The 57,671-nt window shown below is 71.3% G+C and carries 46 protein-coding genes and 1 tRNA gene (2 of these 47 cut by a window edge); 14 read left to right on the forward strand and 33 right to left on the reverse strand.

The annotated features are described in order from the left end of the window. Positions 1–1,022: the 5' portion of a hypothetical protein gene (locus tag ABZ928_RS09180; protein WP_361516360.1), read on the reverse strand. It extends 4 nt beyond the left edge of the window; only the first 1,022 of its 1,026 coding nucleotides appear in the window; the start codon lies at positions 1,020–1,022; its stop codon lies beyond the left edge, outside the window. Between the two features lie 888 nt (positions 1,023–1,910). Between ABZ928_RS09180 and ABZ928_RS09185 the strand changes: the two genes are divergently transcribed. After that, positions 1,911–3,311 (forward strand): hypothetical protein, encoded by a 1,401-nt coding sequence (locus ABZ928_RS09185; RefSeq protein WP_361516362.1) that lies wholly within the window; start codon positions 1,911–1,913, stop codon positions 3,309–3,311. A gap of 73 nt (positions 3,312–3,384) precedes the next feature. On the opposite strand, the gene ABZ928_RS09190 is transcribed toward ABZ928_RS09185, so the two are convergent. From ABZ928_RS09190 to bldG, 14 genes are all read right to left on the reverse strand, one after another. Continuing rightward, a complete protein-coding gene (locus tag ABZ928_RS09190) occupies positions 3,385–4,104 on the reverse strand; it encodes a hypothetical protein (RefSeq protein ID WP_361516364.1) in 720 nt (239 codons plus the stop codon). 101 nt (positions 4,105–4,205) lie between these two features. Next, on the reverse strand, positions 4,206–6,293 hold the full coding sequence (locus ABZ928_RS09195; RefSeq protein WP_361516365.1) for a hypothetical protein: 2,088 nt from the start codon (positions 6,291–6,293) through the stop codon (positions 4,206–4,208). A gap of 538 nt (positions 6,294–6,831) precedes the next feature. After that, positions 6,832–6,905 (reverse strand) — tRNA-Thr (locus tag ABZ928_RS09200). A 108-nt stretch (positions 6,906–7,013) separates the two neighbouring features. After that, positions 7,014–8,615: an alpha/beta hydrolase gene (locus ABZ928_RS09205; protein ID WP_361516367.1), complete on the reverse strand. Its 1,602-nt coding sequence runs from the start codon at positions 8,613–8,615 to the stop codon at positions 7,014–7,016. 150 nt (positions 8,616–8,765) lie between these two features. Continuing rightward, complete coding sequence (locus ABZ928_RS09210) at positions 8,766–9,971, reverse strand: DNA polymerase III subunit delta' (protein ID WP_361516368.1); 1,206 nt, start codon at positions 9,969–9,971, stop codon at positions 8,766–8,768. A gap of 131 nt (positions 9,972–10,102) precedes the next feature. Next, positions 10,103–13,369, reverse strand: a complete 3,267-nt coding sequence (gene tmk, locus ABZ928_RS09215) for a dTMP kinase (RefSeq protein WP_361516370.1) — start codon at positions 13,367–13,369, stop codon at positions 10,103–10,105. 125 nt (positions 13,370–13,494) lie between these two features. Continuing rightward, complete coding sequence (topA, locus tag ABZ928_RS09220; RefSeq protein ID WP_361516372.1) at positions 13,495–16,332, reverse strand: type I DNA topoisomerase; 2,838 nt, start codon at positions 16,330–16,332, stop codon at positions 13,495–13,497. A gap of 243 nt (positions 16,333–16,575) precedes the next feature. Beyond that, positions 16,576–16,773, reverse strand: coding sequence for a hypothetical protein (locus ABZ928_RS09225; protein ID WP_361516373.1), 198 nt, complete (start codon positions 16,771–16,773; stop codon positions 16,576–16,578). Between the two features lie 166 nt (positions 16,774–16,939). Then, a complete protein-coding gene (locus ABZ928_RS09230; RefSeq protein ID WP_361516375.1) occupies positions 16,940–19,363 on the reverse strand; it encodes a protein kinase in 2,424 nt (807 codons plus the stop codon). Positions 19,364–19,712: 349 nt separating this feature from the next. Next, positions 19,713–21,245 carry a class I SAM-dependent methyltransferase gene (locus ABZ928_RS09235; protein ID WP_361516376.1) on the reverse strand — a complete coding sequence of 511 codons (1,533 nt, stop codon included), beginning with the start codon at positions 21,243–21,245 and terminating at the stop codon, positions 19,713–19,715. Positions 21,246–21,320: 75 nt separating this feature from the next. Next, positions 21,321–21,911, reverse strand: coding sequence for a small secreted protein (locus ABZ928_RS09240; protein ID WP_361516378.1), 591 nt, complete (start codon positions 21,909–21,911; stop codon positions 21,321–21,323). 194 nt (positions 21,912–22,105) lie between these two features. Beyond that, positions 22,106–24,511: a sodium-translocating pyrophosphatase gene (locus ABZ928_RS09245; protein ID WP_361516379.1), complete on the reverse strand. Its 2,406-nt coding sequence runs from the start codon at positions 24,509–24,511 to the stop codon at positions 22,106–22,108. 276 nt (positions 24,512–24,787) lie between these two features. Then, on the reverse strand, positions 24,788–25,225 hold the full coding sequence (locus ABZ928_RS09250; protein WP_361516380.1) for an ATP-binding protein: 438 nt from the start codon (positions 25,223–25,225) through the stop codon (positions 24,788–24,790). Between the two features lie 117 nt (positions 25,226–25,342). Next, a complete protein-coding gene (bldG, locus tag ABZ928_RS09255; protein WP_003975386.1) occupies positions 25,343–25,684 on the reverse strand; it encodes an anti-sigma factor antagonist BldG in 342 nt (113 codons plus the stop codon). Between the two features lie 81 nt (positions 25,685–25,765). Between bldG and ABZ928_RS09260 the strand changes: the two genes are divergently transcribed. Next, entirely contained in the window at positions 25,766–28,288 is a 2,523-nt protein-coding gene (locus ABZ928_RS09260; protein ID WP_361516382.1) for a DEAD/DEAH box helicase, read from the forward strand. Here ABZ928_RS09260 and ABZ928_RS09265 read toward each other — a convergent pair. From ABZ928_RS09265 to ssd, 7 genes are all read right to left on the reverse strand, one after another. Continuing rightward, positions 28,185–28,664, reverse strand: coding sequence for an Rv3654c family TadE-like protein (locus tag ABZ928_RS09265; RefSeq protein ID WP_361516384.1), 480 nt, complete (start codon positions 28,662–28,664; stop codon positions 28,185–28,187). The genes ABZ928_RS09260 and ABZ928_RS09265 overlap by 104 nt on opposite strands. Beyond that, positions 28,661–29,041 (reverse strand): TadE family type IV pilus minor pilin, encoded by a 381-nt coding sequence (locus ABZ928_RS09270; protein ID WP_361516385.1) that lies wholly within the window; start codon positions 29,039–29,041, stop codon positions 28,661–28,663. The genes ABZ928_RS09265 and ABZ928_RS09270 overlap by 4 nt, the downstream gene beginning before the upstream one ends. Then, entirely contained in the window at positions 29,028–29,240 is a 213-nt protein-coding gene (locus ABZ928_RS09275) for a DUF4244 domain-containing protein (protein ID WP_361516387.1), read from the reverse strand. Before ABZ928_RS09275 ends, ABZ928_RS09270 begins: the two co-directional genes overlap by 14 nt. Positions 29,241–29,319: 79 nt before the next feature. Further along, positions 29,320–30,102, reverse strand: a complete 783-nt coding sequence (locus tag ABZ928_RS09280; protein WP_361516388.1) for a type II secretion system F family protein — start codon at positions 30,100–30,102, stop codon at positions 29,320–29,322. Next, positions 30,099–30,950 (reverse strand): type II secretion system F family protein, encoded by an 852-nt coding sequence (locus ABZ928_RS09285; protein ID WP_361516390.1) that lies wholly within the window; start codon positions 30,948–30,950, stop codon positions 30,099–30,101. The genes ABZ928_RS09280 and ABZ928_RS09285 overlap by 4 nt, the downstream gene beginning before the upstream one ends. After that, positions 30,943–32,115: a TadA family conjugal transfer-associated ATPase gene (locus tag ABZ928_RS09290; RefSeq protein WP_361516392.1), complete on the reverse strand. Its 1,173-nt coding sequence runs from the start codon at positions 32,113–32,115 to the stop codon at positions 30,943–30,945. The genes ABZ928_RS09285 and ABZ928_RS09290 overlap by 8 nt, the downstream gene beginning before the upstream one ends. A gap of 182 nt (positions 32,116–32,297) precedes the next feature. Continuing rightward, entirely contained in the window at positions 32,298–33,404 is a 1,107-nt protein-coding gene (ssd, locus tag ABZ928_RS09295; protein ID WP_361516394.1) for a septum site-determining protein Ssd, read from the reverse strand. Between the two features lie 585 nt (positions 33,405–33,989). Between ssd and ABZ928_RS09300 the strand changes: the two genes are divergently transcribed. Next, positions 33,990–34,823, forward strand: coding sequence for an HAD family hydrolase (locus ABZ928_RS09300; protein WP_361516396.1), 834 nt, complete (start codon positions 33,990–33,992; stop codon positions 34,821–34,823). Between the two features lie 405 nt (positions 34,824–35,228). Here the strand turns inward: ABZ928_RS09300 and ABZ928_RS09305 are convergent, their stop codons facing one another. Beyond that, complete coding sequence (locus tag ABZ928_RS09305; protein ID WP_361516398.1) at positions 35,229–36,053, reverse strand: oxidoreductase; 825 nt, start codon at positions 36,051–36,053, stop codon at positions 35,229–35,231. 101 nt (positions 36,054–36,154) lie between these two features. Here ABZ928_RS09305 and ABZ928_RS09310 point away from each other — a divergent pair, with 101 nt between their 5' ends. Then, positions 36,155–37,135 carry an ATP-binding protein gene (locus ABZ928_RS09310; RefSeq protein WP_361516399.1) on the forward strand — a complete coding sequence of 327 codons (981 nt, stop codon included), beginning with the start codon at positions 36,155–36,157 and terminating at the stop codon, positions 37,133–37,135. A gap of 34 nt (positions 37,136–37,169) precedes the next feature. Here the strand turns inward: ABZ928_RS09310 and ABZ928_RS09315 are convergent, their stop codons facing one another. Then, on the reverse strand, positions 37,170–38,441 hold the full coding sequence (locus ABZ928_RS09315; protein WP_361516401.1) for a hypothetical protein: 1,272 nt from the start codon (positions 38,439–38,441) through the stop codon (positions 37,170–37,172). 298 nt (positions 38,442–38,739) lie between these two features. On the opposite strand from ABZ928_RS09315, the gene ABZ928_RS09320 reads away from it, so the two are divergent. Next, the gene (locus ABZ928_RS09320; RefSeq protein ID WP_361516402.1) at positions 38,740–41,196 is read left to right on the forward strand and encodes a bifunctional SulP family inorganic anion transporter/carbonic anhydrase; all 2,457 of its coding nucleotides are present in this window, start codon (positions 38,740–38,742) and stop codon (positions 41,194–41,196) included. Positions 41,197–41,237: 41 nt separating this feature from the next. Here the strand turns inward: ABZ928_RS09320 and ABZ928_RS09325 are convergent, their stop codons facing one another. Beyond that, positions 41,238–41,852, reverse strand: coding sequence for a hypothetical protein (locus ABZ928_RS09325; RefSeq protein WP_361516404.1), 615 nt, complete (start codon positions 41,850–41,852; stop codon positions 41,238–41,240). Then, the gene (locus ABZ928_RS09330; RefSeq protein ID WP_361516406.1) at positions 41,849–42,454 is read right to left on the reverse strand and encodes a sigma-70 family RNA polymerase sigma factor; all 606 of its coding nucleotides are present in this window, start codon (positions 42,452–42,454) and stop codon (positions 41,849–41,851) included. The genes ABZ928_RS09325 and ABZ928_RS09330 overlap by 4 nt, the downstream gene beginning before the upstream one ends. 279 nt (positions 42,455–42,733) lie before the next feature. Between ABZ928_RS09330 and acs the strand changes: the two genes are divergently transcribed. The 5 genes from acs (at position 42,734) to ABZ928_RS09355 (ending at position 48,057) form a co-directional block, all read left to right on the forward strand. After that, positions 42,734–44,692 (forward strand): acetate--CoA ligase, encoded by a 1,959-nt coding sequence (gene acs / locus ABZ928_RS09335; protein ID WP_361516407.1) that lies wholly within the window; start codon positions 42,734–42,736, stop codon positions 44,690–44,692. A gap of 217 nt (positions 44,693–44,909) precedes the next feature. After that, on the forward strand, positions 44,910–46,277 hold the full coding sequence (gene nhaA, locus ABZ928_RS09340) for a Na+/H+ antiporter NhaA (protein WP_361516409.1): 1,368 nt from the start codon (positions 44,910–44,912) through the stop codon (positions 46,275–46,277). 61 nt (positions 46,278–46,338) lie between these two features. Next, complete coding sequence (locus ABZ928_RS09345; RefSeq protein ID WP_361516411.1) at positions 46,339–46,827, forward strand: phage holin family protein; 489 nt, start codon at positions 46,339–46,341, stop codon at positions 46,825–46,827. Then, on the forward strand, positions 46,824–47,750 hold the full coding sequence (locus ABZ928_RS09350; protein ID WP_361516413.1) for an alpha/beta hydrolase: 927 nt from the start codon (positions 46,824–46,826) through the stop codon (positions 47,748–47,750). The genes ABZ928_RS09345 and ABZ928_RS09350 overlap by 4 nt, the downstream gene beginning before the upstream one ends. A gap of 127 nt (positions 47,751–47,877) precedes the next feature. Next, the gene (locus tag ABZ928_RS09355) at positions 47,878–48,057 is read left to right on the forward strand and encodes a hypothetical protein (protein WP_361516415.1); all 180 of its coding nucleotides are present in this window, start codon (positions 47,878–47,880) and stop codon (positions 48,055–48,057) included. A 59-nt stretch (positions 48,058–48,116) separates the two neighbouring features. On the opposite strand, the gene ABZ928_RS09360 is transcribed toward ABZ928_RS09355, so the two are convergent. The 3 genes from ABZ928_RS09360 to nth all read right to left on the reverse strand — a co-directional run bounded on the left by ABZ928_RS09360 (position 48,117) and on the right by nth (position 51,141). Beyond that, the gene (locus tag ABZ928_RS09360; RefSeq protein WP_361516416.1) at positions 48,117–49,316 is read right to left on the reverse strand and encodes a MarP family serine protease; all 1,200 of its coding nucleotides are present in this window, start codon (positions 49,314–49,316) and stop codon (positions 48,117–48,119) included. 48 nt (positions 49,317–49,364) lie between these two features. Then, a complete protein-coding gene (locus ABZ928_RS09365) occupies positions 49,365–50,054 on the reverse strand; it encodes a CoA pyrophosphatase (protein ID WP_361516418.1) in 690 nt (229 codons plus the stop codon). A gap of 160 nt (positions 50,055–50,214) precedes the next feature. Then, positions 50,215–51,141: an endonuclease III gene (gene nth, locus ABZ928_RS09370; RefSeq protein WP_361516419.1), complete on the reverse strand. Its 927-nt coding sequence runs from the start codon at positions 51,139–51,141 to the stop codon at positions 50,215–50,217. 336 nt (positions 51,142–51,477) lie between these two features. Here nth and ABZ928_RS09375 point away from each other — a divergent pair, with 336 nt between their 5' ends. The 3 genes from ABZ928_RS09375 (at position 51,478) to ABZ928_RS09385 (ending at position 54,209) form a co-directional block, all read left to right on the forward strand. Then, positions 51,478–52,152, forward strand: a complete 675-nt coding sequence (locus tag ABZ928_RS09375; RefSeq protein ID WP_266824125.1) for a Crp/Fnr family transcriptional regulator — start codon at positions 51,478–51,480, stop codon at positions 52,150–52,152. A gap of 121 nt (positions 52,153–52,273) precedes the next feature. Further along, the gene (locus ABZ928_RS09380; protein WP_361516421.1) at positions 52,274–53,320 is read left to right on the forward strand and encodes a PQQ-binding-like beta-propeller repeat protein; all 1,047 of its coding nucleotides are present in this window, start codon (positions 52,274–52,276) and stop codon (positions 53,318–53,320) included. Between the two features lie 61 nt (positions 53,321–53,381). After that, positions 53,382–54,209 (forward strand): nucleotidyltransferase domain-containing protein, encoded by an 828-nt coding sequence (locus ABZ928_RS09385; RefSeq protein WP_361516423.1) that lies wholly within the window; start codon positions 53,382–53,384, stop codon positions 54,207–54,209. Here the strand turns inward: ABZ928_RS09385 and ABZ928_RS09390 are convergent. From ABZ928_RS09390 to ABZ928_RS09405, 4 genes are all read right to left on the reverse strand, one after another. Further along, complete coding sequence (locus ABZ928_RS09390; RefSeq protein WP_361516424.1) at positions 54,206–55,036, reverse strand: MBL fold metallo-hydrolase; 831 nt, start codon at positions 55,034–55,036, stop codon at positions 54,206–54,208. The genes ABZ928_RS09385 and ABZ928_RS09390 overlap by 4 nt on opposite strands. Positions 55,037–55,070: 34 nt before the next feature. Then, positions 55,071–55,940 (reverse strand): NUDIX hydrolase, encoded by an 870-nt coding sequence (locus ABZ928_RS09395; RefSeq protein WP_361516426.1) that lies wholly within the window; start codon positions 55,938–55,940, stop codon positions 55,071–55,073. 65 nt (positions 55,941–56,005) lie between these two features. Next, positions 56,006–56,473 carry a RidA family protein gene (locus ABZ928_RS09400; protein ID WP_361516428.1) on the reverse strand — a complete coding sequence of 156 codons (468 nt, stop codon included), beginning with the start codon at positions 56,471–56,473 and terminating at the stop codon, positions 56,006–56,008. Next, on the reverse strand, positions 56,470–56,628 hold the full coding sequence (locus ABZ928_RS09405) for a DUF4177 domain-containing protein (protein WP_003967454.1): 159 nt from the start codon (positions 56,626–56,628) through the stop codon (positions 56,470–56,472). The genes ABZ928_RS09400 and ABZ928_RS09405 overlap by 4 nt, the downstream gene beginning before the upstream one ends. A gap of 95 nt (positions 56,629–56,723) precedes the next feature. Here ABZ928_RS09405 and ABZ928_RS09410 point away from each other — a divergent pair, with 95 nt between their 5' ends. Further along, positions 56,724–57,671: the 5' portion of an ArsA-related P-loop ATPase gene (locus ABZ928_RS09410; protein ID WP_361516430.1), read on the forward strand. The gene runs 30 nt beyond the window's last position; 948 of the gene's 978 nt are visible here — the first part of the coding sequence; its start codon is at positions 56,724–56,726; the stop codon falls past the right edge of the window.

Raw genomic sequence — 57,671 nt, forward strand, 5'->3', positions numbered from 1 at the left:
GCGGCGGTCGGCACGGCCGGCGCGGCAGGCACGCCCGGCGCCCGGCCCGTTTGACGAACCTCCGCACCTGTCTGAGCGATCAGTTTCGCGTCCTTCTCGTGGAGGCTCGCCAGCAACGACGTCACCAGGTCCTCCAGACGTGCCCCGGCCGTGTCCCGGGGCACGGTCACCCAGACCGGCCCGCCCTGCACCGTGTCGCCCACGGCGTGCCCCCAGAAGCGCTTCGCGTCGAATTCGCTCTCGATGATCCGGACCCCGCAGTAGCCGATCAGCTCCTGCAGCGACGCGACCGTCTCGGGCTGCGCGTATTCCCGCCCCAGTGCGATGAACTCGTTCAGCCTGGCGCGCAGTTCATCGGCCTCTTCGAAGGTGAGCGCGACGTGCTTCGAGCCCCACAGGCCGCCGACGGTCAGGTCGATCTGCGGCCACCGGGCGTGCGCCATGTGCTCCATGACGATTTCCAGGGTTTCGGGGTCGGGCCCGTCCTTGGTACGGGCGACGGGCTGGAGTTTCAGCTCCATAGCGTGCTCGTGCGTGGCGTGGAAGTGGTCGACCAGCAGCCCGTCCGGGGTGTGCTCGTCGTCGTCCCGGTACTGGCACCAGGGCGGGCAGGGAGCGACGAGTTCGAGAGGATGGGTGGCGGACGGGTAGTGATCGACGCTTTCCGGGGCGCCACCGCGGATGACGGTGTCGTACCGGTGCCTCAGCCCGCGCAGACGCATCGCGAAGTGCTCCAGAGCGTCGACAAGGGCTTCCAGAGCCGCGCTGTCGAGTTCGGCGGTGCCGTCGGCGGCCGAGAGCCACAGCCGAGGCGGCTCGCCGCGTGCCTCCTCGTCATGGGCCAGGCCGATCTGCATGGACAGCAGGGGCACTTCGAAACCCGTGCCCATCCCTTCCGGCGTCGGCAACCCGACCGGGACACTGACGTGACTCCCGGTCGCCTCGGCATGCGCGTCCTGCCCGCACCAGGCGGGGCAGGGGTGTTCGGAGGGCTGCAAGGTCAGGACTGTCGCGTTGGACATGATGTCTCCTTGAGGTCGGAGTGACTTCCTGTCCAGAACTCTTGCCCCTGCTCGCAGACGTACGGGCCTACACTCGCGTTCTGGGTATTGAGCCCGTGGGCCAGCATCAGGCTGGAGCCCGGCGGCGACGACCACGCGACCACGACAGACGTGTCCGCCACCCCCGCAGCGGCAAGCGGGGCAGGGCCGGTCGACCACGCCGAGGCCGGGCGAGCACTGTGCGATGGCACGGCAGGCTCGGCGGACGCCACGTGAGCGGCGTTCACATCCTGGACTGTGGGGGCCTGTCCAAACTCATGCACCGCGCCCCCGAACTCACCGAACAGCCGGCCGCCGCCGAGGACATCCCGGTCACCCACGTCGAGGCCCGTGCCCCAAGACCCACCGGACCCGCTTCGACTACGCCGTCTCCCGCGTCAACATCGTCCCTACCACCGAAACCATCGCCCGCCACGCCGGCAAACTCCTCGCCACCCCGGGCTGCACGGCCACAGAATGCGTCCTCGACACGATCGTCGTCGCCACCGCAGTGGCCTCCCCTCCCTCACATCCGTCCTGACGTCAGGCTCCGAGGACCCTCTGACGCGGTGCGGCCCTGACGTACACGTCACCAAGACCTGACGCAGTGCGATGCCGCGCTGGCCGCGACGTTCGACTCCCTTCTGATCGCCCCGGTTCTTTCCACTTATCCGGGCTCCCGCTGTCAGTGCACTCGAGTACGCTGGCTTTTCGCACGGTCCGGACCGCCGGTAGCACCGGGGGCACCAGCCGCTGCTCACACACTTCCCGTCCGGGAGCGCGCCAGTACCGCGCTCACCAGCGGTTATCTCCTCCTTCGCCTGCGCTCCCGCAAAGGGTGCGCACCCCACGCGTCCCGGAGTCTCCCGCATGGTCACCGAGCCCGACCCCACGCCCCTCTTCGACTTCCTCTGCGAGCACAGCCCCAGCAAGAGCCGCGTCATGGCCTTGATCGGTCCATACGACGGCCCTCGCTCTCTCACCGCAGTGCTGACCTGTAAGGACAAGCACCACGCATACCAAGCAGTCCAGTTGCTGCGCCGCGCACTGGCCGCCCGCGACACCGCCGCCGTCGCGGAAGACCTTCAGGCTCTGGCCTCGGCACTGCCCCACGCCCCCGCCAGTTCTCTGCACACGGCCGCGACCCACGCCGCCTCAGGAACATGGCCCGCCCCCGCAGGCACGACGTTCTGCGTGCCTGACGAAAACTCTGAAGAGGACGAGGAGACCCAAGGCGACCAGGCCGTCACCTCGCCGGAGCCGGAATCGCCCTTTGGAGCACGTCTGAAGGATCTGCCGGGCAAGGTCGTACGCATCGCCCATCTGCGCGAGTTCCACATCACCGACGAGGACGCACTCATACGGGCTGCCATGGATGAGGGCTGGGAGCCCTTGCCCGCATCCGAGTTGGCCGAGGACGACCCGCGCGATGTGATCGGCGCCGTCATGACACTCACTGACAGCGGAAGCTGGATCACCGGCGCGGACACCCTGGAAGACCAGAGCGAGGCAGAACTGCTCCATGCCGAGGACGGCGATGAGCTGGCCGACTGGAGCCCCGTCCCGGTGACAACCCACTTCCACCACGGCTGGCAGCTGCGCCGACCGGTCTCCGACACACCAACCGAGGAGGAGGGGCCCGACCTGACCGCGCTGTTCCCGGTCAAGGAGTGCTCTTGTGAGGACGAGGACTGCGAGGACTGCGGCTGGCAGCTCACCCCTCGCACCGCCGACCTGCTCCTGACGTCGCTGAGCGTGCTGGCCGACCAGGCCTACGACGATGCCGACGACCTGCGAGACCAGCCCCTGACCAAGCAACGGCCCGGCAACTGGGAGCTGTTCACCCGCCTGCCCGCTCTCACCTGGTCCGCCGACCGAAGCTGGCGCCGCCGAATGGCACGAGCCTTCGACGACCTCTCCGACGACCTGGAGCACGGCCGGTGGCCCCAACCCTCATGCACGGCCGAGGAGATGGCTCTGCACTTGGCGATCGAAGACGCACCCAGCTACCTGGACGACATCGACACCCGCGACACCGCGCACGGTCACTTGCCCGAGCACCGCGACGACTACGACTGGAACGCCTGCTCCGACCTGTTCTTCCAGGACCATGACGTCCTCATGCTCTTCGACGCACGCCTCGACGGCATCGAAGACCCGGACGGCGAGGTGAACCAGCGCCTGGGCATGGGTGACCTGCGCGCTGCGGCGTGGTTCGAGCCGTTCGGACACCCGCCTGCCCGGGACCCCGAGCGCGGCTTCCGACGCTGACCGACATCTTCCCGAAGGTGCAGCCGAGCCCCACATCCTCGGCCTTGTGCTGTGGGGGCTCGGCCTCCTTCGATCACACTGTTCGCCGTGGTACGGGAAGCTGCGGGCAGTAGCCCTCCTCGGCCAGCCAGGCCCTGGCCCGGCCACGCTGCCGCTCATCGCTGAGCCGGTGATACCGGCGCCAGGCACGCTCGTCACGGGCGAGGACGTCCTTGAAGCGCCGGAATGCACCCCGCCCGCCGCCAGCGATCCGCAGCCGGTCGGCGAGGGCCGCATCGTCGAGCCCTTCGATGAAAAGCTCCATGTCTTGGTAGCCGGCACGGGAACCCAAAGCCGGCACATGAAGCCATCGCTCGGGATCGTCCACCTCCTCGACCTCGGCCCCGGCGTCCAGGCCCTCGGTGAACATCGGCCAGCAGTCTCCGGTGGACAAATCGAGCCGCCCACCGGACTCAGCCGGATCGCCCTCCAGCAGCAGGGCCAGCATCTCCAGATCGACTGCCAGCGGGTGCAGGAGAGGCATCACGGCATGTCCCGTGACTGTGCGCAACCGGTCCGCCAGTTCCTCGTCTCCCCGGAGGCCGCGTTCCTGGAGTGCGCCGAGAAAAGAGGCCGCCATCTCCGCTGCCCCGGGCAGCCCTTGGGCCGCGGCCCCGGCCACACCATCGCCGGCCAGTTGCAGTACCTCATGTACGGGCCCACGGCTCAATGCGGCGAGCAGCGCCGCCCAGTCCTGTTCGTGGAGCGCGCCGCGCACGGCCCGCAGCCCGTCCTCGTCCCGTTCCTCGGCCACGCCCCGACGGTAGCGCGCCACCGAGGACGTACGACGCCGTGGACCTCCCGGCTCCGTGCTTGTGCCGACGCCGCCCGCGGAAGTGAGCAGTGCTGCCGTGCTCAGCGCCGTCGCTTGCGGCCGCTCTTGCCGACGCGGCGCCCGTGCTTCCGGCCGTGGCTGAGGCGGGCGGCCGGAGTGCGCAGTGCCCGGGCCGCCAGCTGCCTGAGTTCTTCGAGCCCCGCCCGGTCCGGGTGCGCGGAGTCCAGCGCGGCGGCAACCGCGTCCCTGATCTCAGGGCCCTGGGCACGCAGCGCCTCCGCGGCACCGTCCCCACCACCCGCCAGCTCCACGAACTGAAGCAGACTCTCGGCGAGCACCAGCAGATGCTCCGCATCGGACATGTCCTCGGGCGACAGCAGTTCACGGTGCGCCAGCGCGTTCAGGGCGAGCGGAGCCAGCCGGTCATCGCCACGCAGCGCGCGCAGCAGCCGTTCTCCCTCGTCGTCCGGCAACGCCGTCACAAGCACGTCGAGCATCGCCTGTGCCCGAGCGCGGAAGGCCATGGTCCGTACAGCGTCAGTGAGTTGCCGCAATGCGGCATCCCACTCACCGTGGGCCGACATCCAGCCGGCCAACTCCGCGTGGGCGGCATCCGGTTCGTAGTCCTCAGCCAACACCCCCAGCAGACCGGCCGCCGATGCCTGAGCCAGTTCGCCGACCAGCGGCGCGTCCCGACCGCCCGCCAACAGGCGCCGCCGTACGGCCCGGGTGCCGAGCTCGGTGAGACGGAGGAGTTCGACCGGCCCAGCAGCCAGCTCCTCGCGCCGGTCGCGAGCGCTCTCCTGCGCCGCCGCGTCCTTTGGCGCTCCCGCGTTGCCCAGCAGCTCCACGAGCTCCGGCGGCATGTCCGCGGGCAGCTCATCTCCGGCACCGGAGAGGTCGACGTCGAGGAACACCGGGTCGGCCATACCCCTGTCACGCTCGATCGCGCCCAGGTCCACCAGCGCGTCGAGCACCGTGCGCAGATCCCGGTCGGCGTGCTCGAACCACATCCCGTGCGGGAGGCCCGCCCCGTCGTCGAAACGGAACCCGGAGCGGTAGGCCAGGTGCACGGAGTCCCGTAGGTGTGGCCAGGGCATCGGGTACGGGAGGCTGTAGAGGGTGTTGAGCACGTCCTCCAGCACCTCTTCGTATACGTCGAACAGCATCGACTCGACGTGCCACCCGCTGCGCGCCCCGATCAGTTCCTTCCGCAGCTCGAAGCACGCGTCGAAGGCACGCAGCCACAGCTGAAGCGGGTCAGCGAGCACCGGACGGGCCTTGGCCACCGCATACAGCCGTCCCTTGGCCACCCGGACCAGCCGCGCCTTCTTCGCCCACTCGACCAGCAGCCCCAACCGCGGCAGGTCGGCCGAAGAACGCACGCCTTCGGCCTTGTCGCCAGTGCCCAGTACCGCCACGAGTTCGCGCGCATCGGCGATCCGCAGCCGACCCGTCGCCGTCACCGCACGACCGTCGCGCCCCACCCACTCTGCGAGCCCGCGCAACTGCGCCACGACCGCGGACTCCTCAGCCCGTCGGCGTAGTTCGCCGTCCGGCGGCAACATTACGGGCAGTTGCGGCTCGGCCCGGGCCACGCCAACCAGTGCACGCCCGGTCAACCGCCGTTCCATGACCGCGTCGAGGGCCTGCTGGTCGTAGACGACCTCCCCGCGCTGCGCCCGCTCCGCGAACCGTTGCAACGCCGCGCCGTCCAGGACGTCCACGCCCTGTTCGGCAGCGGTCACCGCCCAGAACTTCGCCAGACCCCAACGGGTGCGGTCCGCCATCGCCGCCGGATGCTCCTCCCCGACCGCGTCGACCGCGGCAAGGGAGTCCTCCAGTGCCGGACCGCGTGGATCCGCCAACTGCGCGGCATGCAAAAAACGCAACAGCGTACGCAACGTGCCCGGCGCGTCGCCGCGTTCCTCCCCGGGAAGTTCGGTGACCTGCTCCGGCAACCAGACCAGCAGCAGTTCCTCCACATGCCTCGGCTCCCACAGCCCCAACCGGCCATCAACAGTCGCCCGATGCCGGTACTCAAGCGCCGCCTCGGCCAGGAATCCGTCCACCGGCAGCCCCCGCTCCCCGGCCCACCGAACCAGCCGGTCCACCAGCAACCCGCACCCCGCCTCGAACTCCTCCTCGGCCCCAGCCTCGAACCGCATCCGCATGAACCCGCCCGCCCAACCTCTCCGCAGCACTGCTTGCCTCGCCAAGCTATCGCCGAACCGCGAGACACGTTCCCGGCCGAGAACGTTCCACGAGGTGAAGCCTGAGAGGGGACGCCGAAACGGCAGCGCGGCCAGCACCGGCCGACCCGAGAGGCCGCTCTACCTGGCCACCGCCGAGGACCTGCTCTCCCGCTGGACTGTTGCGGATGCTGTCCGTTCCCGACAACGACGCCATCGACCCACGCGCCGGACGACGCGACACCGCACACCACGACCCACCGCACGGCTTCTGCACCGCTGCGCTCCCCTGGCGCACCCCAGCTCCGGCCGCAGGTGATCACGCATCAGCCAATCCACGGAAAACACCAGCTCAGGCAGTATTCAAAGACCTCCGGGCCGACCTCCATCCAAGACATCAAACCTCTGACCGACGCATTCCGATACACAGGTCAAGAAGTCAATCCGGCACCGGACCACTCAGCGCGAGAACGAAGAAACCCCAGGTCAGGGGACTGACCTGGGGTTCAAAGAGAGCCGCCTTCGGGATTCGAACCCGAGACCTACGCATTACGAGTGCGTTGCTCTGGCCATCTGAGCTAAGGCGGCGCGCTGTCCGCACTATGGTGCGATCAGCAACGTCGGTAAGTCTACACAGTTTCCGGGGGTGCTCCGCACCAGCCCCGGAGGGGGTCCCTCCGGGGTCGTGGCCGTCGGTTATGAGCAGCGCTTTCCCCTGGTCGGAGGGGTTCCGCGGAGGAGGTAGGCGTCGATCGTGGAGTCGACGCAGCTGCTGCCGCGGCCGTAGGCGGTGTGGCCGTCGCCCTCGTAGGTGAGGAGGCGGGAGGAGGAGAGCTGGGTGGCGAGGGCGCGAGCCCAGGGGTAAGGGGTGGCCGGGTCGCGGGTGGTGCCGACGACCACGACCGGGGCGGCGCCCTGCGCGGTGATGCGGTGCGGCTCGCCCGTGGCCTTGACCGGCCAGTACGCGCAGTTCAGGGAGGCCCAGGCGAGGCCCTCGCCGAAGACGGGGGACGCCTTCTCGAACGCGGGCAGCGCTGCCCGCACCTCGTCCGGTGTGTCGAAGGCCGCGGGGAGGTCGAGGCAGTTCACGGCGGCGTTGGCGAACATCAGGTTCGAGTAGCGGGCGTCGGCGTCTCGCTCGTAGTAGCTGTCGGCGAGGACCAGCAGGCCGGCGCCGTCGTTCTCCTTCATCGCCGAGGTCAGCGCCTCGCGCAGCTGCGCCCACGCACCCTCGTCGTACATCGCCGCGATGACCCCGGTGGTGGCGAGGGACTCACCGAGCTTGCGGCCGTCCACGTCGCCCGTGGGGATCGGCCGCGCGTCGAGTTTCCCGAAGAACGCCTTGAGGTTCCTGCCGACCTCGCCCGCCTTCTTGCCCAGCGGGCAGTCCGGCTGCTGCACACAGTCCCGCGCGAACGACTGGAACGCCGTCTCGAACCCCGCCGTCTGGTCCAGGTTCATCCGGCGGGCGGGCAGCGACGGGTCCATCGCGCCGTCCAGGACCAGCCGGCCCACCCGGCCCGGGAAGAGCCCCGCGTACGTCGCCCCGAGGAACGTCCCGTACGACGCCCCCACGTACGTCAGTTTCTCGTCGCCCAGCACCCCCCGCAGGATGTCCATGTCCCGCGCCGCCTCGACGGTGGACACATGGCGCAGCAGACCGGGCGAGCGGGCGCCGCAGCCTTCCGCGAAGTCCTTGTACGTGGCGACGAGTTCGTCGGTCTCCTCCTCGTCGTCGGGCGTCGTGTCGGTCTGCGTGTACGCGTCCATGTCGCGCCCGTCCAGGCACTCCACGGGCTCGCTGCGGGCGACGCCGCGCGGGTCGACGGCGACCATGTCGTACCGGGCGCGCACCTCGGCGGGGTAGCCGATCCCGGCGTACGCCTGGAGGTAACCGATCGCCGAGCCGCCCGGCCCGCCGGGGTTCACGAGCAGCGAGCCGAGCGCCTTGCCGGAGCCGGTCGCCTTCTTGCGGGCGACGGCGAGGCGTACGTCACCGGCGTCCGGCTTGTCGTAGTCGAGCGGCGCCTTCATCGTGGCGCACTCGAACCCGGGCACCCCGCAGCTGCGCCAGCTCAGCTTCTGCCCGTAGTACGACGAGAGGGCGGCCGGCGTGGCCTTCGGCAGCGCGGCCAGCGCAGCCGCCTCCGCGGCCGCACCGGCGGCACCGCTCCCTGTGGAGCAGGCGGACACGAGCAGCGCGGCGGTGGCGAGAAGGGCACCGCCCGTGATGCGGGAACGCCGGTGGCGGGGCGGATCGAGCGGGGCCGCCGGGCGGGGGTTGCGCCTGATGTGCATCCATCGAGCGTAACTGTGCGCAGCGGATCAGTTGCCTTCCGTGCCTGTTCCGGCTCGTACGGGGGACCTGGTCAACCTCCCGTTGATCGCGAGACGTACGGCGGCTCCCGTGAGCCGGGTCGCTCAGCCCCCTCAGCCCGCCCAGCCCGCTCAGCCCGCTCTGAGCGCCATCGTCATCGCCTCCACCGCGAGCAGCGGCGCCACATTGCGGTCGAGGGCGTCCCGGCAGGCGGCGATCGCCTCGATGCGGCGGAGTGTGGACTCCGGGGAGCTGCCACGGGCGAGGCGCTCCAGGGTGTCCTCGGCCTCCGCGTTGGCGATGGCGACGCGGGAGCCGAGCTGGAGGGCGAGCACATCGCGGTAGAAGCCGGTGAGGTCGGTCAGCGCGAGGTCGAGGCTGTCGCGCTGGGTACGGGTCCGGCGCCGCTTCTGCTTGTCCTCCAGGTCCTTCATCACGCCCGCGGTGCCGCGCGGCATCCGCCCGCCCTGCGCCGCGCCCAGAGCCGCCTTCAGTTCCTCGGTCTCCTTGGAGTCCATCTCCTCGGCGAGCACCTTGGCATCCTCCGCCGCCGCGTCGACGAGCTCCTGCGCCGCCTTGAGACACCCGCCGATGTCCTCGACCCGCAGGGGCATCTTCAGCACGGCCGCCCTGCGCTCCCGCGCGGCGGGGTCGGTGGCCAGCCGCCGGGCCCGGTCGACATGCCCCTGCGTGGCCCGCGCCACGGCCGCGGCGACACCGGGCTCGATCCCTTCCCGCCGTACGAGCAGATCGGCGACGGCGTCCACGGACGGCGTGCGCAGATTGAGGTGCCGGCAGCGGGAGCGGATGGTGGGCAGAACGTCCTCGATGGAGGGCGCGCAGAGCAGCCAGACGGTACGGGGAGCGGGCTCCTCGACGGCCTTCAGCACGGCGTTGGCCGACTTCTCGTTCAGCCGCTCGGCATCCTCGACGAGGATCACCTGCCACCGCCCGTTCGCCGGCGACGTGAACGACTTCCGTACGGTGTCCCGCATGTCGTCGGCGAGGATCTGCGTACCGACGGCCGCGACGGTGGTGACGTCGGCATGCGTACCGACGAGCGCGGTATGACACCCGTCGCAGAACCCGCACCCCGGCACCCCGCCCAGCGCCCGGTCCGGACTCACGCACTGCAACGCCGCGGCGAACGCCCGCGCCGCCTGCGTCCGCCCGGCCCCCGGCGGCCCGGTGAACAGCCACGCATGCGTCATCTTCGACGCCTCGGGCGGCGGAGCCCCGGCCCCGACCGCGGTGACGAACGCGTCAGCATCCCGAGCGGCAGCCCCGAGCTGCTCACTCACCTTCTCCTGGCCGACGAGATCGTCCCAGACGGTCACGGCTTACACCGCCCTTTCGTCATGGTTGGGGATACGGGGTCCATTGTGGGGCCGCCCACTGACAACGGGGTCAGACACAGGGCACGGGCAGGGGCACGGGCTCCGACCCCGGCCCACCCAGCGAACCGTCCTCAGCCCCGACGCCCCCGACCACGCCCCCCACGCCCGTCCCCGAACTCCTCGCCCTCCCGCGGACCGAGCAACTCGTCCGCCAGCGAAGGCAAGTCATCCAGCGGAGTCTCCTCGGCCCAGTCGGACCGAGCCCGCTTCCGAGGCGCCCCGGACTCATCCACCTGAGGCATCTCCCGCGTACGGTCCTCGCCCCCGTCGGCCCCGCCCTGCTCCGCCCGGAAGAACCCCGGCGGCACCCGATCCGCGGGAGTCTCACCCGGCACGGGCGGCAGCACAGCGGTCTCGTCGGCCGCACCCGGCACGACGGGAGGCAGCACAGCCGTCTCATCAGCCGCACCCGGCACCACAGGAGGCAGCACAGCCGTCTCATCCGCGGCCCCGGCCGGAGGCTTGGGCAGCTCAGCCGTCACCTCGTTGTCGGCGTTCCCCGCAGCCCCGCCAGTCCCCGCGGCCCCGGCAGTCCCCGCAGCCCCGCCAGTCCCCGCAGCCCCGCCAGTCCCCGTACCCTCCGGGTCCTCCTCCCGCACCGGCCGCAGCACAGCCGTCTCCTCCACCGGCCCCCCGGACGCATTGGTCGGGGTCACCACCGGCGTAGGCACAGTCGCCGCCTCCGGAGGCACCACCGCCGGCGGCGCGCCCTTCTTCGGCCCGGCCTCCGCGACCGCCGCCGCCTGCTCCGCGAGCCGTCGAGCCTCCTCGGCCCGCAGCAACGCCTCCTCGGCCTTCCGCTGCTTCTCGATGCGCCGGGCCTCGGCCTCGGCCCGCAGCCGGGCTTCCTCCTCGGCCTGCTTGCGCCGCCGGTCCTCCTCGGCCCTGCGGCGCGCTTCCTCCTCGGCGCGAGCCTTCTCCTCGGCGAGGAGCCGGACCCGCTCCTCCTCGGCCCGCTTACGCGCTTCCTCGGCCCGCAGCCGGGCCTCTTCCGCCTGCCGTTCGGCCTCGCGCCGCTGCGCCTCCTCCAGCTCGCGCCGCTTGCGCTCCTCCTCCTCGGCTCGCAGCCGCTCCAGCTGTTCCTGGCGCTCGCGCTCCAGGCGCTCCTCCTCGGCCTTGCGCGCGGCCTCTTCCTCGGCCTTCCTGCGCGCTTCCTCCTCGGCCTTGCGCCGGGCCTCCTCCTGCTCCCGGATCTCCTGCTCGGAGAGCGGCAGAAGCTGGTCGAGCCGGTGCCGTACGACGGTGGTGACGGCCTCGGGCTCCTGGCCCGCGTCCACGACCAGGTAGCGCCCCGGATCGGCCGCGGCCAGCGTCAGGAACCCGGACCGCACGCGCGCGTGGAACTCCGCGGGCTCCGACTCCAACCGGTCCGGCGCCTCGGTGAACCGCTCGCGGGCGATCTCCGGGGAGACGTCCAGCAGCACGGTCAGGTTCGGCACCAGCCCGTTCGTGGCCCACCGGTTGATCCGCGCGATCTCCGTCGGCGACAGATCGCGCCCCGCCCCCTGATACGCCACCGAGGAGTCGATGTACCGGTCCGAGATCACGACCGCACCCCGCTCCAGGGCGGGCCGCACGACCGTGTCCACGTGCTCCGCGCGGTCCGCCGCGTACAGCAGCGCCTCCGCGCGGTGGGACAGCCCGGCCGAGGAGACGTCCAGGAGGATCGACCGCAGCCGCTTGCCGACCGGCGTCGCCCCCGGCTCGCGCGTCACCACTACCTCGTGGCCCTTGGCCCTTATCCACTCGGCGAGCGCCTCGGCCTGGGTGGACTTCCCAGCGCCGTCGCCGCCCTCAAGGGCGATGAAGAAACCGGAGGCGGCGGGCGCCGTCACCGGGTCGTCCCCGCCGAGCAGCGCGTCCCGCAGGTCGTGCCGCAGCGGCACCCCGGACCGGTCGTCGACCTTGGCGAGCACCAGCGCGGCCACCGGCAGCAGCAGCGCGCCGACCAGCATCAGCGTGAACGCCGCACCGCCGTGCGCGAACACGAACTTGCCGTTCTCCAGCCGGTGCGGCCCGATCAGCGCGGCCACCAGCGGCGCGATCACCGCTCCGAGTGCCACGAAGACCCGTACGACCGCGTGCAGATGCTCGGTCGTGCGGCCGCGCCGGTAGTCCTCGGCCTCCTGGTCGAGGAGCGTGTGCCCGGTGTTGGCGGCGACGCCCGCGCCGACGCCGGCCAGCGCGACGATGAGGATCACGGTCGTCACGTCCGGGACGAGACCCGCGGCCAGCAGCGCGACGCCGGTGAAGGCGATCGCCAGCGCGAGCAGCCGCCGGCGCGAGAGCGTGACCAGCACCTTGGGCGCCGTACGGATGCCGACGACGACCCCGCCGGTCAGCCCCAGCACCAGCAGGCCGTACGTCACCGGGCCGCCGCCCAGGTCCTTGGCATGCAGGACGGACACGGCGACGGCGGCTGAGATCGCCCCGGCGACGGCCGCGGAGGCCAGCACCAGCAGCGGGAGGGCGCCGGTGCGGCCCTTGTCGACGCCGGAGCCCGTCTTGGGGCGGCGCATGCCCTCCAGCGGGGAACGCGCGCGTGGCGTGCGGGTGTCGGGCAGCTCCAGGAAGGTCACCACGGACAGGGACGCGGCGAAGAGCCCTGCCGCGACGTACGAGGCGAGGGCGGCCTGGTGCTGGGCGAACCAGTCGATCCCGGCGCCCAGAAGGTTGTTGACCAGCGAGGCGGTGACGAGCGCGGCGGCCGCGAGGGGGACCGCCACGAAGCTCGTACGCAGCGACAGGCGGCGCAGCGCGTCCATGTGGTCCGGCAGCGGCCGTACCGTCGCGCCCTCCGGCGGCGGGGCCGGCAGCAGGGCGGGCGCCGCGCTCTCACGGCAGACCGTCCAGAAGCGCTCGGCGACTCCGGTGACGAAGGCGGTCACCAGGAGGACGGCCAGGGCGTTGTCCGGGGTCCAGTCGATCCACAGGGGGGCGACGATCAGCGCCAGCGCCCGTACGGCGTCCGCGCCGACCATGGTCCAGCGGCGGTCGAGCGGTCCCTCCTGGGAAGTGAGGGACGTCAGCGGGCCGAGGAGCACCGCCCCGAACAGCAATGTGGCCAGAATGCGCACCCCGAAGACGGTCGCCACTGCGAACGCCACGCCCCGGTAGCCGCCGCCGAAGGAGCCCTGGGCGATCGCCGCCTGGAGGGCCAGGACGACCAGCACCAGCAGGGCGAGTGTGTCGCCGACACCCCCCACCAGCTGTGCGCTCCACAACCTCCTGAGCTGCGGTCGGCGCAACAGGGCGCGGACGGCGCGCTCGCGGGAGTCCGCCGCAAGGGCGTCGTCGGGGGCCGGGTGGTGGGCCGTCGGCTGCTCGGCTCGCGTCATGCTTTCAGCCTATCGGGCGGCACCGACAGCCCGGGGCGCCCGTCCGAACGTGCGCACGCCCCGACACCAAACCGATGCCGGGGCGTTCGTTTTGCGAACCCGTCGTGAAGGATCCGCAGCGCGAATCAGTCTTCGGACGCCGTCTTCGCGGCGGTCGCCGTCTTCGAAGCCGTCGCCTTCTTCGCGGGCGCCTTCTTGGCGGCCGTCGTCGTCTTCTTCGCCGCGGTCTTCTTCGCGGCCGTCTTCTTGGCCGGAGCGGCCTTCTTCGCGGCGGTCTTCTTCGCGGGCGCCTTCTTCGCCGTCTTCTTGGCGGGCGCCTTCGCCCGCTTCTCGGCGAGCAGTTCGAAGCCGCGCTCGGGGGTGATCTCCTCGACACTGTCGCCGGAGCGCAGGGTCGCGTTGGTCTCCCCGTCGGTCACATACGGTCCGAAACGGCCGTCCTTGACCACGACCGGCTTCTCGCTGACCGGGTCCGTGCCCAGTTCCTTCAGCGGCGGCTTGGCGGCGGCCCGGCCCCGCTGCTTGGGCTGGGAGTAGATCTCCAGCGCCTCTTCGAGGGTGATCGTGAAGAGCTGGTCCTCGGTCTGGAGCGAGCGCGAGTCCGTGCCCTTCTTCAGGTACGGCCCGTAGCGCCCGTTCTGCGCGGTGATCTCCTGGCCCTCGGCGTCGGTGCCGACCACGCGCGGCAGCGACATCAGCTTGAGCGCGTCCGCGAGCGTCACCGTGTCCAGGGACATCGACTTGAACAGCGAGGCCGTACGCGGCTTCACGGCGTTCTTGCCGGTCTTCGGGGTGCCCTCGGGGAGCACCTCGGTGACGTACGGGCCGTAGCGGCCGTCCCGCGCGATGATCTGGTGGCCCGTCTCCGGGTCGGCGCCCAGCTCGAAGTCACCGCTCGGCTTGGCGAGCAGCTCCTCCGCGAGCTCGACGGACAGCTCGTCCGGGGCGAGGTCCTCCGGCACGTCCGCGCGCTGGTGGCCCTCGGAGTCCTTCTCACCGCGCTCGATGTACGGGCCGTAGCGGCCGACCCGCAGCACGATGCCGTTGCCCACCGGGAACGACGACACCTCGCGCGCGTCGATCGCGCCCAGGTCGGTCACCAGCTCCTTGAGACCGCCGAGGTGGTCCCCGTCGCCGTTGCCGGCCACGGCCGCGCCCGCCGCGTCGCCCTCACCGAAGTAGAACCGCTTCAGCCACGGCACGGACTGGGCCTCGCCCCGCGCGATGCGGTCGAGGTCGTCCTCCATCTTGGCGGTGAAGTCGTAGTCGACGAGCCGCCCGAAGTGCTTCTCCAGGAGGTTGACCACGGCGAAGGACAGGAAGGACGGGACGAGTGCCGTGCCCTTCTTGAAGACATAGCCGCGGTCGAGGATCGTGCCGATGATCGACGCGTACGTCGACGGGCGGCCGATCTCGCGCTCTTCGAGCTCCTTGACCAGCGAGGCCTCGGTGTAGCGGGCCGGGGGCTTGGTGGCGTGCCCGTCGACCGTGATCTCCTCGGCGGAGAGCCGGTCGCCCTCGCTGACCTGCGGCAGCCGGCGCTCGCGGTCGTCCAGCTCGGCGTTCGGGTCGTCCGCGCCCTCGACGTACGCCTTCAGGAAGCCGTGGAAGGTGATCGTCTTGCCGGACGCGCTGAACTCGACGTCCCGGCCGTCGGCGGCGGTGCCACCGATCTTCACCGTGACGGAGTTGCCGGTCGCGTCCTTCATCTGGGAGGCGACGGTCCGCTTCCAGATCAGCTCGTAGAGCTTGAACTGGTCGCCGGTCAGTCCGGTCTCGGCGGGCGTGCGGAAACGATCACCCGAGGGGCGGATCGCCTCGTGCGCCTCCTGCGCGTTCTTGACCTTCCCCGCGTACGTCCGCGGGGCCGACGGCAGGTAGTCGGCGCCGTACAACTGCGTGACCTGCGCGCGGGCCGCGGCGACGGCGGTGTCGCTGAGCGTCGTGGAGTCCGTACGCATATAGGTGATGAAGCCGTTCTCGTACAGCTTCTGGGCGACCTGCATGGTCGCCTTCGCGCCGAAGCCGAGCTTGCGGCTGGCCTCCTGCTGGAGGGTCGTCGTACGGAACGGGGCGTACGGCGAGCGACGGTACGGCTTGGACTCGACGGACCGGACGGCGAAGTCGGTGTTCTCCAGCGCGGCGGCCAGCGCGCGGGCGCCCGCCTCGTCGAGGTGGAGGGTGTTGGCGCCCTTGATCTGGCCCAGGGAGTCGAAGTCGCGGCCCTGTGCGACGCGCTTGCCGTCGACGCTCTGGAGGCGGGCGACCAGGGTCGACGGGTCGCTCGCGTCACCCGCGCGGCCGGTGCCGAAGGTGCCCGTCAGGTCCCAGTACTCGGCGGAGCGGAAGGCGATGCGCTCGCGCTCCCGCTCGACGACCAGGCGGGTGGCGACGGACTGGACACGGCCGGCCGACAGGCGCGGCATGACCTTCTTCCACAGGACCGGCGAGACCTCGTAGCCGTAGAGGCGGTCGAGGATACGGCGGGTCTCCTGGGCGTCGACCATGCGCTGGTTGAGATCGCGCGGGTTGGCGACGGCGGCCCGGATCGCGTCCTTGGTGATCTCGTGGAACACCATGCGCTTGACCGGGACCTTGGGCTTCAGGACCTCCAGGAGGTGCCACGCGATGGCCTCGCCCTCGCGGTCCTCATCGGTGGCGAGGAAGAGCTCGTCGGAGTCCTTCAGCAGGTCCTTGAGCTTCTTGACCTGGGCCTTCTTGTCGGCGTTGACGACATAGATGGGCTCGAAGTCGTGCTCGACGTCCACGCCGAGCCGGCGGACCTCGCCGGTGTACTGCTCCGGCACCTCGGCGGCGCCGTTGGGGAGGTCGCGGATGTGCCCGACGCTCGCCTCGACGACGTAACCAGGGCCGAGATAGCCCTTGATCGTCTTCGCCTTGGCAGGCGACTCGACGATGACGAGTCGGCGGCCGCCCTTTGCGGTCTCGCTGGTCGGGGACAACTTCGCTCTTCTCTCCGGTCGACGCTGGGGCCTCCCCCGCGTTCCCCCGGGGTCGGGTCATGGTGACGCTGCGGAGTGTGACGGTACATCCCGCCCCCGTGTCAAACGGGAAAAGCCCGCAACGGCCACTCGAACGGTAACCCGACTACCGCCATTCCTGCCGCCCGGAGTACCCACCGGCTATTTCGAGCCTTACCGGAGGGAGACCTGCTGATTACCGGGACCTCGGCTTTTCCATGATCCTCAGATACGGATCAGGCACCATGCGCCAAGGCCCAGCGCCACCACCGCGGCCAGGCTCGCGAGGGCCGCCGATGCGACGGGGTTCACACCGTGCGCCACGGGTTCGCGCTGCCGCAACCGGGCCGCGGTCCACACCAGCAGCCCACCCCCGAACAGGGCGAACACCAACCCCGCGAAGATCGCCGGTCCCCTCTCCATGACGCCCCTGCCCCTTTTGTCCCGTCCGCGCGTGTCCAGCCCCGGGGAGGTTGACACGCGCGGGCGGCGGCCAGGCGAACCTGAGGTGAACGCGGAGCCGACGGGGCTGTGGACTCCCCGAAAGGCCCCGAGCGACCTCAGGCGGCCCCGCGTGGCTCAGCCTGGCTCAGACGGATCCGGGCGCGGGTATCTTTCCGGTCGTCTTTCCGTTGTCGACCCGGCCCACGGTGCACACGGCCTTCTTGAACCCCTGGTTCCAGTCGTCCTCATCGGCCACCCAGCCGAACACGGCCCTCTCCGATCCCGGCGCCCAAGTCGACTCGAATTTGTTGCCGCAAAGCTTGGTCGCGTTGTCGAGGCCTTTCTTGTAGCTCATGCTGCCGGGCGCCTGGGCCACGCCTATGACCTGGTCGGTGTGGGGTTTCGCGCAGTCGGTGAGCGGGGCGTTGTAGCCCTCCTGTTCCTCCTCGTAGATCCAGCAGTCGCCGACACTCATCTGACCGACCCACAATTTGGCGCCCTCGTCGCGGAACCGGCCCACTTCACCGCCGATCGCGGCATGGCGTCCGAGTACGAGACATGCCGTACCGCTGTTGGCCGCGGTGAAGCCCTCCTTCGTCGGTACGACGGCGTAGCCCGCCGCGTCCGGCAGGGCGTCGACGACCGCGCGCGTCTGGTTCTCACAGCGCTTGGCGCCCTCGGCGGCCGCGTCGGCGTAGTCGGTGGCGGTGTCGACCGCCACGACCTGCCCGTCGGGCCAGTCGTCGGAACAGCTCACCTTCCCCAGGTTCGGCGCGGACTTGAACGGCGTCCCCGACCACACCGCCTGCACACAGTCACCGGTCTCCAACGGCTGACTGAGCCCCACGACATCGCCGTACGGCAGCACGGGCCCGGTCGGCGGCGGCGAGCTCTTGGGCACGCTGGAGGTGGGCGGCTTCTTCGGCGTCGCGGTGTTGTCGTCCCCGCCGTTGTCCCTCGTCAGCGAAACGGCCAGCCAGGTGCCCCCGGCGACGACGAGCACGACGGCCACGACAAGCGCGACGATGGCGAGCCGCTTCTTCGCGGGGTCGGGCGGAGGCAACGGCCCCCCTCCGGGGCCACCGGGCCCGCCCGCACCCCATCCAACACCTGAAGTGCCGCCGAGGTAAGGCGCGGTGGGGCTTCCCGCGCTCGGATACGGCGACTGCGCGGAGCCGCCGCCACCCCCGTACGGCCCGTACGGTGTCGGGCTGCCGCCCCCGGCGGGCGGCTGCTGTGCGCCCCCGCTCCCGTAGGGCCCCTGCGCGTACGGGTTGCCGGGTGCCGCGGGCTGCTGCGGTGGGGCGGCCTGCCGCCACGGGTCGTACGGCGCGGCACCGGCGGCCCCGGCCGGCGTCACCGGTCCTCCCGGACTGCCCGCCGGAGTGTGCGGGGTCTGCGGCGTGCTCGGTGTCGGCAGCGCGGCCGGGGTCTGCGGTGTGCCCGGTGTCCCGGGTGTCTGCGGTGTCCCCGGCCCTGACCCGCCGCCCCAACCAGGTGACGTGCTCGCGACGTACCCAGGTGGCGGCCCGTCCGTCGCACCGCCCCCCGACGGACCACCGGGGCCACCGGGGCCGGGGACACCGGTACCGACCGGCTGCGCGCCCCGTCCGTCCACCGAACCCGCCGCGCCGAATCCCTCGGGCGGCGGTCCGAAGCCCCCCGGTGTCGCACCGGCCGGGGCGGGCCACACCGGCGAGGCGCCCTGCACCACCCGTTCCAGCCCCCGCGCCACCGTCTCCGGCGAGGACCTGCGCACGGGGTCCTTCACCAGCAATCCCTGGAGCACGGGCGCGAGTTCACCGGCCCGCACGGTCGGTGTCGGCTCCTCGCCCAGCAGGGCCGTGAGGGTCGCGTAGTCGCCGTGGCGGTCGAAGGGCCCCCGTCCCTCCACCGCCGAGTACAGCGTCGCGCCCAGCGAGAACAGGTCCGCGGCCGGCGTCGGCGGCTCCCCACGCGCGCGTTCCGGCGCGAGATAGCCCGGCGTGCCGAGGATGCCCGCGGTGGCGGTCAGCCGGGGTTCGCGGGACTCGGGCTGGAGGGCGATGCCGTAGTCGGTGAGCAGCACGCGCGCGAACGGGTCGCCCGAAGCGTCCGAGGCCAGAAGGATGTTGGCCGGTTTCACATCCCGGTGCAGGATGCCGATCCGGTGCCCGGCGGTCAGCGCGTCGAGCACGGCGATCCCGATGCGGGCCGCCTGGACGGGCAGCAGCGGCCCTGAACGCCGTACGACCGCCTGGAGGTCCACCGCGTCCGGCACGTACTCCATGACGATCCACGGCAGTCCCTCGTGCACCACCACGTCGTGCACGGTCGCCACATGCGGATGCCCGCGCAGCCGCGCCGCGTGCCGGGCCTCGCTGCGGGCGCGTGCGATGCGCTGCGCGGGCTCGGTCGCGTCCATCGGCACGTCCGGAAGCGCGATCTCCTTCATCGCGACTTCGCAGGCCAACTCCTCGTCGTACGCGAGCCACACGCGCCCCATGCCACCCGCGCCGAGCGTCCGCAGCAGCCGGTAGCGCCCGTTGATGACCCTGCCTTCGCCCTGATCCGGCGTCTCCCCCGCCATCACGCCTCCCCCCGAGACCCGAGACAGTGCGCCTCCCCCGAGGACGCGTCGAGTCCGTCTTCCGAAGGTAGCTTCGCACGTGCCACTGACAGGAGACCTTTTCGTCACCAATCAGACCAGACCAGGCACTCCCGCCCCGCCCGTGTCCTGCCGCCCCAGGCGCACCGTCACATCGAGGGCCGAGCACCGCCCGGGGCCGATCTCGACGGCCCGGCAGCACGACTTCACAGCGGCACAGCGGCACAGCGGCACAGCGGCGACACGCGAACACCGGGCCCCGACGACGAGTTCGGCCGCCGACAGCCCCGCGCTCAACCCTTCGCTCCGCACCTCCCGCTCCGCACCTCCCTCACGCCCCCTCGGCGCCCGCCGGCTCCAGGAACCCCTGCTCCACCAGCAGCCGGATCTGCGCCGGCGTACGGTCCCGCAGCAACACCGGGTCCTCGCCCACCAGTTGCGCGATCGCGTCCAGGATCCGCCCCGCGCTCAGCGACCCGTCGCACACGCCCGCGAAGCCCGCCCCGACCGTGTCCACCTTGGTCGCGCGCCGCATCCCGCGGTTCTGCCGCAGCACGACATGCTCCGGATCCTCCGCACCGGGCAGCCCGACCTGCTCCTGCACGATCTCGGGCGCGAGCTTGAAATGCCCCGCCAGCAGAGCCGCGTCGTCATGCGCCCGCAGATAGTCGAGCCGCTCGAAGTGCGCCCGTACGGTGTCCCCGAGCGGCTGTTCGACGGGGTGCGGCCACTCCTCGGCGACGACGGAGGGCTCGGCGGCGCCGGTCCTGCGCAACGTGATCCAGCCGAACCCGACCGCCCGCACCTTGCGCGCCTCGAACTCGTCCAGCCAGGCGTCGTACAGCGCCTGGTACTCGGCCGGGTCCCCGCGGTGGTCCCCGGCGTCCCGCAGCCACAGTTCGGCGTACTGCGTGACGTCCTGCACCTCGCGCTGCACGATCCACGCGTCACACCCGCGCGGCACCCAGGAGCGCAGCCGGTCCTGCCAGTCCTCTCCCTCCACGTGCTGCCAGTTGGCGAGGAACTGCGCGAACCCGCCCTCGTTCAGCCGCTCCCCCGCCTGCTGAACGAGCGACCGGCACAGATCGTCCCCGCCCATCCCGCCGTCCCGGTACGTCAGCCGCGCACCCGGCGAGATCACGAAGGGCGGGTTCGACACGATCAGGTCGTACGTCTCCCCGTGCTTCACGGGCTCGAACAGCGAGCCCTCCCGCAGCTCGGCCGCCGGGGCGCCGGAGAGCGCCAGCGTGAGCCCGGTGATGTGCAGCGCGCGCGGGTTGAGGTCGGTCGCCGTCACGCGCGTGGCGTGCTGCGCGGCGTGCAGCGCCTGGATGCCGGAGCCGGTGCCGAGGTCGAGGGCGGACGACACCGGCGTACGGACGGTGATGCCCGCCAGGGTCGTGGACGCGCCGCCGACCCCGAGGACCACGCCCTCGTCCCGACTACCGATCCCTCCGGCGCCCCCGACGGCGCACCCGAGGTCGGACACGATGAACCAGTCCTCGCCACCGGGCCCGCCGTAGGGCCGTACGTCCACGGTGGCCGCCACCTCGTCGGCGCCCGCGCGCACCAGCCAGCCGCTCTCCAGACACGCGTCCAGGGGCAGCACGTCCGCCACGCGCGCGTGGAGCACCGGCTGCTGGAGCAGGAAGAGCCGTACGAGGACCTCCAGCGGGGTGTCCCCGCGGGTCGCCCGGAGCGCGGGCACGGTCTCGCTGCGGGCGAGCGCCGCGTACGCGGGGGCGCCGAGCAGTTCGAGGAGCCCGTCGGCGGTGAAGGAGGCGCCCAGAAGGGCGTCCCTCAGGCGCGCGGCGACGTCGGGGCGGTCGGCGGAGGGCAGGGAGGCAAGGCTGGCGTTACTCACCACCCCATTGTGAACCGGCGCCGCAGGCGATGCCTACGGCGCCGGGGCCACGCGCGCGTGGATGTCACGTGGAGGTCAGCCGTTGGCCGCCGACGGCGAGGCGGACGCGCTCTTGCAGCTCTCCTGCTTCGCCATCGCCTTGCCGACGTCACCCTCCTCCAGGGTCTTCAGGGCGTCGCTGCCGCTGGTGCTCAGCTTGTCCAGCTGGGCCGCGATGTCCTTGAGGCCGTCGGCGAACTTGGCCTGGTCCTTGGTGTCGAGCTTCTCGACCTGCTGCTGGAGGGAGGCGTAGGACGCGGAGATGCTGTTGAGCTCCTTGACGGCGTTCTTCTGCTTCGTCTCGCCGTTGTCGACGTCCGGCGCCCCGGCTTTGGTCACCGCGGCCCCGATCGCCTTGTAGGCCTCAGACATGTCCTGGAAGGCCTGTGCGTCGGTCTTCTGGACGTCCTCCGGTGTGCTGTTGTCCGAGGTCTCCTTCTGGATCGCGGCGTTGGCGGCCTCGATCTTCTTGGCCTGCGGCTGTACGGCGTCGCAGACCTCCTTGGCCCAGGAGTTCAGCTTGTCGCTGTTGTCGTCGCTGCTGCATCCCGCCAGCGCCAGTACCAGTACCGCACCGCCGGACAGTGCGGCCGCGAGCTTCTTGTTCACCGGATTGGTCCCTTCCATGGCCTTCGGCCCCGGAAGATACACGCCGGACCGCCCACGACCGTATGCCGGACGTCCGCATGGTCATCTTTTGTAACCATTTGCACCAAGCGAGAGAAGGCTCACGATGAGGGCGTGCACACACAGCGGCGGGCGGGCGACGCGCCAACGCGCGCCCCCCGCCCGCCCCTTGAGCAGGCGCCGGTTAAGACCGCCTACGAAACCACCGCGGGATCAGCCGACTTGACCGACCTCTTGGCGCTCTCCTCGTCCCCTACGGCGATCCCGCGCCGCTTGGAGACATAGACCGCGCCGACGATCACGAGGAGCGAGAGAACGGCGATGGTGATCCGTACGCCGATGCTCTTGTCCTCGCCGTAGCTGAACTTGATGACCGCGGGCGCGATGAGGAGCGCGACGAGGTTCATCACCTTCAGCAGCGGGTTGATCGCGGGCCCGGCGGTGTCCTTGAAGGGGTCGCCGACCGTGTCGCCGATCACCGTCGCGGCGTGGGCCTCGCTGCCCTTGCCGCCGTGGTGACCGTCCTCGACGAGCTTCTTGGCGTTGTCCCAGGCACCGCCGGAGTTGGCCAGGAACACCGCCATGAGCGTGCCCGTGCCGATCGCGCCCGCCAGGTAGGAGCCGAGCGCGCCGACACCGAGCGTGAACCCGATGAAGATGGGCGCCATGACGGCGAGCAGTCCCGGGGTCGTCAGTTCCCTGAGCGCGTCCCGGGTGCAGATGTCGACGACCTTGCCGTACTCCGGCTTCTCGCTGTAGTCCATGATCCCGGGCCGCTCGCGGAACTGCCGTCGCACCTCGTAGACCACGGCACCCGCTGACCGCGACACGGCGTTGATGGCGAGTCCGGAGAAGAGGAAGACGACCGCGGCGCCCGCGATGAGGCCGACGAGGTTGTTGGGCTGCGAGATGTCCATCATCAGGCTCATCGGAGCCCCGTCGCCGGACAGCTTCTCGCCGACGTCCTGCGCGCCGGTCGTGATCGCGTCACGGTACGACCCGAAGAGCGCCGACGCCGCCAGGACGGCGGTGGCGATGGCGATGCCCTTGGTGATGGCCTTGGTGGTGTTGCCGACCGCGTCCAGGTTGGTGAGCACCTGCGCGCCCGCGCCCTCGACGTCGCCGGACATCTCGGCGATGCCCTGGGCGTTGTCGGAGACCGGCCCGAAGGTGTCCATGGCGACGATCACACCGACCGTGGTGAGCAGACCGGTACCGGCCAGTGCCACCGCGAACAGCGCGAGCATGATCGACGTACCGCCGAGCAGGAACGCCCCGTAGACGCCGAGGCCGATCAACAGGGCGGTGTAGACGGCCGATTCGAGACCGATCGAGATACCGGCGAGGACGACGGTGGCCGGGCCGGTGAGCGAGGTCTTGCCGATGTCCTGGACGGGACGCCGGGTGGTCTCGGTGAAGTAGCCGGTCAGCTGCTGGATGACGGCGGCCAGCAGGATGCCGATGGCGACCGCGACGAGCGCGAGGATGCGCGGGTCGCCGTCCTTGCCGGCGATCGCCCCGTCGGTGACGCCGTCGAGATCGGCGTACGACGACGGCAGATACGCGAAGACGGCCACGGCCACCAGCACGAGCGAGATCACCGCGGAGATGAAGAACCCGCGGTTGATCGCGGACATGCCGCTGCGGTCGGACCGGCGCGGGGCCACCGCGAAGATGCCGATCATGGCGGTCAGGACGCCGATCGCGGGCACGATCAGCGGGAAGGCGAGTCCGGCGTCGCCGAAGGCCGCCTTGCCGAGGATCAGCGCGGCGACCAGGGTCACGGCGTACGACTCGAAGAGGTCGGCCGCCATGCCCGCGCAGTCGCCGACGTTGTCGCCCACGTTGTCGGCGATGGTCGCGGCATTGCGCGGGTCGTCCTCCGGAATGCCCTGCTCGACCTTGCCGACCAGGTCGGCGCCGACGTCGGCGGCCTTGGTGAAGATGCCGCCGCCGACACGCATGAACATGGCGATGAGGGCGGCCCCGAGGCCGAAACCCTCAAGCACCTTCGGCGCGTCGGCCGCGTAGACGAGCACCACACAGGAGGCGCCCAGCAGACCGAGCCCCACTGTGAACATGCCGACGACGCCGCCCGTACGGAAAGCGATCTTCATTGCTTTGTGCGAGACGGCGGTGAGATCTTTTTCCGGCTCACCTTCCGCAGGTGTCGCTTCCCGTGCCGCCGCGGCAACGCGCACATTGCTGCGCACGGCGAGCCACATGCCGATATAGCCGGTGGCCGCCGAGAACGCCGCGCCGATCAAGAAGAAGACGGATCGACCGGCGCGTTGATTCCAGTCGTCCGCGGGCAGCAGCATGAGCAGGAAGAACACGACCACGGCGAATACGCCGAGCGTGCGCAACTGCCGTGCGAGATAGGCGTTGGCGCCTTCCTGCACCGCCGAAGCGATCTCTTTCATGCTGTCGGTGCCCTCGCCCGCCGCGAGCACCTGGCGTACCAGGACGCCCGCGACCACGAGCGCGGCCAGTGCGACGGCGGCGATCACCCAGACGATGATCCGGTTGTCGTCGGTCAGAACCGCGGCTGCGAGGGTAGTGGGATGGTCCAGCTGATGAGGGGTAGAAAGCCCCGCCATTCGTCCTCCTTGACGCTTGGGCTGAGCTCAAGATGTGGACGGATTGTAGGTACCCCGCCCTGATCAAAACAGGGCACGGTAAACGGAATTGGCCTTCACATGCTCTTCAGCAAAAGATCGACGTCACGCCACAGAACCCGAAAGAGCTAATGCCTTAAAGGCATTGACTGATCGTGAATGATTTCACGAATTCGGAAAATGCGAAGGGCCCCGCAGGTGCGGGGCCCTTCGACGTTCTGCTCTGCGCTGTTCTGCGCTGTTCTGCTCTTATGAAGGTCAGGGAAGCGTCGCGGCCGGCGGAGTGGTCGGCCAGGTCATACGGATCGACCCGCCGTGCTCCCCCGCGGTGACCTCCACGTCGTCGACCAGACCGCTGATGACCGCGAGGCCCATCTCGTCCTCCTCGGTCTCCGCGTCCGGGTCCTCGGCGGCCCCGCCGGGCGCCCGGTCACCCGGGGCCGAGCGCGGCGCCTCGTCGCCGACCTCGATGGAGAACTGCTTCTCCTCCTCGATCAGCAGCACCTTCACCGGTGCGGTGATGCCGCCGTTCTGATGCAGTCCGACGGCACGGGAGCAGGCCTCGCCGACGGCGAGCCTGACCTCGTCGAGTACGGCCTCGTCCACTCCGGCCCTGCGCGCCACCGCTGCCGCCACCAGACGGGCGGTCCGGACGTGCTCGGGCAGCGCGCTGAAGCGGAGTTCAACGGTGGCCATGCATCCCCCTCGGAACTACGGGCGTGCTGTCGGGGGACCGGGCTGCCGAAAGCCCGGACCCCCATGTACTACGGCCGCCCCGGGCTCGGTCCTTTTTCCGCGCCCGGGCCGGGTGGATCAGTCGGTGGCCGCCACCGCTTCCTCGACCGAGGTGTGGATCGGGAACACCTTGGTGAGGCCGGTGATGCGGAAGATCTTCAGAATGCGCTCCTGGTTGCAGACCAGGCGCAGCGAGCCCTCATGGGCCCGCACTCGCTTCAGGCCGCCGACCAGCACGCCGAGCCCGGTGGAGTCGAGGAAGTCCACGCCCTCCATGTCGACGACGAGGTGGAAACTCCCGTCGTTCACCAGCTCGACCAGCTGCTCGCGCAGCTTGGGCGCGGTATATACGTCGATTTCGCCACCGACCTCGACGACCGTACGATCGCCGACGGTACGGGTCGACAGGGACAGGTCCACGGATCCTCCAGCACCTTGCTATCGAGCGGTCGCCCGTTAGGACACTCTCGGCAGAGCCCCCAGGACGGTTCGCCAGCCGCGATGGCATTCAATCACTTACCGGCAGGCGTGCACGACGCCTTGGTCCCATTGTCCGTCACGCCAGTGACACACTCGATGCCGATGGCCAAGAATCACCGATCCGATCGACCCTCGGCGGACACCGTCTCCCGGCCGGAACCGGGCACGGTCCTGGACCGGCTCGCCTCCGGGCCGAGCCGGGCTGCGCGCATCACTCATACGGAGCACTTGCCCCCGCGCGAGGGCCGCCATGCCGTCTGGCCTGACCGGATTCGCCCGGAGGTGATCGCCGCGGTCCAGGCGGCGGGTGTCGAACACCCCTGGGCCCACCAGGCACAGGCGGCCGAGCACGCCCTGGACGGCGACTCGGTGGTCGTCGCCACCGGCACGGCCTCCGGCAAGTCCCTGGCGTATCTCGCGCCCGTCCTGACGGCCCTCCTGGACGGCTCCGAGGCCCCGAACGGCCGCGGCGCCACGGCCCTCTACCTCGCCCCCACGAAGGCGCTGGCGGCCGACCAGTGGCGTTCTGTGAAGGAACTTTCACAACCGTTGGGCAATTCAGTTCGACCCGCGGTCTACGACGGCGACACCCCCTTCGAGGAACGCGAGTGGATCCGCCAGTACGCCAACTACGTGCTGACCAACCCGGACATGCTGCACCGCGGCATCCTCCCCTCCCACCCCCGCTGGTCCTCCTTCCTCAAGGCGCTCAAGTACGTCGTCATCGACGAGGTGCACACCTACCGCGGCGTCTTCGGCTCCCATGTCGCCCAGGTACTGCGCCGGCTGCGCCGCCTCTGCGCCCGCTACGGCGCCTCCCCCGTCTTCCTGCTGGCCTCCGCGACCGCCGCCGAGCCCGCGGTCGCCGCCCGCCGCCTCACCGGCCTCCCGGTGCTGGAAGTGGCCGACGACGCCTCCCCGCGCGGTGAACTGGTGTTCGCCCTCTGGGAGCCCCCGCTCACCGAGCTCCAGGGCGAGAAGGGCGCCCCGGTCCGCCGTACGGCCACGGCGGAGACGGCCGACCTCCTCACCGACCTCACCGTGCAGGGCGTCCGCTCGGTCGCCTTCGTACGCTCCCGGCGCGGCGCCGAACTCATCTCGGTCATCGCCCAGGAGAGACTGGCCGAGGTCGACCGCTCCCTGGCCCGCCGGGTGGCTGCGTACCGCGGCGGCTACCTCCCCGAGGAACGCCGCGCCCTGGAACAGGCCCTCCACTCGGGAGAGTTGCTGGGCCTGGCCGCGACGACGGCCCTGGAACTCGGCATCGACGTCTCGGGTCTGGACGCCGTGGTCATCGCCGGCTACCCCGGCACGCGCGCGTCCCTGTGGCAGCAGGCGGGCCGGGCGGGCCGCTCGGGCCAGGGGGCGCTGGCGGTCCTGGTGGCCCGGGACGACCCCCTGGACACCTTCCTCGTCCACCACCCCGAGGCCCTGTTCGACCAGCCCGTGGAGTCGACGGTCCTCGACCCCGACAACCCGTACGTCTTGGCCCCGCACCTGTGCGCGGCGGCGGCGGAACTGCCGCTGACGGACGACGACCTGGAGCTGTTCGGCCCGGAGACCGAGAGCCTGCTCCCGCAACTGGAGGCCGCGAAGCTGCTGCGCCGCCGCACGAAGGCCTGGCACTGGACCCGCCGGGAGTCCGCCGCCGACCTCGCCGACATCCGCGGCGGGGGCGGCCGTCCGTTCCAGATCGTCGAGTCCGGCACGGGCCGCCTCCTGGGCACGGTCGACGCGGGCGCCGCGCACACCACGGTCCACGAGGGCGCGGTCCACCTCCACCAGGGCCGTACCTACCTGGTCCGTTCCCTGGACCTGGAGGACTCGGTGGCCCTGGTCGAGGAGGCGAACCCCCCGTACGCCACGGTGGCCCGCGACACCACGGCGGTCTCCGTCCTGGAGACGGACGTCGAAGTCCCCTGGGGCGAGGGCAAGTTGTGCTACGGCTCGGTCGAAGTCACCAACCAGGTCGTCTCCTTCCTGCGCCGCCGCCTCATCACCGGTGAAGTCCTGGGCGAGACCAAACTCGACCTCCCTCCTCGTACGTTGCGCACCCGCGCGGTGTGGTGGACGGTCACCGAGGACCAGTTGGACGAGGCCCGCATCAACCCCGAGATCCTCGGCGGCGCCCTGCACGCGGCGGAACACGCCTCGATCGGCATGCTCCCGCTGTTCGCGACCTGCGACCGCTGGGACATCGGCGGCGTCTCGATCCCCCTGCACCCCGACACGCTCCTGCCGACGGTCTTCGTCTACGACGGCCACCCCGGCGGCGCGGGCTTCGCCGAGCGCGCCTTCCACACCGCCCGCGCCTGGCTCACCGCCACTCGCCAGGCCATCGCCGCCTGCGAGTGCGACGCCGGCTGCCCGTCCTGCATCCAGTCCCCCAAGTGCGGCAACGGCAACGATCCGCTGCACAAGAGGGGGGCCGTGCGGCTGCTCACGGTGCTGTTGCGGGGGGCGCCGGAGGAGAAGGGGGAGGAAGGGCCGATGGAGGTGCCGGCGCCGGAAAGGGCTGCTCCGCCGGGCCCGCCCGTGCCCTGACCTCCGCCGTGAACGGCCCCCGTCCCGCCCTCGCCGTCACGTCCGAGGTCTCGCCCACGATCGCGCACCGCACGAGCCGGGTGCCCTGGGCCCGGGCCACCCGCTCCGCCCGCGCGCAAGCGGCCGTGCCGCCCTCCGTCCAGTGGTCCGCCGCCGCGAGCGCCGCGAGGTCGGCGCTCCCGGCCGCGCGATGCCGGGTCACGACGGCCTGCCCCAGGGCGAGCACGACACCGAACACCACACACAGCACGGCGATCGCACCGACGCTCCAGACGGTGGCGGAGCCACGGTCGTCGAGCTGCCGGCCAGGTACAGATCCCCGGCGGAATCCCCTGCCGGTGACCGACCCGCCGCACCTCCGCGGCCCTCCCCTCATGTCCCGCCCTCCACCGAGGCCACGGCCTCCTCCCGTACCTCGAAGGGCAGCCCGTGCAGCAGTGGCGGCTTCGCCACGACCACCACCCGGACCTGCTCCCCGACCCGCTCTCCCTCCGGCTTCCGCTCCCGGCTCACCGTGACCTCCGCCCCGCGCGGCGCCGCCGCCCGGGCCACCTCGACGACCGCGTCGGCCGGATCCTCCCGCGCCGCCGCCCGGGCCCCCGTACGCGCCGCGTCCACGCACTGGATCTGCGCGGCCACCACGAGCAGCCCCCACACCAGCGCCGTCGCGAACATCACCAGTACGGGCAGCACCACGGCCGACTCCGCCGTCACGAACCCCCGGTCCGCGCGGCCCCGTTCACATCCGCGCATCGAGCGCCTGCTTCACGATGCCCTGCAGCGCCGCGCTGACGGGCCCGCTGGTCACCACCTTGTAGAGGACGGCCGCGAACGCCACCGCCGCGACGATCCCCATCGCGTACTCGGAGGTGACCATCCCCGCGTCCCTCCGCACCGCACGCGCCACCCTGCCCACCAGGACACGCATGCGTGCCCGTACCGCCTTGTACATCTCAACCCCCGTAAATGCCTGTTCTGTTGCTTGCCACTGCTACTGCTACTGCTCGATCACGAACTGCCGATCCGCCCCGTCATCCACCACCCCCTCCCAGCACCGGCCCCGCGAGTCCGATCACCACCGGCAGCACGCCGACCGCGATGAACGCGGGCAGGAAGCACAGCCCCACCGGCGCGGTCACCATGACCGCCGCCCGCCGGGCCCGTGCCGTCGCGGCACGCGTCCAGTCGGCGCGGGCCTCCGCGGCGAGCCGTGCGACCGGCGCGGCGGCGGGGAGCCCGGAGACATCGGCCCGTTCCAGGAGCCGCGCCAGCGGTCCGGCGCCCGGCATCGCGGCCAGCCGCCGCCAGGCCTCGCCGGGCGGCCCGCCCAGCCGTACCTCCGCCGCACCCCGCGCGAGCCCCTCCCCGACCGGCCCGCCCAGCGCCTCGCCCACCGCCTGCGCGGCGATCACGGGCCCGGCACCGGCCGCGATGCAGGCCGCCAGCAGATCGGCGGCGAGCGGGAGTTGCCGTACGGCCTCCGCGGCGTCGTACTCCGACTCTGTGCCGGACACCGACCGCCGGCCCCACCACCACAGCCCGGCCGCGACGAGCAGCCCCACCACCACGCCGGCGACTCCGCCGACCAGGGCCCATCCGCCGGCCACCGCCCCCAGGAGGGGCAGCCAGTGCCGCAGAGCCCGGCTCGCCTCTGCCCGCCGGTCGGCGGGTCTCGCTTCCCGGCCCAGCAGCCGCACCAGCCGCCGCCGAAGGCTCCGCTTCCGCCGCGCTCCGCGCACCCACCGGGCGAGCCACCCGAGGACCGCCAAGGCCCCCAGAACCGCCCCCAGCCTGTGGACGACTTCCGTACTCACTTCGCCTCCGCTCCGCGCACGATCCGCACGGCCCACCACATCCCCAGCCCCTCCAGCACCCCGCCGATCACCAAACAGCCCAGTCCGGGGCCGGTGTGCAGCAGGACGTGGAGCGGGTCGGAACCGAGGGCCGTGCCGAGGAGCAGTCCGAGCACCGGGAGCCCGGCGAGCATGACGGCCGTGGAACGGGCGCCCGCCAACTGAGCGCGCAGATCAGCGCGTTGGTCCCGTTCCGCCCGCAACGCCGCTTCGAGGCGGTCGAGTCCGGCGGCCAAACCCGCCCCCTGGTCCACGGCCACCCGCCAGCACGCCGCGAGCCCCCGCAACCCATCGGCGCCCGGCTGCCGCGCGGCCCCGGTGAGCGCGCCCGGTACGTCCCCGCCGAACCGTGCCGCCGCCAGCACCGCCGACTGCGCCTCCCCGAGCCCGTCGCAGTCCCGCGCCGCGCACAACAGGGCCTCACCCGGCTGCCGCCCGGCCCGCACCTCCCCGGCGAGCAGTCCGCAGAGCCCGATGACCGCGTCCCCGCGCCCCTCCCGGGCCCGCCGCGCCTCCCGGGCCACCCGCACCCGCCGCACCAACGGCACCCCGGCCGCCCCCACGACGAGCGGCAGCACCGAGGCCCCCAGTACGGCCAGCGCGAGCCCGGCGGCCAACGACCACCACTCGACCCCGAGTCGCCGCGCCCCACCGGTCAGCCGACGCCATTCGAACGGCCCCGTCCCGACCGCACCGCCGGGAGCCGCGAGCAGCAACCGCGCCCGCCGCGCCCCGGAACCCCGCGCGCCCGAGAACCAGACCGCCGCCCCGGCACACAACAGAGCCGCCGCCACCGACACTTCACTCATCACCACGCCCCCCGTCGATTCCCACGCCTCCGAGCAGCCCCCGCAGCCGCTCCCATCCCCGCTCGTACGCGAACGCCTCCGCGCCCCACCGCAGCGCCGGTACCGTCCGCACCAGCCCCGACGGGTCCCGCTCCAGCACATGCACCTCGGCGATCCGGCGCCGCCCGTTCCGGTCGCGGGCCAGATGCAGGACGACCGCCAGCGCGGCGGCCAACTGGCTGTGCAGCGCGGCCCGGTCGAGCCCGGCGGCCGTGCCCAGCGCCTCCAGCCGGGCGGGCACATCGCCGGCCGCGTTCGCGTGGACCGTTCCGCAGCCGCCCTCATGGCCCGTGTTCAAGGCAGCCAGCAGATGCACCACTTCAGGCCCGCGCACCTCCCCGACGACCAACCGGTCCGGCCGCATCCGCAGCGCCTGCCGCACCAGGTCCTCGAGCGTGACGAGTCCCGCGCCCTCCTGGTTGGCGGGTCTGCTCTCCAGGCGTACGACGTGCGGATGGTCCGGCCGCAGCTCCGCGGAGTCCTCGGCGAGCACGATCCGCTCACCCGGGCCGACCGACCCCAGCAGCGCGCTCAGCAACGTCGTCTTGCCGCTGCCCGTGCCGCCGCTCACGAGGAAGGACAGCCGGGCGTCGATCAGCGCGCGCAGCACCCGGTCCCCGCCCGGCGGCACCGTGCCCGCCGCCACCAGCTCGTCGAGCGTGAACGCGCGCGGCCGTACGACACGCAGCGACAGACAGGCGCAGTCGACGGCCACCGGCGGCAGCACCGCGTGCAGCCGTGTGCCGTCGGGCAGCCGGGCGTCCACCCAGGGCCGCGCGTCGTCCAGTCGCCGCCCGGCCACGGCGGCCAGGCGCTGGGCGAGCCGTCGTACGGCTGCGGCGTCCGGAAAGGCGACGCCGGTCAGTTCCAGCCCGCCACCCCGGTCCACCCAGACCCGGTTGGGCGCCGACACCAGCACGTCGGTCACCGAGGGATCGGCGAGCAGCGGCTCCAACGGCCCACTCCCGACCAGCTCGGAGCGCAACCGCTCGGCCGCCCCGAGCACTTCGGCGTCCCCGAGCACCCGGCCCTGCTCCCGCAGCGCCTGCGCCACCCGCGCGGGCGTCGGCTCACCACCGCTCTCGGCGAGCCACTGCCGCACCCCGTCGAGGAGCCCCGGAGCCATGTCGACCCCGCTCCCCACCGCGCCGCTCACCACGGCACGGCCTCCCGAAACGGCACGGCCTCCAGAACCGGGCGCACCACGCACGCGTGCCGGTTCGAACTCCGACGCCGTACCCATGTCGCCACGTCCGCCAGAGCCGGCCCCGCCACGCCCACGCCCACGCTCGACCCCCACCGTCGTGCTCATGCCGCCTCCACCAACGCCCGCTCCCAGAACCCCTTGCAGAACCGCGCCAACGGCCCCCGTCCGGCCGCACCCGGCGGCGTCCTGCTCTCGTGCGGCCGCAGCAGCCCCGCCTCGACGGGCACCTCGCCCACCAGCGGCAGACCGAGCAGCCGGGCCACTTCGCGGTCGTCGAGCCCGGGTGCGTACGGCCCTCGTACGGCCACCCGCAGATCGCGTACGACCATTCCGACCGCGGCGGCCACCCGTCCGGCCGCCGCGACGGCGCGGAGTTCGGCGGGGACGACGAGGATGCCGAGGTCGAGTTGGGCGAGGGTCTCGGCGACGCCGTCGTCGATGCGGCGGGGCAGGTCGACGACGACCGTGCCGCCCCGGCGCCGGGCCGCGGCGAGCACCGCGCGGACGGCCTGCGGCGGGACGGCGACACAGTCGCCGCGGTCCCAGCTGAGGACCCGCAGGGAGTGCAGTTCGGGCAGCGACTCCTCCAGGGCGCCGCCGCCGACCCTGCCGCGCGAGGCGGCGAACGCGGGCCAGCGCAGGCCCTCGGCGGTCTCGCCACCGAGGAGTACGTCGAGTCCGCCGCCCAGGGGATCGGCGTCCACGAGGAGGGTGCGCAGTCCCTCCCGCGCGGAGGTGACGGCGAGGGCGCACGCGAGCGTGGAGGCCCCGGCCCCGCCCCGGCCGCCGATGACCCCGACGGTGAGGGCGGGCCGGCCGATGCCCTCGGCGACGTCGGCGATCCGGTCGACCAGCCACTGCTCCCCGTCGGGCAGCATCAGGACATGGTCGGCGCCGATCTCGACCGCGCGGCGCCAGACCCCGGAGTCGTCCTGGTCCCGTCCGACGAGCACCACTCCACCCCGGCGGGCGGCTCCCCGTACGCGGCGCGCGGCGTCGTCGCCGACCAGGACGAGGGGTGCGGCCTCCCATCGGCCTCTCGGTTCCGGCACCCCTGGATGGACCTCCGGGGTGGCTCCGGCCGCCGCGCACAGGCGCAGCAGGTCGTCCAGGAGCACCGGGTCCTCGGTGACGATCAACGGTCCGCCCTGGCGCCCTCCGGCGGCCTGCGACGGATCGTGTGTGACGGCTGCGGCCACGATTTCCATCCCCCTTCGCTGCATCTCGCGAGCGCCCCGAGGGCCCCGCGATTCCCAAACGTGTGAAGAACCGGCAACCGGCCTCCATATGAACGGCCGATAGGAACCGGCCAAACACGGCCGACTAACCGGAACCGGCCAACAAGTGGCCGTCGGCGGGCCGCGCTGGAATCACGGTGCAGCGATCCCGGAAATCGTGTGGATCTTGGTCGATAACTGTGGACAACTCAGCGGTTGTGAATATCGCCGTCACCCATACAGGTGCCCCCTGCACTACCGCCTGTGCGACTTCCGCAGAGCAGTGCGATGGCTACACACAGCGACGGATCATGGGCATGCGGAAGGGGCGGCCGCAGCCGCTTCGACACGGCCGTAGAGCCGTAAAGAGATGTGTGAGGAAGAGGAAAAACCCACCCGGACATGCGACGACCCCCACCGGGGGGGAGAGTGGGGGTCGTCTCCACGGCCGACTCGGGGGGGGAGGAGCCGGGCCGGGTTAGCACGGTCGCGAACGATCCGTGACTTCCATGGTGTACCCGAGAGCCCTCTCAGGCAAACCCACGCGCCCCACCTTACGCCGAATGGGCTGCGCCTATGCTCGGGGTCGTGGAAAACCACTCCTTGCCCCGCACAGCGGCCTTCTTTGACCTGGACAAGACGGTCATTGCGAAGTCGAGCACGCTCACGTTCAGCAAGTCGTTCTACCAAGGCGGGCTGATCAACCGCAGGGCCGCCTTGCGTACCGCGTATGCCCAGTTCGTCTTCCTGGTGGGCGGTATGGACCACGACCAGATGGAACGGACACGCGAGTACCTCTCGGCACTCGTGCGCGGCTGGAACGTCCAACAGGTGAAGGAGATCGTGGCCGAGACCCTTCACGACCTGATCGACCCGATCATCTACGACGAGGCCGCCTCCCTCATCGAGAAGCACCACACCGCAGGGCGCGATGTCGTGATCGTGTCCACGTCGGGCGCCGAGGTGGTCGAGCCGATCGGTGAACTGCTGGGCGCGGACCGGGTGGTGGCGACCCGGATGGTCGTGGGCGAGGACGGCTGCTACACCGGCGAGGTGGAGTACTACGCCTACGGTCCGACGAAGGCCGAGGCGATCAAGGAGCTGGCCGAGTCCGAGGGATACGACCTGGAGCGCTGTTACGCGTACAGCGACTCGGCGACCGATCTGCCGATGCTGAAGTCCGTCGGCCGGCCCCATGCCGTGAACCCGGACCGGGCGTTGCGCCGCGAGGCCCTCGCGCGCGGGTGGCCGATTCTCGATTTCCACCGGCCGGTCCGGCTCAAGCAGAGGCTCCCCGCGTTCTCCGCGCCGTCCCGTCCGGCACTCGTCGCGGCGGCGGCCATAGGAGCGGCGGCGGCCACGGCGGGCCTGGTCTGGTACGCCAGTCGGCGCCGGGCGACGGCCCTCTGAGAAACGGACGCCCGACCGGTGTCCGTTTAGGGACTGTTTGAGAGTAAAAGTAAAGAACTGCATCCAGGGCTTCCGCTTGCCCGGGTCCTGGAGTACAAAGGAGTCAACGGCCCGCGAGACCAAGGACATCCGAGAGGATCACCTTAATAACGCATTTGGCCCCACGGACCGCGCATGATCACCAGGCACCCACGCGACGTCGACCCGTCGATTACGGGCCAGCCGCACCAGGTGACGGGCAAAGCTCCCGACCTGATGGGCAACATATCGAGGACGCTTGGTAACCCGGTGAAAATGCCAGCGGCGGTACGAATCCTCGTACCGCCGCAACCCTGTTCAGGCCCCCGCGCGCGGGGGCCTTCTTCATGCCTCGCGCCTCATGCCTCGTGTCTTACGCCTTGCGCCTTACGCCGCCCCGCGCTGGAGCGCCTCGCACACCGCCGTCGACTCGCGCGCGCCGAGCACGATCGCCTTGCCGCAGTGCGCGATCCAGGCGGCCATCCCGTCCGGGGTCCCGGAGACATAGCCCTCCAGCGCCGACAGATAGGCCGCACGGCCCAGTTCGGCGTGGCCGACCTCCGCCGGGCAGATCGACTTGGGGTCGAGGCCGCTGCCGATCAGGACGATGCGCTCGGCCGTGCGCGCGACCAGGCCGTTGTGGGAGGTGAAGGGCCGCAGGGCGAGGATCTCGCCGTGCACGACGGCCGCCGTCACCAGCGCCGGGGCGGAGCCGCCCGCGATGATCAGCTCGGACAGTCCCTCAAGGCGGCCGTGCACCTCGGCCGCGCCGGGCAGCGGAAGCTCGATCAGCGGCTCCTCGACCGGTTCGCCCGCCTGGCGCGGACGCCCGACCTCGTCAGCATTGGTCGCGGCCGCCACCAGGTGCAGCCGGGCCAGCACCCGCAGGGGCGACTGCCGCCAGATGGACAGCAGTTGGCCGGCCTCGGCGGTCAGCCTGAGCGCCGCGCCCACCACGCGCGCGTCGTCGTCGCCACTGAAGTCGGAGCGGCGGCGCACCTCCTCCAGGGCCCAGTCGGCGCCGGACAGCGCCGCCGAGCCGCGGGCGCCGCGCAGCGCCGCCTCGGAGGTGATCGCCGTGCTGCGGCGCCGCATGATCCGGTGCCCGTAGACCCGGTCCACGGCCTTGCGCACGGACTCCACGGAGTCGGCCACACCGGGCAGCGAACCCAGGGCCGCGAGCGGATCGGCGGTCGCGCCTGTCGTACTCATGAGTACGACATTACGCAACCGCGGCCCGCACCCCACGAAGGAGTGGTCTTCTTCACGCACGCCTGCCACGTACAGCTATCGCCCCACTACCCTTCGTGAACATGAAAATTGCTTTCGTCGGGAAGGGCGGCAGCGGCAAGACGACCCTGTCCTCCCTGTTCATCCGCCATCTCGCCACCACCGGCGCACCGGTCGTCGCCGTCGACGCCGACATCAACCAGCATCTGGGCGCCGCCCTCGGGCTCGACGAGGCGGAGGCCGAGGCCCTGCCCGCGCTGGGCGAGCGGCTGCCGCTGATCAAGGACTATCTGCGCGGCGCCAACCCGCGCATCGCCTCCGCCGAGACGATGATCAAGACGACCCCGCCGGGCGAGGGCTCCCGGCTGCTGCGGGTGCGCGAGACCAATCCGGTGTACGACGCCTGCGCGCGGCCGGTGGAACTCGACGGCGGCGCCGTCCGTTTGATGGTCACCGGCCCCTTCACGGACGCCGACCTGGGGGTCGCCTGCTACCACTCCAAGACCGGAGCGGTGGAGCTGTGCCTGAACCACCTGGTGGACGGGCGTGACGAGTACGTCGTGGTGGACATGACGGCCGGATCCGACTCCTTCGCCTCCGGCATGTTCACCCGCTTCGACATCACGTTCCTCGTCGCCGAGCCGACCCGGAAGGGGGTCTCCGTCTATCGCCAGTACAAGGAGTACGCCCGCGACTTCGGCGTCGTCCTGAAGGTCGTCGGCAACAAGGTGCAGGGCCAGGACGACCTCGACTTCCTCCGCGCCGAGGTCGGGGACGACCTGCTGGTGACGGTCGGGCACTCGGACTGGGTGCGGGCCATGGAGAAGGGCCGGCCGCCCCGGTTCGAGCTCCTGGAGGACGTCAACCGCCGCGCCCTGCGCCAGTTGCAGACCGCCGTCGACGCGACGTACGAGCTGCGCGACTGGGAGCAGTACACGCGGCAGATGGTGCACTTCCATCTCAAGAACGCCCGGTCGTGGGGCAACGAACGCACTGGGGCCGACCTGGCGGCGCAGGTCGACCCCGGGTTCGTGCTGAGCGAGGGCGTCGCGGTGAACGCCTGACGGCCACCAAGACAGCTTCCGCGACGCCGTACGGCTAGTGCTTGGCCGCCGGTGCTCCGGGGACGCCCTTCGGGGCCGGGGCGGGGCTGCCCGAGAGGAAGGACGCCCAGCTCTGCTTCGGGGCCTGGCCGACGCCCAGGGTCCGCAGCTTCGCCAGGGCCTTCGGGTCCTGGGCGTCCAGCCAGTCGGCGAGCTGCCGGAAGGAGACGCAGCGCACGTCGGGCTTGTTGCAGACCTGCTCGACGGTCTCCTCGACGGCACGCATGTAGGTGCCGCCGTTCCAGGACTCGAAGTGGTTGCCGATGATCATCGGCGCGCGGTTGCCGTCGTAGGCCCGGTGGAAGCCCTTGAGCAGGCTGTCACGCATCTGGTCGCCCCAGAACTCGTGCTTGTCCGGGTCGCCGTACATCGTGCCCGACTGGTTCACGGCGAAGTTGTAGTCCATGGTGAGCTGCTCGTAGGAGTGCCCGATGAAGGGCACGAGCTGCATGGACAGGTCCCACAGGCCTTCCTTCTTCTTCGGCCAGACCTGGTCGTTGACCCCGCTGGTGTCGTAGCGGAAGCCGAGTTCGCGGGCGGCCTTCATGAAGTTCTTCTGGCCCTCCAGGCACGGAGTGCGGGCGCCGACGAGCTCCTTGTCGTAGTCGAAGGGCAGGGGCGCGGCGTTCTTCATGCCGGTGTTGGTCTTCCAGGACTTCACGAACTGCTTGGCCTGGGCGATCTCGTCCTTCCAGTCCGCGACCGACCACTGTCCGACCCCGCCGCCGCTGCCGCAGAAGTGGCCGTTGAAGTGGGTGCCGATCTCGTTGCCCTCCAGCCACGCCCCGCGCAGCTGCTTCACGGTCTCGGCGATGCCCTCCTCGTCGTTGAAGCCGATGTCGGAGCGGCCCGGGGAGTGCTGCGGCGGCTTGTAGAGGTCGCGCTTCTCCTCGGGGAGCATGTACACACCGCTGAGGAAGTACGTCATGGTCGCGTGGTTGGCCTTGGAGACCTTGCGGAAGTGGGAGAACAGCTTCTGGCCGTCCTCGCCCGCGCCGTCCCAGGAGAACACCACGAACTGCGGGGGCTTCTGACCGGGCTTCATCCGTTCCGGCCGGGGCAGGTGCGGCTGCGCGCCGGTGTACGCGGTGGAGCCGTCGCCGATCAGGCGGACCGCGCTCTTGGGCGGCGCCTGGGCCGGCTTCGCCTTCTGCGGGCCGGGCGCCCCTTCCTTGTCATGGTCGGTGCCGATCGCGCAACCGGCGAGTGACGCGGCACAGACCGCGGCGACCACGGCGCCAGCGGCGATCCTCTGGGTGGCGGCCATGTTCCGCCCACCTTCTTCCTTCTCTCGGGGCCAAACGACAGCGCCGTCAAGCTCGCACGAGACCCGGAAGGAATTAGTACGACAAGCCGATCAAATATCCGCATCACCCTGATGGGTGACTTATTGAGCCATTTGCCAGAAAAGCCTATGCCTGGCCTTTACTCTGAATTACGATTCGTTTACCGAGCGTTGATTCATCCCGCCGCTGCACGCCGTGACCCACGGCCGCGACCCGCCCCCGCCATAGCCGGGGGACCACCTGTTCCGCGACCGCGCTGCCCCGGAGGAGACGGGAAACATGTCCGCCTGCGCACCCACGCGCGCCACCGACTCGAGTCGAATGAAGCGCATCCACCGACCCCACAGCCCGCCACCGTCCGGCCCCCGCCGCTTCCGCATCGCGGGCGCCGACGTGTCGGCCTCGATCGCGGTCTTCCTGATCGCCCTGCCCCTGTCCCTCGGTATCGCCCTCGCCACCGGCGCGCCCCTCCAGGCCGGCCTCGTCGCCGCCGCCGTCGGAGGACTCGTCGCCGGGTGGCTCGGCGGCTCGCCGCTCCAGGTCAGCGGCCCCGCCGCCGGACTCACGGTCGTCACCGCCGACCTGATCCACCGCTACGGCTGGCGGACGACCTGTGCCATCACGGTCCTCGCCGGTGTCGTCCAACTCGGCCTCGGCTGCCTGCGCGTGGCGCGCACCGCGCTCGCCGTCAGCCCCGCCATCGTGCACGGCATGCTCGCCGGTATCGGCGTCACCATCGCCGTCGCCCAGCTGCACATCGTCCTCGGCGGCACCCCGCAGAGCTCCGTCCTGGCCAACCTCCGGGCCCTGCCCGCCCAGTTGGCCGGCCTTGACCCCGCCGCCGTGTCGGTCAGCGCGCTGACCCTGGCCCTGCTCCTGCTCTGGCCGCGGATCCCCGGCCGGGTCGGCGGGCTGCTGCGCAAGGTCCCGGCCGCGCTCGTCGCCGTCACCGGAGCCAGCGCGGTCGCCGCGCTCGCCGGGCTGACGCTGCCCGAGGTCGACCTGCCCTCCTGGAGCAGCCACGCGCTGGCCGGACTCCCCGAGGGGCCGGTGCTCGGGATCGTCGCCGCCGTGCTGACCACCACGCTGGTGTGCAGTGTGCAGTCGCTGCTCGGCGCGGTCGCCGTCGACAAGATGGCCGCCGGAAGACCGGGGCTCACCGCCCGGGTCGGACGCTCGAACCTGGACCGCGAACTGCTCGGCCAGGGCGCCGCGAACATCGTCTCCGGCACCCTCGGCGGGCTCCCGGTGGCCGGGGTCGCGGTGCGCAGTTCGGCGAATGTGCACGCGGGTGCCGTGAGCCGGAACTCCACGATGCTGCACGGCGTTCTCGTAGTGATCGCCGCGCTGCTGATGGTCCCGGTCCTTGAGCTCATCCCGCTCGCCTCGCTCGCCGCCCTGGTGATGTCCGTCGGCATCCAGATGGTGTCCCTGCACCACATCCGCACGGTGACCCGCCACCGAGAGGTCCTGGTCTACGCCGTCACCACCCTCGGCGTGGTCCTCCTCGGCGTCCTGGAGGGCGTCGTCCTCGGCATCGCCGTCGCCGTGGCCGTCGCCCTGCACCGCCTCGCCCGCACCCGCATCACCCACGAAGAGCAGGAAGGAGTCCATCACGTCCACGTACGAGGGCAGTTGACGTTCCTCGCGGTGCCCCGGCTCAGCCGCGCCCTGCATCTCGTGCCCCACGGCACCCATGTGGTCGTCGAGTTGGACGGCTCCTTCATGGACCACGCGGCGTACGAGGCGTTGCAGGACTGGCAGAAGACCCACACCGCGCAGGGCGGCAGCGTCGAGCTGACCGGCCGCCGCGCCGGGGTCCGGATCGCCGAGCCCGGCGAGACCGCCGAACCCCACGCCGGATCCGGCACATCGACGGACTCCGCCGACCCGGCCTCCGCGCCCGCAGCGGCCACCGCCGCGGGCTGCCGTTGCAGCCCCTGGACGCCCTGGCGCAACCACCAGTGCGAGGACCCGCCGTCCGCACCGCGCTCCGACGCGGACCCGCGCGGGTCCGAGGACTCGGGCACGGCCGACGGAGCCGGACCGTCCAGAACCAGCGGTCATGAACTGGCCCGTGGGATCAGCGCGTTCCAGCGCAACACCGCACCCCTGGTGCGGGGTGAGCTGGCCCGGCTGGCCCGGGAGGGGCAGACCCCGTCCCAGCTCTTCCTCACCTGCGCCGACTCACGCCTCGTCACCTCGATGATCACCTCCAGTGGCCCGGGCGACCTGTTCGTGGTGCGCAACGTGGGCAACCTCGTGCCGCTCCCCGGCCAGGAGAGCGGCGACGACTCGGTGGCCGCGGCGATCGAGTACGCGGTGGACGTCCTGCGGGTGCGGTCCATCACGGTCTGCGGGCACTCCGGGTGCGGAGCCATGCAGGCACTGCTCAACTCCGAGCCCGGGGGCGCCCAGACGCCGCTCAAGCGGTGGCTGCGGCATGGGCTGCCGAGCCTGGAGCGCATGGCCGACGACAGCCGGCCGTGGGCCAGACTCGCCGGACGCGCCCCCGCGGACGCGGTCGAGCAGCTGTGTCTGACCAACGTGGTCCAGCAGTTGGAGCATCTGCGCACGCACGAGTCCGTGGCCCGGGCGCTGCGGGAGCGGACGCTTGAGCTGCACGGGATGTACTTCCACGTGGGCGAGGCACAGGCGTATCTGCTCACCGAGGCATCCAGTACCGAGGTGTTCGACCAGGTGACCGACGCTGACGGTCTGCGCAGCCCGGCGTAGTCCGGGCCCCGCGCGCCCCGGTGAGCCTGCGTACTCCCCGCTCAGCGGAGACCGGATGTCTCCGCCGGGCGGGGCGGGGCGAGGACCGGATTGCACGGGGCGACCTCACCGCGGACGAAGCCAAGGCCGGTGACCGGCAGGAAGCTCCCGTCGGGCTGGCGCTGCCCCATCTTTGCGACGACCAGGGAGTCCCCGCGCCGCAGGTCGAACACCCGGCCTGGGCCCCCGTCCTCATCGGAGCGACCCCGGACCCACTCCCCCCGGGGCTCGGTGCACTCGTAGCCGTTCGGCACCTTGTCCACGACCACGTGGACGCCGTGCGTCTTGAGCCGTTCGACGAGGCCGTCCGGCAGGGTGCCGCCGAGGCCGAACTCGTTCATGGTGACCGTCAGGCTTCCATCCGCGTGCGACACCACCGCGTAGGCCGGGCTTTCGGCGGGAGAGCCCGGCATCAGCACCCAGGCGCCCGCGACGGCGGCGCAGGCCAGGGCGACGAGGCCGAGCCTCGGCGCGGTAAGGGCCGTGCGGCGGCGCCCCACGGACATCGGCGCCGCGTCCGACGTACGGCCGTCCGCCGTACGGTCCTCCGCGAGCCGGTCGATCTCGCGGCGCAGTTCTCCGAGGAGCCGGTCCTCGAACGTCGTCCTGGTGGTCATGCCTCTCCCCCGGTTCCTCCGGTGACGTATGACAGGGATGTGCCGAGCGGTCCGTCGGCGGGCTCGCCCGCCGCCCGGCGCAGCGACTTGCGGGCCCGGTGCAGCCGTACGCGGGCCGTGACCTGGGTGATACCCAGGGCGGCGGCGGTCTCGGAAACCGTCAGCTGGTCGACCACGATCAGCTCCAGAACGGCTCGCTCCCCCGCGGGGAGCCGTTCCAGCGCGGCCAGGGCACGCCGCCCCGGGCTCTCCGCGTCGAGCTTGTCCTCCAGGCGCGCGATGTCGTCGGGCTCCAGGAGCCGTCGGCCCGAGATCCGGCGGTCGCGGACGGTCTCCCGGGCCACGCGCCGGCGTTCGGAGGAGACGACGTTGCGGGCGATGCCGTACAACCAGGCCCTCTCGCTGCCCCGCCCCGGGCGGTAGGTGTGGGCGGAGTCCAGGACCGCGAGGAAGATCTCGGCGGTCAGGTCGGCGACGGTGTGCGGGTCGGCGACACGCCGGGCCACGAAAGATGTCATCGCGTCCACATGGCGCCGGTAGAACTCCTCGAAGAGTTCAGGGTCGCGGACCGCCGCCTGCGGCCCGCCCCGTATCCCTTCCACTCGGACTCCCCTCTCGTCGGTGACTCGTCAATGGCTCGTCGTTCGTTGGCGCTTCACCCGTACTTGGGCGGGAGTGTGAAAGGCGTTACACAGCATGAACTCCGCCTGGTCGGCGTCCGTGGGTACGGATGAACCCGGCCGCCGACCTCGACGTACACAGCCGTACCCACAGGTCTAAACCAATTTTCGAACGACCCTTGTCAGGGCACCCCCCGGTCTGATGAGCTGTGGCCTGGGACACAACGGTCGCCCCCGACAAAGCGCCGCAAGGGAGATGTCGTGAGCAACGAAAGCCTGGCCAACCTGCTCAAGGAAGAGCGCAGGTTCGCGCCGCCCGCAGACCTGGCAGCGAACGCCAATGTCACCGCGGAGGCGTATGAACAGGCCAAGGCTGACAGGCTCGGCTTCTGGGCCGCGCAGGCCCGTCGGCTGACCTGGGCCACCGAGCCGACGGAGACGCTGGACTGGACGAACCCGCCGTTCGCGAAGTGGTTCAAGGACGGCGAGCTGAACGTCGCGTACAACTGCGTCGACCGGCATGTCGAGGCCGGCAACGGCGACCGGGTCGCCATCCACTTCGAGGGCGAGCCCGGCGACAGCCGTGCGATCACCTACGCCGAGCTCAAGGACGAGGTCTCCAAGGCCGCGAACGCCCTGCTGGAGCTGGGAGTTCGCAAGGGCGACCGGGTCGCCGTCTACATGCCGATGATCCCGGAGACGGCGATCGCGATGCTCGCGTGCGCGCGGATCGGTGCGGCGCACTCCGTCGTGTTCGGCGGGTTCTCCGCGGACGCGCTCGCCACGCGGATCCAGGACGCCGACGCCAAGGTCGTCATCACCTCCGACGGCGGCTACCGCCGCGGCAAGCCGTCCGCGCTCAAGCCGGCCGTCGACGAGGCGATCACCAAGGTCGACAACGTCGAGCACGTGCTGGTCGTACGCCGTACCGGGCAGGACGTCGCCTGGAACGACAGCCACGACGTGTGGTGGCACGAGATCGTCGAGCGGCAGTCCGCCGAGCACACCCCCGAGGCGTTCGAGGCCGAGCAGCCGCTGTTCATCCTCTACACGTCCGGGACGACGGGTAAGCCGAAGGGCATCCTGCACACCTCCGGCGGCTACCTCACCCAGGCCGCCTACACCCACCACGCCGTCTTCGACCTCAAGCCGGAGACCGACGTGTACTGGTGCACGGCCGACGTCGGCTGGGTCACCGGCCACTCGTACATCGTCTACGGGCCGCTCGCGAACGGCGCCACCCAGGTCATGTACGAGGGCACCCCCGACACCCCGCACCAGGGGCGGTTCTGGGAGATCGTGCAGAAGTACGGGGTGACCATCCTGTACACGGCCCCCACCGCCATCCGCACGTTCATGAAGTGGGGCGACGACATCCCCGCGAAGTTCGACCTCAGCAGCCTCCGCGTCCTGGGGTCCGTGGGTGAGCCCATCAACCCCGAGGCCTGGATCTGGTACCGCAAGCACATCGGCGCGGACCGGACGCCGATCGTGGACACCTGGTGGCAGACCGAGACCGGCGCGATGATGATCTCGCCGCTGCCGGGCGTCACCGAGACCAAGCCCGGCTCCGCGCAGACCCCGCTGCCCGGTATCTCCGCGACCGTCGTCGACGACGAGGCGAACGAAGTGCCGAATGGTGGCGGTGGTTACCTGGTCCTCACCGAGCCGTGGCCGTCGATGCTGCGCACCATCTGGGGCGACGACCAGCGGTTCCTCGACACGTACTGGTCGCGCTTCGAGGGCAAGTACTTCGCCGGTGACGGGGCGAAGAAGGACGACGACGGGGACATCTGGCTGCTTGGGCGCGTGGACGACGTCATGCTCGTCTCCGGGCACAACATCTCCACCACCGAGGTCGAGTCCGCGCTCGTCTCGCACCCGTCCGTCGCCGAGGCGGCCGTCGTCGGTGCCGCCGACGAGACGACCGGGCAGGCCATCGTCGCCTTCGTGATCCTGCGCGGCACGGCCAACGCCGAGGACGACAACCTCATCGCCGACCTGCGCAACCACGTCGGCGCCACCCTCGGCCCGATCGCCAAGCCCAAGCGCGTCCTCCCGGTGGCCGAGCTGCCCAAGACCCGTTCCGGCAAGATCATGCGCCGGCTGCTGCGGGACGTCGCGGAGAACCGTCAGCTGGGTGACGTCACCACCCTGACCGACAGCACAGTTATGGACCTCATCCAGGCGAAGCTCCCGGCCGCGCCCAGCGAGGACTAGGCACGTCGGAAAAGGGGCGCCCGGCGCGAAAACGCGCCAGGCGCCCTTTTTAGTTAAACTAAGGAAAACTAGCGTGACTCCATAGGTGTGCCGGGAAGTCTGGTCGGCGAGCAGCTCAGCCCTACCCACCGACCGGAGGTCCCCCTCATGGCCGCGCCCCGCTCCACCACCCCCCCGCAAGGTCTTCGGACGGCTCTCGCTGCCCGAACGCACCTTCGTGGCGGACGCGCTGCGCACCGAGACCGTCGGCGGTGTCCTGCTCCTCGTCGCCGCCGTCGCCGCGCTGATCTGGGCGAACATCCCGGCACTGCGCGACAGCTACGACAGCGTCAGCCACTTCCACCTCGGCCCCGAGGCCCTCGGCCTCAACCTCTCCGTCGCGCACTGGGCGGCCGACGGGCTCCTCGCGGTCTTCTTCTTCGTCGCCGGCATCGAGCTCAAGCGCGAACTAGTCGCCGGTGACCTGAAAGACCCCAAGGCCGCCGCCCTCCCGGTCGTCGCGGCCCTGTGCGGCATGGCCGTACCGGCCCTCGTCTACACCCTGACCAACCTCACCGGCGGCGGATCGCCCGACGGCTGGGCGGTCCCGACCGCCACCGACATCGCCTTCGCGCTCGCCGTCCTCGCGGTCATCGGTACGTCACTCCCCAGCGCCCTGCGTGCCTTCCTGCTCACCCTCGCGGTCGTCGACGACCTCTTCGCGATCCTGATCATCGCCGTGTTCTTCACCGCGGACATCGACTTCGCGGCCCTCGGCGGCGCGGCGGCCGGCCTGGTCGTCTTCTGGCTGCTGCTGCGGAAGGGCGTACGCGGCTGGTACGTGTACGTGCCGCTGGCGCTCGTCATCTGGGGCCTGATGTACAACAGCGGCGTCCACGCCACCATCGCGGGCGTGGCGATGGGCCTGATGCTGCGCTGCACCCCGCGCGAGGGCGAGGAGCACTCGCCCGGCGAGCACATCGAGCATCTCGTACGGCCGCTCTCGGCGGGGCTGGCCGTTCCGCTGTTCGCGCTGTTCAGCGCCGGTGTCGCCGTCTCCGGGGGTGCCCTGGGCGACGTGTTCACCAAGCCGGAGACGCTCGGCGTCGTCCTCGGTCTGGTCGTCGGCAAGGCGCTCGGCATCTTCGGCGGGACCTGGCTGACGGCACGTTTCACCCGGGCCTCGCTCAGCGACGACCTGGAGTGGGCGGACGTCTTCGCGGTGGCGACCCTGGCCGGCATCGGGTTCACGGTGTCGCTGCTCATCGGGGAGCTGGCCTTCGACGGGGACGCGGCGCTCACCGACGAGGTCAAGGCGGCCGTCCTGATCGGCTCGCTCATCGCGGCGACCCTCGCGACCGTGCTGCTGAAGGTCCGCAACGCCAAGTACCGGCGGATGGTCGAGGCCGAGGAGCGGGACGACGACCTCGACGGCATCCCGGACATCTACGAGCAGGACGACCCGGCGTACCACCTGCGGATGGCCGCGATCTACGAGAACAAGGCCGCCGAGCACCGCCGGATCGCCGAACTCAAGGCGGCCGAGCGACAGGGGCTTGCCGAAGTGGCGGGCGGGGCAGGCGAGGAGGGCGACCGTCGGGCATGATCTGACGGGACGGTACAAAAGACTTTCCAGTCACGCACTCGGCAGATTCAGGGAGAACGCGATGAGCGCACCCGACGGCAGCCCGGTCGGCGCCGAACGCAGTATCGGCCAGTTGTTCGCCTCGGCGACGACCGAGATGTCCGCGCTGGTGCACGACGAGATCGCGCTGGCCAAGGCGCAGCTCAAGCGGGACGTGAAGCGCGGCGCGACGAGCGGCGGCGCGTTCACGGCCGCCGGCGCGGTGCTGGTGTTCTCCCTGCCGATGCTGAACTTCGCCCTGGCGTACGGCATCCGGACCTGGAGCGACTTGAACATGGCGCTCTGCTTCCTGCTGTCCTTCCTGGCGAACGTCCTGATCGCGATCGGCCTCGGGCTGATCGGCGTGGTCTTCATGAAGAAGGCGAAGCAGAGCGGCGGCGCACAGAAGACCGCCGCGTCGATGAAGGAGACGGCGAGCGTCCTGCAGAACGCCAAGCCGCACCCGCGGCCCGAACTGCCGCAGGACCGGGTCCCGGAGGCCATCGAAGCTGTGACACGCTCGTCGTCATGACGGACCCCGCCACACCCGCCTCAGTAGTACGACCGGACGGTCCCTGGACCCACCGCGACGTGGCCGCCAACGGTGCGCGTTTCCACATCGCCGAGATGGGCGACGGGCCGCTGGTCCTGCTGCTGCACGGCTTCCCGCAGTTCTGGTGGACGTGGCGGCACCAGCTGCCGGCGCTCGCCGACGCCGGGTTCCGGGCCGTCGCCATGGACCTGCGCGGCGTCGGCGGCAGCGACCGCACCCCGCGCGGCTACGACCCCGCCAACCTCGCCCTCGACATCACCGGCGTGATCCGCTCCCTCGGTGAGCCGGACGCCGCGCTGGTCGGCCATGACCTGGGCGGATACCTGGCGTGGACGGCGGCCGCGATGCGCCCGAAGCTGGTACGGCGGCTCGCGGTGGCCTCGATGCCGCATCCGCGGCGCTGGCGCTCGGCGATGCTCTCGGACGTCAAGCAGACGCGCGCCGGTTCCTACATCTGGGGGTTTCAGCGCCCCTGGATCCCGGAGCGTCAGCTGACCGCGGACGACGGGGCGCTGGTGGCCCGTCTGATGCGGGACTGGTCGGGCCCGGTGCTGCCGGACGACGACGCGGTGGAGACGTACCGTCGCGCAATGTGCATCCCCTCCACCGCGCACTGCTCGATCGAGCCGTACCGCTGGATGGTGCGCTCGCTGGCCCGCCCCGACGGCATCCAGTTCAACCGGCGCATGAAGCGGCCGGTCCGGGTGCCGACGCTGCATCTGCACGGCTCGCTCGACCCGGTGCTGCGGACGCGGAGCGCGGCCGGATCCGGCGAGTACGTCGAAGCGCCGTACCGCTGGCGGCTGTTCGACGGACTGGGCCACTTCCCCCATGAGGAGGATCCGGTCGCTTTCACGACAGAACTGGTCAATTGGCTGAAAGACCCCGAGCCCGATCGGTGACCGTGCGAACGCGCCCGGTATCCGGACCTGAACACCTGTCCTACGAACAGCCAAATGCCCGGCGCATAGGCCAATTGGGGGCCCTGGGGGCGGTTATCGACCTTGGGGCAGGGGCACACGTCGGGGTATGGGCTGGACGCACGACTACAGTGACGCAGCACGCAATCGCCGCTCGGGCCACGGTCTGAGCCCCCACCAGGGAGGGGCCCCGCAGGAGCAGGGCACCGACCTCCGGGTGGGCATTCCGCGCATCCTGCGCCGCCGGGCCCGCTGGGTCTCGGTACGGCTGCGTCATCCCCGAGGCTGACGCACCGCCCTCTCAAAAGCTCTCGTTCTTTTCGAGAGCCCTCTTTTCGCGAGCGGACCTCACAGCGCGCAGCTGTCGCTGTCCACCTGCTGGTTCGCGGTGCGCCCCTTGACGATGTCCTCCTGGATCTCGTCCGCGGTCAGCGCGTACCCGGTGTCCGCGTCGTCGAGGGACTTCGCGAACACGACGCCGTAGACCTCGCCCTCAGGGGTGAGCAGCGGGCCGCCGGAGTTGCCCTGGCGGACGATCGTGTAGAGGGAGTACACATCGCGGTGCACGGTGCCGCGGTGGTAGATGTCCGGTCCGTTGGCCGGGATCCGGCTGCGCACGCGCGCGGCCCGGACGTCGTACGCCCCGTTCTCCGGGAACCCCGCGATGATCGCGTCGTCGCCGCTCTTGGCGTCCGTGGACGTGAACTCGAGGGCGGGCGCCTTCAGGTCGGGGACGTCCAGTACGGCGATGTCGCGCTCCCAGTCGTAGAGGACGACCGTCGCGTCGTACTTCCTGCCCTCGCCGCCTATCTGGACGGTGGGTTCGTCGACGCCGCCGACGACATGCGCGTTGGTCATGACGCGGCGCTCTCCGAAGACGAAGCCGGTGCCTTCGAGGACCTTGCCGCAACTCTGCGCGGTGCCCATGACCTTGACGATGGACTGCTTGGCGCTGGTGGCGACGGGGCTGTTGACGAGGGCCGGGTCGGGCGGCTGGACCTCGTGGATCGGCTCGTTGGAGAACGGGCTGAAGACCTGCGGGAAGCCGTTCTGCGCGAGGACCGAGGAGAAGTCCGCGAACCAGGTGTTGGCCTGGTCGGGCAGGGCCCGTGCGACCCCGAGCAGGACCTTGGAGTTACGGACCTCCTTGCCCAGCGTGGGCAGGGTGGTGCCGGCGAGGGCGGAGCCGATCAGCCACGCCACGAGGAGCATCGCGACGACGTTGACGAGGGCGCCGCCGGTGGCGTCCAGGGCGCGGGCCGGGGACCAGGTGATGTAGCGGCGCAGTTTGTTGCCGAGGTGGGTGGTCAGGGCCTGGCCGACGGAGGCGCAGACGATGACGACGACGACCGCGACGACGGCGGCGGTCGTGCTGACCTCCGCGTTGTCCGTCAGGGCGTCCCAGATGACGGGCAGCAGATATACGGCGACCAGGCCGCCGCCCATGAAGCCGATCACCGACAGGATGCCGACGACGAAGCCCTGGCGGTAGCCGACGATCGCGAACCACACGGCGGCGACCAGCAACAGGATGTCCAGCACGTTCACCGGTTCAGGCCTCGCCTCATCACACGACACAACACGTCCGACACCCTGTCACGACCGCCAGTCGAGCGGGACCTGCTTGTCCCGGTCCCAGGGGTGCTCCCAGCCCGCGTAATGCAGCAGGCGGTCGATGATTCCGGCCGTGAAGCCCCAGACCAGGGCCGATTCGACCAGGAATGCCGGGCCTCGGTGGCCGCTGGGGTGGACGGTCGTGGCCCGGTTGTCGGGGTTCGTGAGATCCGCCACGGGGACGGTGAAGACGCGGGCGGTCTCGTTGGGATCGACGACGCCGACCGGGGTCGGCTCGCGCCACCAGCCCAGCACCGGGGTCACCACGAAGCCGCTGACCGGGATGTACAGCTTGGGCAGCACGCCGAAGAGCTGGACGCCGGCCGGGTCAAGGCCGGTCTCCTCCTCGGCCTCGCGCAGAGCGGCCCGCAGCGGCCCGTCGGCCTTCGGGTCGCCGTCCTCGGGGTCGAGGGCACCGCCGGGGAAGGAGGGCTGCCCGGCGTGCGAGCGGAGCGAACTGGCCCGCTCCATGAGCAGCAGTTCGGGCCCGCGCTCGCCCTCCCCGAAGAGGATCAGCACGGCGGACTGCCGTCCCGTGCCGTTCGCCGGCGGCAGGAACCGGCTCAGCTGGAGCGGCTCGACCGTCTCCACGGCGTGCACCACCGGGTCCAGCCAGTCCGGCAGACCCTCCTTGCTCAGCGTCACGCCCTGTGCGTTGCTCGCGCGCGTCATCGCCACCCCCGTTCTGCCGAGTCCAACGCCCGGGCGGTCCGAGATCGTTCCTGGGGCCGCGGCGGCCGGCTCGACGGACACGCGCGCGTCGACGACCGGGCTCCGGCCGACGGCGGCGGACAGCCGGGCGCCGTCGACCGGCCCGTGCCCCTGGCGCCCGTCATCCGGCCCCCAACGGGGGCGCGGGTTTCCCGCCCGCGTCCAGATACGCCTGCGGTGGGTTCAGCCGCTGCCCCGGGAAGCCGCCCTTCTCGTACTTGAGAAGCTTCTTCGCCTTCTCGGGGTCGGTCTCGCCCTCGCCGTACGCCGGGCAGAGCGGGGTGATGGGGCAGGCGCCGCAGGCGGGCTTGCGGGCGTGGCAGATACGGCGGCCGTGCCAGATGACGTGGTGGGAGAGGTCGGTCCAGTCGCTCTTCGGGAAGAGCGCGCCGATGGCGGCCTCGATCTTGTCGGGGTCGGTCTCGGCGGTCCACTGCCAGCGGCGCACGAGGCGCTGGAAGTGGGTGTCCACGGTGATGCCGGGCCGTCCGAAGGCGTTGCCGAGCACGACGAACGCGGTCTTGCGGCCCACGCCGGGCAGCTTGACCAGGTCCTCCAGCCTGCCGGGGACCTCGCCGCCGAACTGCTCCACCAGCGCCTTCGACAGCCCTATGACCGACTTGGTCTTGGCCCGGAAGAAGCCGGTCGGGCGGAGGATCTCCTCGACCTCCTCGGGGTTGGCGGCGGCCAGGTCCTCGGGGGTCGGGTACTTCGCGAAGAGCGCGGGGGTCGTCTGATTGACCCTCAGGTCGGTGGTCTGGGCGGACAGGACCGTGGCGACCACGAGCTGGAAGGGGTTCTCGAAGTCCAGCTCCGGGTGGGCGTACGGATACACCTCCGCGAGCTCGCGGTTGATCCGGCGGGCACGGCGGACCAGGGCGGCGGGGGATTCGGCCTTGACGGGCTTGACGGCTACCTTCTTCGCCGGGGCGGCGGCCTTCTTCACGGCGGTTTTCTTCGCGGGAGCGGCCGTCTTCTTCGCGGCGGCCTTCTTCACCGCGTCCTTCTTGGCCGCAGCCGTCTTCACGACCTCCGGGGTCTTCTTCACCGGCGCCTTCTTTGTCGCTTTTGCCGTTTTCTTTCCGCCACTGGGGGCCTGTTCGCCCACAGCGGAATCACGACGTACAACCACCCGCCCAGCCCCCTTGGCCTGTGCTCTCACCGGCGATTTGGACACCCGGCCAGCCTAAAGCCCGACACTGACAATCGCCCCGGACCCGGGAGATCGGCCCCCGATTGGACCCCTGCCGCTTACCTGGGGACACCTGTGCGGCATCCTTGTGACAGATCACACTGTTTGGACCGTCCGGCAAAATGGGGAGCACGGTCCCCTGGTACCAAGGGGGAGAAAGATCCCCTGAGCAGGTCGACAAGGAGAGAACTCGTGGACGACGTTCTGCGGCGCAACCCGCTCTTCGCGGCACTCGACGACGAGCAGTCCGCGGAACTGCGCGCCTCCATGAGTGAGGTGACCCTCGCCCGCGGCGACTCCCTCTTCCACGAGGGCGACCCCGGCGACCGGCTCTACGTCGTCACCGAGGGCAAGGTCAAGCTCCACCGCACCTCCCCCGACGGCCGCGAGAACATGCTCGCCGTCGTCGGCCCCGGCGAGCTGATCGGCGAGCTGTCCCTCTTCGACCCGGGCCCGCGCACGGCGACCGCCACCGCGCTGACCGAGGTCAAGCTGCTCGGCCTCGGCCACGGCGACCTCCAGCCCTGGCTGAACGTCCGCCCCGAGGTCGCCACCGCGCTGCTGCGCGCCGTCGCCCGGCGCCTGCGCAAGACCAACGACCAGATGTCCGACCTCGTCTTCTCGGACGTCCCCGGCCGTGTCGCCCGCGCGCTCCTCGACCTCTCCCGCCGCTTCGGTGTGCAGTCCGAGGAGGGCATCCACGTCGTCCACGACCTCACGCAGGAAGAGCTGGCCCAGCTGGTCGGCGCGTCCCGCGAGACGGTCAACAAGGCCCTCGCCGACTTCGCCCAGCGCGGCTGGCTCCGCCTTGAGGCGCGCGCGGTGATCCTGCTGGACGTGGAGCGCCTCGCGAAGCGCTCCCGCTAGCCACACACGCGTACGTCGGACACGTACACCCGTACGTCACGTCGTACGAAGGGCCCTGCCGCGCGGCGGGGCTCTTCGCGTATCACCGGCAAGGCCGCTCATTTCGTGTCCAGGGGTGGGGATGTACGAGGACAAGGCGCCGGAGTCGTACTGGCGGCGCTCGTGGTGGCGGCTGCGCTCGCCGCGACGGCTGTGGAGATCGCAGCCGGTGAAGGGCGACCGGACCGACCGGCCGCTGGGGCTGTGGGTGACGGACGACGCCGTCGTGGTCGTCCGCCTCGACCGGGTGCAGGCGTTCCGGGTCACCACGGGCGTACCGCTGTGGACCTGGCGGCCGCCCGGCGAGGAGGTGGTCGTGCTGGTGTCGGCCGACGCGCGGGACGGCGTGGGCGTGGTGCTCCACTACGACGACGGCGAACGCAGCCCCGCGCGGGTCCGTCTCACCGCGCTGGACCTCGGTTCCGGCAAGGTCACCTGGAGCCGGAAACAGGACAGGGAACGGCTCGGGCCGATCGGCGCGCGCTCGGGCGGCAGCGCGCTCGGCGGCGGCCGTGTCGCCACCGCGGACCACCACTGGGAGCACGGCACGACCCTGCGCGCCCTCGATCCCCGCACCGGCGCGACCGAGTGGGAGCACCCCCTCGCGGACCCGCGGGTCGGGAGGGTGGCCGTCCTGCTGGCGGAGCCCTTCGTCGCGCTGCTGGAGGGACGCGGTGCGCGCGGCAGGCCCCGGCTGCTCGTGGTGGGCGAGGACGGGGCCGAGGCCGCGACCATCACGCTGCCCCAGGGGTACGAGCGGTTCGGGGAGCGGCTCGCGGTGGCCGGGGGCGTCCTCGCGGTGGGGCTGGTGCCCGCCGACACGGACGAGCGGGACAAGGGCACCACAATCGGAGCGTTCGACCTGTCCTCCGGCCGGCCGCTGTGGGAGTGGCGGGGCAAGGGATCCTCGTACGCCACCGTCCTGGCCCTGCGCGGCTGGCTGCTGGTCGTGCACCGCTACGGCGACCGGCTCAGCGTGCTCGACCCCGCCGACGGCCGGGTCGTGGCCCGGCGGCGGCTGCGCGGCTACGGATTCCACTCACGGGGTTCCGCCTACGGCGACGTGATCGCGCTGAGCTGCGAGACCGTCGAGGACGGCGGCCGGACACGGGTGTTCCGCTGGAGTTGACCCCGTTCGGCGGTGCCGTAAATCCGCTGCCGCGGCAGTCCCCTCGGGGCACAGTGAACCCATGGCCGAAACCGTTCCGCGCAAAGGGCTCGACCCCCAGGGCTACATCGCGCGCGAAGGCTCCCTCGCGCGCGTGCCGCACGCCTTCCGTCCCGTCGTCGCCGTGGCGCGGGACCGGCTCCTCGACGTGTTCGGGGCGCGGCTGCACAGCGCGTACCTCTACGGGTCGATCCCGCGCGGCACCGCGCGCGTGGGGCGCAGCGACCTCGATCTGCTGGTCGCCCTGCGCGAGGAGCCCACGGAGGCGGACCGGGAGGCGGCCCGGGCGCTCGGGGACGCGCTGGACAAGGAGTTCGCGGAGATCGACGGCGTCGGAACGCTGCTGTACGGCCGGGCACGGCTGCTGAGCGAGCCGGAGACGTACGACCTCGGGTGGTTCGTGGCCTGTCTGTGCACCCCGCTGCTGGGCGACGACCTCGCCGAGTACCTGCCGCGCTACCGCCCCGACTCCCTGCTGGCCCGCGAGACCAACGGCGACCTCGCCCTCCTGCTCCCGCGCTGGCGTGAGCGGATCGCCTCCGCGGACGGCTCCGAGGAGTCCCTGCGGCCCCTCGTGCGCTTCATGTCCCGCCACCTCGTCCGCACCGGCTTCACCCTCGTCATGCCCCGCTGGAACGGCTGGACGAGCGATCTGACGGAGATGGCGGAGGCGTTCGGCGCGTACTACCCCGAACGGGCCGGGCAGATGCGGACGGCGGCGGTACGGGGACACGAGCCGCGCGGGGACCGGGAGGTGCTCGTGTCGTACGTCGACGATCTCGGGCCGTGGCTGGCCGAGGAGTACGCACGCGTGCACGGCATCAAGGCACCGCGCCCGGACGGTCCCTAGATCAGCCCGTGCTCCTCCAGGTAGTCCAGCTGCGCCCGTACCGACAGCTCCGCCGCCGGCCACAGCGACCGGTCCACGTCGGCGTACACATGGGCGACGACGTCGGCCGGCGACCGGTAGCCGTCCTCGACCGCCGTCTCCACCTGGGCGAGCCGATGGGCGCGGTGGGCGAGATAGAACTCCACCGCCCCCTGGGCGTCCTCCAGGACGGGTCCGTGGCCCGGCAGGACCGTGTGGACGCCGTCGTCGACCGTGAGGGACCTCAGGCGGCGCAGGGAGTCCAGATAGTCGCCCAGGCGGCCGTCGGGGTGCGCCACGACCGTCGTACCGCGGCCGAGGATCGTGTCACCCGTCAGGACCGCCCGGTCGGCCGGGAGATGGAAGCACAGGGAGTCCGAGGTGTGCCCGGGCGTCGGTACGACGATCAGCTCCAGGCCGCCGACCCTGACCACGTCCCCGGCGCCCAGACCCTCGTCGCCCAGCCGCAGCGCCGGGTCGAGGGCACGCACGCGCGTGCCGGTCAGCTCGGCGAAGCGCACCGCGCCCTCGGCGTGGTCCGGGTGACCGTGCGTCAGCAGGGTGAGGGCGACGCGCTTGCCGGCCTTCTCGGCGGTGTCGACGACGTTGCGGAGGTGACCGTCGTCCAGGGGGCCGGGGTCGACCACGACGGCCAGTTCGGAGTCGGGCTCGGCGAGGATCCAGGTGTTCGTGCCGTCCAGGGTCATCGCGGACGCGTTGGGGGCGAGCACGTTGACCGCGCGCGGGGTGGCGGGGCCGGAGAGCACCCCGCCCCGTGGCTGGCCGGGAAGGGCTGCGGCGTCGGTCATGCGAGGGCTCCTTCTGGCGGCGTCGACCGTGCCGTCACGCCGTGGCTCCACCGGTCGGGATGTGCTTGGTGAACTCGTCGTGCCCCGGCCAGGACAGCACGATCTCGTCGGCGTCCAGGCGGGCGCGGGCCAGGACCGGGGTCAGATCGCGGGCGGGGGCCGCGGTGAGGGCGGCGGCGGCCGAGTCGTGCTCCGTCAGCTGGCGCAGGGTCGCGATCGTGGGCGGCATCATCAGCAGCTCGCCCTTGTCGTACGACAACGCCGCGTCCGCCGGCCGGATCCACACCGTGCGGTCGGCCTCCGTGGAGGCGTTGCGGGTGCGCTGTCCGGCCGGGAGGGCGGCGACGAAGAACCAGGTGTCGTAGCGGCGGGACTCGAACTCGGGGGTGATCCAGCGGGTCCAGGCGCCCAGCAGGTCCGAGCGCAGCACCAGGCCGCGGCGCTCCAGGAACTCGGCGAAGGACAGGTCCCGGGCGACCAGGGCCTCGCGGTCCGCCTCCCAGTCCGCGCCCGTGGTGTCGCCGACCACCGTCTCCGGGGTCGGCCCCGCGAGCAGGACGCCCGCCTCCTCGTACGTCTCGCGGACCGCCGCGCAGACGATCGCCTGCGCCTCCGCCTCGTCGACGCCCAGCCGCTTCGCCCACCACGCGCGCGGGGGGCCCGCCCAGCGGATCTGATGGTCGTCGTCGCGGGGGTCGACACCGCCGCCCGGATACGCGTACGCGCCTCCGGCGAAGGCCATGGAGGCGCGTCTGCGCAGCATGTGCACCACGGGACCGGCGGCGGTGTCCTTGAGAAGCATGACGGTGGCCGCGCGCTTGGGGACGACCGGCGTGAGCGTGCCGTCGGCGAGCGCACGGATGCGTTCCGGCCAGTCCTGCGGAAACCACTGCCCATTCGCCATGGGCGGAGGCTATCCCGTGGTGCGCGAATGTTCGAGAGGTGACCGGTGGTGCCACCACCCATCGGCTACTCGCCGGTCAGCTCCACCTGGACCTCGACCTCCACCGGCGCGTCCAGCGGCAGCACCGCCACGCCGACCGCGCTCCGCGCGTGCACGCCCTTGTCGCCGAGAACCGCGCCGAGCAGCTCGCTGGCGCCGTTGATGACACCCGGCTGGCCGGTGAAGTCCGAGGCCGACGCCACGAAGCCGACGACCTTCACGACACGCTTGACGCGGTCCAGGTCACCGGCGACGGACTTGACGGCCGCCAGCGCGTTCAGCGCGCAGGTGCGGGCCAGGTCCTTGGCCTCCTCCGCGGTGACCTCCGCGCCCACCTTGCCGGTGACCGGGAGCTTGCCCTCGACCATCGGCAGCTGGCCCGAGGTGTACACATACACGCCCGACTGCACGGCCGGCTGGTACGCGGCCAGCGGCGGGACGACCTCCGGCAGCGTCAGACCGAGTTCGGCGAGCTTCGCCTCGACCGCGCTCATGCCTTCTCCCGCTTCAGGTAGGCCACCAGCTGCTCGGGGTTGTTCGGCCCGGGCACGACCTGGACGAGCTCCCAGCCGTCCTCGCCCCAGGTGTCCAGAATCTGCTTCGTGGCATGGACGAGCAGCGGCACGGTTGCGTATTCCCACTTGGTCATGTGGCCGACTTTAGCCGCTGGCCGCACACAGGCTCCGCCCGCCTTATCCACAGCCTGCCGGTTCATGGGCGGACCGAATGGTTACGCTCGAAGACGTGAGCAGGCTCCAGGTCGTCAGTGGCAAGGGCGGCACCGGTAAGACGACGGTCGCCGCGGCCCTCGCGCTGGCCCTGGCCACGGAGGGGAAGCGCACGCTCCTCGTCGAGGTCGAGGGCCGCCAGGGCATCGCACAGCTCTTCGAGACGGAGGCATTGCCCTATGAGGAACGGAAGATCGCGGTAGCTCCCGGCGGCGGGGAGGTGTACGCCCTCGCCATCGATCCCGAACTGGCCCTTCTGGACTACCTCCAGATGTTCTACAAGCTCGGTGGAGCCGGCCGCGCCCTGAAGAAGCTCGGCGCGATCGACTTCGCGACCACCATCGCGCCAGGCCTCAGGGACGTGCTCCTGACCGGCAAGGCGTGCGAGGCGGTGCGGCGCAAGGAGAAGAGCGGCCGGTTCGCCTACGACTACGTCGTCATGGACGCGCCGCCGACCGGGCGCATCACCCGCTTCCTGAACGTCAACGACGAGGTGGCCGGGCTCGCGAAGATAGGGCCGATACACAATCAGGCGCAGGCCGTGATGCGGGTGCTGAAGTCGCCGGAGACGGCCGTGCACCTGGTGACGCTCCTTGAGGAGATGCCGGTCCAGGAGACCGCGGACGGCATCGCCGAGCTGCGGGCGGCAAAGCTGCCGGTGGGCCGGATCATCGTGAACATGGTCCGCCCGGAGGTGTTGGACGCCGGCGAGCTGGAACTCGTACGGGAGACCGCTCGTTCCTCCTTCGCGCAGTCGCTGTCGGCCGCCGGGCTCGGCGGGGCGCGGCGCGGTGGGCATGCCGAGCGGCTGGTGGACCCGCTCCTCGCCCAGGCCGAGGAGTACGCCGAGCGGTACGCGCTGGAGCACGAACAGCGCGCGGTGCTGGGCGAACTGGGCCTGCCGCTGCATGAACTGCCGCTGCTCGCCGAGGGCATGGACCTGGCGGGTCTGTACGAACTGGCC

Origin of the sequence: Streptomyces sp. NPDC046909, from assembly GCF_040644695.1 — a bacterium.
Lineage (GTDB): Bacteria > Actinomycetota > Actinomycetes > Streptomycetales > Streptomycetaceae > Streptomyces.

Bases quoted from the DNA above. Each gene is read 5' to 3' on its own strand.
- ABZ928_RS09380 (WP_361516421.1), top strand. From the start codon at position 52,274: ATGTACGAGGACAAGGCGCCGGAGTCGTACTGGCGGCGCTCGTGGTGG.
- ABZ928_RS09195 (WP_361516365.1), bottom strand. From the start codon at position 6,293: ATGCGGTTCGAGGCTGGGGCCGAGGAGGAGTTCGAGGCGGGGTGCGGG.
- ABZ928_RS09305 (WP_361516398.1), bottom strand. From the start codon at position 36,053: ATGAGTACGACAGGCGCGACCGCCGATCCGCTCGCGGCCCTGGGTTCG.
- ABZ928_RS09310 (WP_361516399.1), top strand. From the start codon at position 36,155: ATGAAAATTGCTTTCGTCGGGAAGGGCGGCAGCGGCAAGACGACCCTG.
- ABZ928_RS09365 (WP_361516418.1), bottom strand. From the start codon at position 50,054: ATGACGCGCGCGAGCAACGCACAGGGCGTGACGCTGAGCAAGGAGGGT.
- ABZ928_RS09320 (WP_361516402.1), top strand. From the start codon at position 38,740: ATGTCCGCCTGCGCACCCACGCGCGCCACCGACTCGAGTCGAATGAAG.
- ABZ928_RS09400 (WP_361516428.1), bottom strand. From the start codon at position 56,473: ATGAGCGCGGTCGAGGCGAAGCTCGCCGAACTCGGTCTGACGCTGCCG.
- ABZ928_RS09225 (WP_361516373.1), bottom strand. From the start codon at position 16,773: ATGGAGAGGGGACCGGCGATCTTCGCGGGGTTGGTGTTCGCCCTGTTC.
- tmk (WP_361516370.1), bottom strand. From the start codon at position 13,369: ATGACGCGAGCCGAGCAGCCGACGGCCCACCACCCGGCCCCCGACGAC.
- ABZ928_RS09290 (WP_361516392.1), bottom strand. From the start codon at position 32,115: ATGGCTCCGGGGCTCCTCGACGGGGTGCGGCAGTGGCTCGCCGAGAGC.
- ABZ928_RS09275 (WP_361516387.1), bottom strand. From the start codon at position 29,240: ATGTACAAGGCGGTACGGGCACGCATGCGTGTCCTGGTGGGCAGGGTG.
- ABZ928_RS09185 (WP_361516362.1), top strand. From the start codon at position 1,911: ATGGTCACCGAGCCCGACCCCACGCCCCTCTTCGACTTCCTCTGCGAG.
- ABZ928_RS09395 (WP_361516426.1), bottom strand. From the start codon at position 55,940: ATGGCGAATGGGCAGTGGTTTCCGCAGGACTGGCCGGAACGCATCCGT.
- ABZ928_RS09260 (WP_361516382.1), top strand. From the start codon at position 25,766: ATGGCATTCAATCACTTACCGGCAGGCGTGCACGACGCCTTGGTCCCA.
- ABZ928_RS09345 (WP_361516411.1), top strand. From the start codon at position 46,339: ATGAGCGCACCCGACGGCAGCCCGGTCGGCGCCGAACGCAGTATCGGC.
- ABZ928_RS09270 (WP_361516385.1), bottom strand. From the start codon at position 29,041: ATGCGCGGATGTGAACGGGGCCGCGCGGACCGGGGGTTCGTGACGGCG.
- ABZ928_RS09250 (WP_361516380.1), bottom strand. From the start codon at position 25,225: ATGGCCACCGTTGAACTCCGCTTCAGCGCGCTGCCCGAGCACGTCCGG.
- ABZ928_RS09300 (WP_361516396.1), top strand. From the start codon at position 33,990: ATGCTCGGGGTCGTGGAAAACCACTCCTTGCCCCGCACAGCGGCCTTC.
- ABZ928_RS09265 (WP_361516384.1), bottom strand. From the start codon at position 28,664: ATGAGGGGAGGGCCGCGGAGGTGCGGCGGGTCGGTCACCGGCAGGGGA.
- ABZ928_RS09405 (WP_003967454.1), bottom strand. From the start codon at position 56,628: ATGACCAAGTGGGAATACGCAACCGTGCCGCTGCTCGTCCATGCCACG.
- ABZ928_RS09205 (WP_361516367.1), bottom strand. From the start codon at position 8,615: ATGCACATCAGGCGCAACCCCCGCCCGGCGGCCCCGCTCGATCCGCCC.
- ABZ928_RS09390 (WP_361516424.1), bottom strand. From the start codon at position 55,036: ATGACCGACGCCGCAGCCCTTCCCGGCCAGCCACGGGGCGGGGTGCTC.
- ABZ928_RS09385 (WP_361516423.1), top strand. From the start codon at position 53,382: ATGGCCGAAACCGTTCCGCGCAAAGGGCTCGACCCCCAGGGCTACATC.
- ABZ928_RS09240 (WP_361516378.1), bottom strand. From the start codon at position 21,911: ATGGAAGGGACCAATCCGGTGAACAAGAAGCTCGCGGCCGCACTGTCC.
- ABZ928_RS09285 (WP_361516390.1), bottom strand. From the start codon at position 30,950: ATGAGTGAAGTGTCGGTGGCGGCGGCTCTGTTGTGTGCCGGGGCGGCG.
- ABZ928_RS09230 (WP_361516375.1), bottom strand. From the start codon at position 19,363: ATGGCGGGGGAGACGCCGGATCAGGGCGAAGGCAGGGTCATCAACGGG.
- ABZ928_RS09315 (WP_361516401.1), bottom strand. From the start codon at position 38,441: ATGGCCGCCACCCAGAGGATCGCCGCTGGCGCCGTGGTCGCCGCGGTC.
- ABZ928_RS09245 (WP_361516379.1), bottom strand. From the start codon at position 24,511: ATGGCGGGGCTTTCTACCCCTCATCAGCTGGACCATCCCACTACCCTC.
- ABZ928_RS09355 (WP_361516415.1), top strand. From the start codon at position 47,878: ATGGGCTGGACGCACGACTACAGTGACGCAGCACGCAATCGCCGCTCG.
- ABZ928_RS09350 (WP_361516413.1), top strand. From the start codon at position 46,824: ATGACGGACCCCGCCACACCCGCCTCAGTAGTACGACCGGACGGTCCC.
- ssd (WP_361516394.1), bottom strand. From the start codon at position 33,404: ATGGAAATCGTGGCCGCAGCCGTCACACACGATCCGTCGCAGGCCGCC.
- ABZ928_RS09325 (WP_361516404.1), bottom strand. From the start codon at position 41,852: ATGACCACCAGGACGACGTTCGAGGACCGGCTCCTCGGAGAACTGCGC.